Raw genomic sequence first — 57671 nt, forward strand, 5'->3', positions numbered from 1 at the left:
CCAGACTGGACGGCTACGCGGCCGTGGCGAATCCGCATCAGGACTTTCATCAGCATGGCCGGGAAGCCGTGACGGCATTCCGCTCCGGCGACTTTTTGGGCGGTATCGAGCTGGTTGGAAAATTGGAGGCCGACAGCATGGGGGTACTTTCCGCGCTGGAGAGGATTGCCGTAGCGGGGAAAGGCGACAGCAGCCTGCTATGCCATACACCGGATTAGCGTGGACACAGAGCACCGTGTTTATACAGAATAATCAGAGCCGATAAATCATGACAAACTTTTCTCGCCTAGCCTTAATCGGCGCATTGGCCAGCGGCATTTTGCTGGGCGGCCATGCGCTCTACTTTGGCAGCATATTGGCCGATGTGCTGCTGTTCCTGACTGTCGTGGCTGTCTGGAGCTATCTGCTCAAGCGGGCGGCCGGCGGCGAAGAGTCGCCGGGCCGCGCCGAATCGCCGGTACAGGGCGATATGCCTCTCATTCATGAAAGCAATGCTTTCCATGTGCAATTGGGCAACGAACTTTCCAGCCAGCTCGCTTCGGCGCATACCGAGCTTGGCAACACCCAGGCCATCCTCAGCGATGCCATAGCCAAACTGGTCAATACCTTTACTGCGATGGCGGATGAGGTGCGCGCGCAGCAGGCCTTGACGCTGTTTATTACGGACGGCGGAGAGGCCAGTGAGGACCAGAATGCGAAACAAAAATTCGAGCATTTCGTCCAATCCACTTCCGATGCAATGAACGAGTTTGTCGATTCCACTGTCCAGAACAGCAAACGCGCGATGGAGCTGGTGGAGAAGATGGACGCCATCAACGTGCAGGTCTCGGGCATCCTCGGCATCCTGAACGAGGTGGAGAGCATCGCCAAGCAGACCAACCTGCTGGCGCTGAATGCGGCGATCGAGGCGGCGCGCGCGGGTGAGGCCGGACGCGGGTTTGCCGTGGTTGCGGATGAGGTGCGCAATCTCTCGGAAAGCACCAACAAGTTCAGCAGGCAGATACGCGCGCTGGTGGGCAATGTCAACGCATCCCTGATTTCTGCTGAGCAATCCATCAACAGCCTCGCGGCAACCGACATGACCTTCGTGATGGAATCGAAGCAGCGCGTCGAGGTTATGATGGCGGATCTTTCCGAGTTGAATGAGACCATCGCCAGAAATGCCGATGAACTGAATCTGATCAATACCAAGGTCGAGCAGAACGTGGCGGCGGCGGTCTCTACCCTGCAATTTCAGGACATGAGTTCGCAGTTGCTTGCGCATGCCCAGATGCGCCTGGTCGCCCTGCAGGAGGTTGCCAACGAGATGCGCAAGGGCACGGACCAGCCAAACCGCAATGGATACCTCGAGCAGATCGCCACCTACAATCGCTCGCTGCACGAACATGTCGTCTCGCTGGACGAGAAGAAATCCAACCCGGTCGCGCAGGATAATTTCGCGACCGGCGACATCGAGTTGTTTTAGGGCATGTTCGCAGGCACCCCGCTCCTCGCTGTATTTTCAACTGGATGCTATAATCAAAAGAAGTTCTAACAATCTGATTGAGTGCAATTAAATGGCAAAAACCGTATTAACCGTTGACGATTCCGCCTCCATCCGCCAAATGGTGGCGTTTACCCTCAAATCTGCAGGCTACACCGTCATCGAGGCGGCCGACGGCCAGGAGGGGCTGGACAAGGCCAAGGCCAATGCGGTCAATCTGGTGCTGACCGACCAGAACATGCCCAAGATGGATGGCCTGACCCTGATCAAGACCCTGCGCGGCCTGCCGCAATACAGGGCGACGCCGATCCTGATGCTGACCACCGAATCCAGCGATGCCATGAAGGCGCAGGGCAAGGCATCGGGCGCAACCGGCTGGCTGGTCAAGCCGTTCGATCCGCAAAAATTGCTTGAGGTCGTCAAAAAAGTGATCGGTTAGCACCGGTACGCCCAGAATTTTGATGGATAGACGCCCCCGCATTTCATACTTCCCTTCAGGAAAAAGCCAATGTCCATCGACATGAGCCAGTTTTATCAGGTGTTCTTCGAGGAATCCGCCGAACACCTCGCAAGCATGGAAAGCCTGCTGCTTGAGCTCGACCTGGATGCGCCCGATGCGGATCAGTTGAACGCCATCTTTCGTGCGGCCCACTCCATCAAGGGCGGCAGCGGCACCTTCGGTTTCACCGACATGACCGAAGTGACGCATGTACTGGAAACCCTGCTGGATCGCATCCGCAAGAATGAAATTGCGATTACCGCCGACATGGTCGATGCCTTTCTGCAGGCGGGCGACGTGCTGCACGGCTTGCTGGAGGCACACCAGAACGGAACGGTTGCCGACGAAGCTGCATCGCTCGAAATCCGTGCCAGGCTGGAAAAATTGACAGCGGAGGGCGGCCAGAGGGCAGCGGGCAGCGGGCAGAAAACTGAAACTGCAGAGGCGGCGCATTCCCCGGCGCAGCATATTTACCGGATCAAGTTCGACAAATCTCCCGCCATCTTCCCCGGCAAGGCCGAACTCGACAATTTGCTCGAAGAGCTGGGTAATATCGGCAAAATCGAAAACCAGGAAATCGCCGCCGAGTCGGTGACGCTAACGCTGGCCACCTACGCCGCCGAAGCAGATTTGCGCGATACCTTCTCGTTTTTTCTGGAACCGGAGCAACTCACCATTACCCTGTTCGATGGGCAAAAGGCGGAGGACACTGCTTCCGGAGAAGATCAGGGTTACGGCTTCTTCGTCGAGCCGGAAAAAATCCAGGCGGCAAGCGAGGATGCGCAGGGTTATGGTTTCTTCGTGGAGCCGGAGACGGTCAAGTCGGAAGTCGAGAATGCGCAGGGCTACGGCTTCTTCACCGAGGTGGAAAGCCAGCCGCCCGCAACAGAGCAGGTGGCGACATCGGATACTCCGCCGGACAACGCGCCGCAGCGGCGTGCCACCGACCGGGCACCGGCTGCCGCGGCGGAAACCTCGATCCGCGTCAGCGTGGAAAAGGTCGACCAGATGATCAACCTGGTGGGGGAGCTGGTGATTACCCAGGCGATGCTTGCGGAAACCGCCTCTCATCTGGATCCGGTATTAAACGAACGCCTGGTCAACGGGCTGGCGCAACTCGAGCGCAACACCCGCGACCTGCAGGAATCCGTCATGTCGGTGCGCATGATGCCGATCAACTTCGTGTTCAGCCGCTTCCCGCGCGTGGTGCGCGACCTTGCCGGCAAGCTCGGCAAGAGGGTGCAACTCAAAATGATCGGCGAGGGCACGGAGCTGGACAAGGGATTGATCGAAAAAATCAGCGACCCGCTGACCCATTTGGTGCGCAACAGTTTGGATCACGGCATCGAACTGCCGGATGAGCGCGAGGCCAAGGGCAAGGACCCGCAAGGCACCATCACCCTGCGCGCCGCGCATCAGGGCGGCAATATCGTCATCGAGGTAACGGATGACGGCGCCGGGCTGAACCGCGAAAAGATTCTCGCCAAGGCGCGGGAAAAGGGCATTCCGGTTGGCGATAACATGAGCGATGCCGATGTCTGGCAAATGATCTTTGCGCCCGGTTTTTCCACCGCCGCCGTGATTACCGATGTTTCCGGGCGCGGTGTCGGTATGGACGTGGTCAAAAAAAATATCGAGGGCATCGGCGGCCGCGTCGAAATCGCCTCTCAGCAGGGAAATGGCAGTACCATCACCATCAGCCTGCCGCTGACGCTGGCGATACTCGACGGCCTGTCCATCGCAGTAGGCGACCAGGTTTACATCGTGCCGCTCAGCTTCATCAGCGAATCGTTGCAGCCGACTGCCGCCGACATCAAGGATGTCAGCGGCCAGGGGCAGGTGGTGCATGTGCGCGGCGAATATCTGCCGCTGATTGCGCTGCACAAGGTGTTCAATATCCAGCCCAGGGTTGCCAATCCTGCGGAAGGCATCCTGGTGCTGCTCGAAGGCGAAGGCAAAAAGGTCGCACTGTTCGTGGACGAGTTGATCGGCCAGCACCAGGTGGTGATCAAGAGCCTGGAAACGAACTATCGCAGGGTGCCCGGCATTTCGGGTGCGACGATCATGGGCGACGGTCGGGTGGCGATGATCATGGATGTGGCCGCGCTGATCAAGCTGGCGCAGCGCTAGGGGCAGATTTGTGGGCGGGATATTATCCCGCGCAGAGACACCGTTGGAGTAGGCAGTCAATTACCGGAAGGAGAAAACCATGCAGACAAGCGAAGGACAGGCGGCGGGTGGCAATGGCCGCGAACTGCTGACTTTTACGCTGGGCAATGAGGAATACGGCATCGATATCCTCAAGGTTCAGGAGATTCGCGGCTACGACGCGGTCACCACGATCGCCAACACACCCGACTTCATCAAGGGAGTCATCAATCTGCGCGGCATCATCGTGCCGATCGTGGACATGCGCATCAAATTCCGCCTCGGCAAGGTGGAATACGACCAGTTCACCGTGGTCATCATCCTCAACGTCGCCAAGCGCGTGGTCGGCATCGTGGTGGACGGCGTCTCGGACGTGATCGCGCTGACCGCCGAGCAGCTCAAGCCTGCGCCGGAATTCAGCGCCGGGCTGGATACGCAGTACATCATGGGGCTGGGAACGGTCGATGAGCGCATGATCATCGTGATGGACATCGAGAAATTGATGACCAGCCGTGATATGGAGCTGGTTGAGGCGGCGGCAGCCTAGGGCCAGGCGACAGGACGGAAAATTATCAAGTCTACAATCTGGAAAAGTTAGAAATGTTCAATAATATCAGTATCAAATCCCGCCTGACGGCGGTTATTGCAATCCTGTCGGTTTTACTCATCGTGATCGGCGTCATGGGGATGCTTGGCATGAGCAAGTCCAATGAAGGACTGCGCAGTGTTTACGAGGACCGCACGGTGCCCATGGAGCAGATTTCCAGCATCCAGAAATTGCTGCTTACCAACCGGCTACGCATCGCCGTTTCCATGGTGACGCCCACGCCGGAAATCATTCAGAAGAATACTGCGGAAGTAGATCGGAATATCGCGGAGATCGGCAAGATATGGGAAGCATACATGTCTACTACGCTCACTCCGGAGGAGAAAATTCTGGCGGACAAGTTTGCCGAGGATCGCAAGAAGTTTGTGGGGGAGGGTTTGAAGCCGGCAATCGCGGCGCTTCGCGCCAACGACCTGAAACTGGCCGACAGGATCGTGGTAGAAAAAATCCGTGTGCTATATGAACCGGTCGGTGAGGGCATCCAGCAGCTGCTGCAACTGCAGCTTAATGAAGCAAAGCATGAGTATGAAAACGGCCTGGTCCGCTATGAAAACAGCCGCAACCTTTCCATCGGCCTGATTGTCGGCGGTCTGGTGCTGGTGCTTTGGCTGGGCATCGCCCTGATTCGCGCCATCATGCGGCCATTGGGCCAGGCGCAGGAGGTGGCGGCCAGGATTGTTGCGGGCGACCTGAGCAGCACCATCGAGATCAGGAGCAACGACGAAATCGGGCAGTTGCTGACGTCTTTTAATGTTATGCAAGACAGCCTGCGGGCGATCGTCGGCGAGATCAAGAGCATCGTCGAGGCGGCGGCGGTGCGCGGCGACTTCAGCGTCAAGATGGGCATGGACGGCAAGGCGGGGTACACGAAGGAACTGTCGGAACTGCTGAACCAGCTTTCCAACGTGACGGAGACGGGGTTGAACGATGTGCTGCGCGTGGCGAACGCGCTGGCCAAGGGCGACCTGACGCAGACCATCGCCAAGGACTACCCCGGCACCTTCGGCGAAGTGAAGGCTGGTGTGAACGGCACGGTGGAAAACCTCAAGGCGCTGGTCGGCGACATCAAGGATGCGACCGACACCATCAACACGGCTTCCAAGGAAATCGCCGCGGGCAACAGCGACCTGTCGCAGCGCACCGAAGAACAGGCCAGCAGCCTCGAAGAAACCGCGAGCAGCATGGAGGAACTCACCTCCACCGTAAAGCAGAACGCCGAGAACGCCAAACAGGCCAACCAGCTTGCGATCAGTTCTTCGGATATCGCGGTCAAGGGCGGAGCGGTGGTCGGCGAAGTCGTCACGACGATGGACGCGATCAACGAAGCCTCGCGCAAGATCGTCGACATCATCTCGGTGATCGACGGCATCGCGTTCCAGACCAACATCCTCGCCCTCAATGCGGCGGTGGAAGCGGCCAGGGCGGGCGAACAGGGGCGTGGTTTTGCGGTGGTGGCCGGAGAAGTGCGCAACCTGGCGCAAAGAAGTGCGGCCGCCGCCAAGGAGATCAAGACGCTGATTGGTGACTCGGTGGAGAAGGTCGAAGGCGGCAGCAAGCTGGTTGCGCAGGCCGGACAGACCATGGAAGAGATCGTCAACTCGATCAAGCGCGTGACCGACATCATGTCCGAGATCACCGCGGCGTCGGTGGAGCAAAGTCAGGGTATCGAACAGGTGAACCTCGCGATCACGCAGATGGACGAAGTCACGCAGCAGAATGCCGCGCTGGTCGAAGAAGCGGCGGCGGCGGCGGAATCGCTGGAAGAGCAGGCGCAGAACCTGTCGGTGTCGGTGGCGACCTTCAAGGTGGACGAAGGCGCAGGCGGCGCTGCTGCCGCGCGCCGCCTGCCGGCTCCCGCGCAAACACCGGCGCGCAAGGGGACGGCGCTGGCCAAGGCCGCGCCGGCCAAGACGCCGGTGGCGAAGCCCAAAGCCAGGCCGCAGGCGGACGACGACGGCGAGTGGGAAGAGTTTTAATTTGCAGCCCCACTCCATCTGCTGGAGGGAGTGGGGAGTTTGCGGAATCAAATCCGGCATGGGCAGTGCTTTATTGTTTTACCATACCAAACATATTTTGCAGCAATACTACGTCGTAAAAATAACATAGCCCCAGGAGAAGATTTTGCCGTCATTCAGTGCGCTGAAAATGAGAACGAAGTTGATATTGATTGTTGCAGTTCCGTTATTGGGACTTCTGTATTTTTCAATCAGTAGCACCATCGAGAGAGCCGTCATTGCCCGAGAAATGGGCAAACTGGAATCCCTGGTAGGGCTGTCGGTCAAGATTGGCGCGCTTACCCATGAGTTGCAGAAAGAACGGGGCATGACTGCGGGTTTCCTGGGCAGCCAAGGCGTCAAGTTTGCCAGCGAACTGCCGGCGCAACGTACTGCCACGGATAAGAAAGTCGGCGAGCTAAAGCAGGTGTTAGCCAATTTCAATGCAGACCAGTTTGGGCCATTCCTGAGAAACTCACTAAGCGAAGTATTGAAAAATATTGACGAGCTTAATACTAAGCGAGGTGCAGTCTCCGCGCAGACCATTCCTGCGCAAGAGGCGGTCAGCTATTACACCAGAATAATCGATATATTCCTGAATATCCCCAATCAGGCATCGACACTCAGTAGCAATAGCCATATCGCACGGTTGAATTCTGCCTATGCAGCCCTGTTGCTGAGCAAGGAGCGCGCCGGGCAAGAGCGCGCCATTCTCACTGCCGTCTTTGCGGCCGATAAATTTACCCCGGAAATTTTCGCACGATTTTTTTCAAACGCTTCCGCACAAGATGTTTATGTCAAGGTTTTTAATACTTACGCCCTTGATGAGCAAAAAGAATTTTATAAAAACAAGATCAGCGGCCCGGCGGTAGATGAAGTGGCGGCAATCAAAAAGACCACAGTAGAACGGGCGAACGAGAAAAGCCTGGGTGTTGATAGCGCGCACTGGTTCAAGGTGGTAACGGAGAAAATCGATCTGTTAAAGGAGGTTGAGGACAGGCTGTCAGGCGATTTGTCGAAAACGACCGAACAGCTCAAGGGTAATGCCCAAAACTTGATGATTTTCTACATCACGCTTTCCGTGGTGACTTTGCTGGTAACGCTATTTTTTGCTACCTATATGATTCGCGCGTTGCTGCGCCAGATTGGCGGTGAACCGGACTATGCGGCGGAAGCAGTCCACAAGATTTCCGCAGGTGACCTGTCGATGGATTTTGCCGTCAAGCCGGGCGACACCAGCAGCCTGCTGTATTCGATGAAGACCATGCAAGACAGCCTGCGGGCGATCGTCGGCGAGATCAAGAGCATCGTCGAGGCGGCGGCGGTGCGCGGCGACTTCAGCGTCAAGATGGGCATGGACGGCAAGGCGGGCTACACGAAGGAGCTGTCGGAGCTGCTCAACCAACTCTCCAACGTCACCGAAACTGGTATCAGCGACGTGGTGCGCGTGGCGAACGCGCTGGCCAAGGGCGACCTGACGCAGACCATCGCCAAGGACTACCCCGGCTCCTTCGGTGAAATGAAAACCGGCGTGAACGGCACGGTGGAAAACCTCAAGGCGCTGGTCGGCGACATCAAGGATGCGACCGACACCATCAACACGGCTTCCAAGGAAATCGCCGCGGGCAACAGCGACCTGTCGCAGCGCACCGAAGAACAGGCCAGCAGCCTCGAAGAAACCGCGAGCAGCATGGAGGAACTCACCTCCACCGTAAAGCAGAACGCCGAGAACGCCAAACAGGCCAACCAGCTTGCGATCAGTTCTTCGGATATCGCGGTCAAGGGTGGAGCGGTGGTCGGCGAAGTCGTCACGACGATGGACGCGATCAACGAAGCCTCGCGCAAGATCGTCGACATCATCTCGGTGATCGACGGCATCGCGTTCCAGACCAACATCCTCGCCCTCAATGCGGCGGTGGAAGCGGCCAGGGCGGGCGAACAGGGGCGTGGTTTTGCGGTGGTGGCCGGAGAAGTGCGCAACCTGGCGCAAAGAAGTGCGGCCGCCGCCAAGGAGATCAAGACGCTGATTGGTGACTCGGTGGAGAAGGTCGAAGGCGGCAGCAAGCTGGTTGCGCAGGCCGGACAGACCATGGAAGAGATCGTCAACTCGATCAAGCGCGTGACCGACATCATGTCCGAGATCACCGCGGCGTCGGTGGAGCAAAGTCAGGGTATCGAACAGGTGAACCTCGCGATCACGCAGATGGACGAAGTCACGCAGCAGAATGCCGCGCTGGTCGAAGAAGCGGCGGCGGCGGCGGAATCGCTGGAAGAGCAGGCGCAGAACCTGTCGGTGTCGGTGGCGACCTTCAAGGTGGACGAAGGCACAGGCGGCGCTGCTGCCGCGCGCCGCCTGCCGGCTCCCGCGCAAACACCGGCGCGCAAGGGGACGGCGCTGGCCAAGGCTGCGCCGGCCAAGACGCCGGTGGCGAAGCCCAAAGCCAGGCCGCAGGCGGACGACGACGGCGAGTGGGAAGAGTTTTAACGGGAGGTTTTTTGTTCGCCGGATGTAAAGGCGACGGCAACAGACAATCGGTAACCGGTAAAAGATTTGGCTTGTCTTTGGGTTGAATTACTTAAGGAGAAACAACATGGCTGGCATGAAAGTGGGAACCCGTTTGGGGCTGGGCTTCGGTGCGGTGATTGTGTTGTTGATCATCGTCGCCATCGTTGGCATTATCAATATGCGCGGCATCCAGGCTGAACTGGATGACATCATCCACGACGAATTTCCGAAGACGGTGCAGGCGAACAACATGATCGATGGCATCAACTCCATTGGCGTGTTGATGCGCGATTCGTTGCTGGTGGCGGGCCACGACAATATCCTGAAGGAACTGGCCGGCATCGATGAAAAGCGCAAATTCATCAAGGAGAACCTGGAAAAACTGCAGGCCTCGATCGCTTCCGAAAAGGGCAAGGCCGCACTGGCAAAGGTAATAGATGTGCGCAACAAATACGTAGGCTCCCAGGATGCCTTCATCAAATTGCAGAAGGATGGCAAGCAGGCGGAAGCAAAAGCCCTGTTTCTGGCAGAGACGATGGATCTCCAGGATGCTTATATCAAATCCGTGAACGAGCTGATTGGGCTGCAAAGCGACCGGATGATCAGCATTGGCGAAGAAGCCAATCAGCAGGTGAAAAGCGCCCTGATTCTCATTGTGGTTCTCTCGCTGATTGCGGTTCTGGTCGGCGCGATTGTCGCCATCATGATCGTGCGCGGCCTGATGAAACAGCTCGGCGGCGAGCCGGACTATGCGGCCGACGCGGTCGGCAAGATTGCCGCCGGCGACCTGAGCATGACCCTGGCCGTCAAGCCGGGCGACACCAGCAGCCTGCTGTATTCGATGAAGACCATGCAAGACAGCCTGCGGGCGATCGTCGGCGAGATCAAGAGCATCGTCGAGGCGGCGGCGGTGCGCGGCGACTTCAGCGTCAAGATGGGCATGGACGGCAAGGCGGGCTACACGAAGGAGCTGTCGGAGCTGCTCAACCAACTCTCCAACGTCACCGAAACTGGTATCAGCGACGTGGTGCGCGTGGCGAACGCGCTGGCCAAGGGCGACCTGACGCAGACCATCGCCAAGGACTACCCCGGCTCCTTCGGTGAAATGAAAACCGGCGTGAACGGCACGGTGGAAAACCTCAAGGCGCTGGTCGGCGACATCAAGGATGCGACCGACACCATCAACACGGCTTCCAAGGAAATCGCCGCGGGCAACAGCGACCTGTCGCAGCGCACCGAAGAACAGGCCAGCAGCCTCGAAGAAACCGCGAGCAGCATGGAGGAACTCACCTCCACCGTAAAGCAGAACGCCGAGAACGCCAAACAGGCCAACCAGCTTGCGATCAGTTCTTCGGATATCGCGGTCAAGGGTGGAGCGGTGGTCGGCGAAGTCGTCACGACGATGGACGCGATCAACGAAGCCTCGCGCAAGATCGTCGACATCATCTCGGTGATCGACGGCATCGCATTCCAGACCAACATCCTCGCCCTCAATGCGGCGGTGGAAGCGGCCAGGGCGGGCGAACAGGGGCGTGGTTTTGCGGTGGTGGCCGGGGAAGTGCGCAACCTGGCGCAAAGAAGTGCGGCCGCCGCCAAGGAGATCAAGACGCTGATTGGTGACTCGGTGGAGAAGGTCGAAGGCGGCAGCAAGCTGGTTGCGCAGGCCGGACAGACCATGGAAGAGATCGTCAACTCGATCAAGCGCGTGACCGACATCATGTCCGAGATCACCGCGGCGTCGGTGGAACAAAGTCAGGGTATCGAACAGGTGAACCTCGCGATCACGCAGATGGACGAAGTCACGCAGCAGAATGCCGCGCTGGTCGAAGAAGCGGCGGCGGCGGCGGAATCGCTGGAAGAGCAGGCGCAGAACCTGTCGGTGTCGGTGGCGACCTTCAAGGTGGACGAAGGCGCAGGCGGCGCTGCTGCCGCACGCCGCCTGCCGGCTCCCGTGCAAACACCGGCGCGCAAGGGGACGGCGCTGGCCAAGGCCGCGCCGGCCAAGACGCCGGCGGCGAAGCCCAAAGCCAGGCCGCAGGCGGACGACGACGGCGAGTGGGAAGAGTTTTAGATTGGTCTGCACCTTTCCCAAAGCTGGAGAAGGGTGCCGACCCGGTAGGCTGGCTTAATGAAATCATTCGGGATGCGATGAACACCAACTTTCAAGCCGACGCTGTCCGCGACCGCGAATTCGTTTTCACGGCCAAGGACTTCGAGCGGGTGCGGCAGTTGATCTACGACCATGCCGGCATCTCGCTCAACCCATCCAAGCAGGATATGGTGTATAGCCGCCTGGCGCGCCGCCTGCGGGCGACCGGCATGAATAATTTCAGGGACTACCTGGCCTTGCTGGAAAGCAACGATGAGGCCGAGTGGCAGGCCTTCGTCAATGCGCTCACCACCAACCTGACCTCGTTCTTCCGCGAACCGCACCATTTCCCGCTGCTGGCCGAGCATGCGCTCAAGCAGAAAGGGCGGCATCCCATCTCGCTGTGGTGTTCGGCGGCTTCGACCGGAGAGGAGCCCTACTCGATGGCAATGACCATGGTGGATGCCTTTGGCAGCTTTACGCCGCCGGTCAACATTGTCGCCACCGATCTGGACACCAATGTGCTCGCCAAGGCGGAAGCGGGCGTTTATCCGGCCGAGCGCATCGAGAAGCTTTCGGATGATCTGGTGAAGCGTTTTTTCCTCAGGGGAACAGGCGCACAGGCGGGCTTCGTGCGGGTGAGGCCGGAGTTGCGCGCGATGATTACCTTCCGGCAGGTGAACCTGCTCAACAACGACTGGCAGATACGCGGCCCGCTGGATGCGATTTTCTGCCGCAACGTGATGATTTATTTCGACAAGGCGACGCAACTCAAAATACTGGAGAGGTTTGCGCCGTTGCTGCAGCCGGACGGATTGCTGTTCGCCGGGCATTCGGAGAGTTTTCACAATGCCGGGCATGTTTTCAGTCTGCGCGGCAAGACGGTGTACGAATTGGCCAAGTCAAAACCGCATGGGCATCATCATGTGCCCAAGTGACCAGGTGATCCTGAAGAGGGATCGGGAAGGAGTGCGCCGGCATGACTGAGCATGGTTATGAAGAGCTCATGGCGCCGAACCTGTATTTCGACCGGCTGCATAATTCCGAGGCGGCCAAGATATTGCCCGGCGAATACTATGCGACGGCGCGCGACATGCTGCTGGTGACGGTGCTGGGCTCCTGCGTCTGCGCATGCATCCGCGACAGGGTCAGCGGCATCGGCGGCATGAATCATTTCATGCTGCCGGACAGCGGCCAGGACCAGAACAACCCGCTGGGCGAGTCGGCGCGCTACGGCACCTACGCCATGGAAGTGCTGATCAACCAGCTGCTCAAGATGGGCGCGAAGCGCGGCAATTTCGAGGCGAAGGTGTTCGGCGGCGGGGCGGTATTGCGCGGTTTCACGGTCGCCAATATCGGCGAAAAAAATGCCGAATTCGTGCTCAAATTCCTCAAGACCGAGAAGATTCCCCTCGTCGCGCAGGACCTGCTCGATATCTATCCGCGCAAAGTGTATTTTTTCCCCCACACCGGGCTGGTCAGGGTGAAGAAGCTGAAGAAGGTGCATAACGACACGATCATCAGCCGCGAATCCGAGTACGTGACGCGGCTGCATTACGCCAAGATGGAAGGCGACGTGGAGTTGTTCAGCTGAGCGGCTGGCTTGGTTGAGTAAAGGCAGGCATGGAAAACCGGAAAATAAGGGTCCTGGTAATCGACGATTCCGCGCTGATCCGCAGCGTGATGAAGGAGCTTATCGATCGGGAAAAGGACATGGAGTGCGTGGGCGCGGCACCCGATCCGCTGGTCGCGCGCGAGATGATCAAGTCGCTCAACCCGGATGTGCTGACGCTGGATGTGGAAATGCCCAGGATGGACGGGCTGGATTTTCTGGAGCGGCTGATGCGCTTGCGCCCGATGCCGGTGGTGATGGTCTCCACGCTGACGGAACGCGGTTCCAACATCACTTTCCGTGCGCTGGAGCTCGGTGCGGTGGATTTCGTTTCCAAGCCGAAACTGGACATTACGCGCGGCATGGAGGGAGCTGCAGGCGAGATCGCCGACAAGATACGTGCCGCCGCGCAGGCGCGTGTGCGCAAGGCTTCCCCCACGCCGCCGCCGATCCAGGAAAAATTTTCCGCGGATGCGATCCTGCCCAGCGTTGCGGGAAAGTTTTCCTCCACGGAGAAGCTGATCATCATCGGCGCATCGACCGGCGGCACCGAGGCGATCAAGGAGGTGCTGACCCGCCTACCCGCCGACGTTCCCGGCATCCTGGTGGCGCAGCATATGCCGGAAAATTTCACCAAGTCGTTTGCGGAGCGCCTGAACAGCCTGTGCAAGATTTCGGTCAAGGAGGCGGAGCACAACGAGCGTATCCTGCCGGGGCACGCCTACATTGCGCCGGGGCATTCGCACCTGCTGCTCAAGCGCAGCGGGGCGAACTACATGACCGAACTGAACCAGGGGCCTCCGGTGAACCGCCACCGCCCATCGGTGGACGTACTGTTCCGCTCGGCGGCCAATGCAGCCGGTGCGAATGCGATGGGCATCATCCTTACCGGCATGGGCAAGGACGGCGCGCAGGGTCTGCTGGAAATGAAACAGGCCGGTTCGTTCACCATCGCGCAGGACGAGGCGAGCTGTGTGGTTTTCGGCATGCCGAGGGAGGCGATCCTGCTGGGCGGCGCAAGCGAAGTGCTGCCGCTGCAGAATATCGCGCGCCGTACGCTGGAATATCTGGCATCGTATAGCGGCAAGAGCAATCGTGTTTAATCATTCATCACAAGGGAGTAATCATGGCTATCAATGTACAAATTCTGGACCATGCGGCGCGCATCAACATGTACGGCCGTTTCGATTTTCAGGTGCACCGCGAATTCAAGGATGCCTATACACCGCTGCTCGGCAATCCCTCCGTGCGCGAGATCGAGGTCGAGATGAGCAAGGTGGATTACCTGGACAGTTCCGCGCTGGGTATGCTGATGCTGCTGAATGAACGTGCCAAGGGGGTCAACAAGCCGGTCACGCTGCTCAACACTTCCGGTGTGGTATCGCAGGTGCTGGGGGTCGCCAATTTCAGCAAAATTTTCAACATCAGGCAGGCGAGCTAAAGGAAGGCAGCTGTTCGGGCTGCGGCCCGGCGCTGGCGGTAAACGATCATGCGGCTGAATCTACCTGTTTCCAACATCGAGTCCCAGATGCCGGACGGGGTGATCATGGTCACCAAGACCGACCTCAAGGGCGTCATTACCTACTGCAACCAGACGTTCGTCGACATTAACGGGCGCAGCCGCGAGGAAATCATCGGCGCGCCGCACAATGTCGTGCGCCATCCCGACATGCCGCCAGAGGTGTTCGCCGACCTCTGGAAAACCATCAAGGCCAACAAGCCCTGGCAGGGGATAGTCAAGAACCGGCGCAAGGACGGCAGCTTCTACTGGGCGGTGTCCAACGTCACGCCGCTGCTGGAAAAAGGCAAAACCGTCGGCTATGTTTCGTTCCGTTACAAGGCCACGCAGGAGCAGATCGATTCCGCTTCGGAGGCATACCGGGAAATCCGCAAGGGATCGCCCCGGCTGCGCATCGAGGAAGGCAACATCATCCGGATCAAGAGTCCGCTGCTGCACTGGCTGAGCGCCGCCAGCGTCAAGGCACGGCTGTTTGCGCTGATCTTCGTTTTGCTCGGTGCCATGGTCGTGACCGGTATTTACAGCCTGTACCAAGCCGAGAAAGCACATGATCGCACGGTGGAGGGGTTGGCGACCGCCAGCGTGCAGGCCTATGCGCTGGCGACCGCACGCAGTGCGGAAGCGGCTTTCAAGGAGCAGCGGCATGCGTGGAAGAATATATTGATTCGCGGCCACGATGCGGCTTCATTGAAGCGGTACACCGTGGAGTTCGACCGGCGAAGGGAGGAGGTCGAGCAAATACTGGTGGGGCAGCTGATCCCGATCATGCAGCAGATCGGCTTGTCCACCGACGGGGTCGATGCGCTGCTGGGGGAGCATGTCCTGCTGACCAGTAAATACCACTCGGCGCTGAAAACCAGCGACGTCCGCGATTTGAAAAATATCCCGGCGATCGATGCCCTGTCCGCAGGCGTTGATCAGCAAATAACCGAGCAATTCAATGCGATCATTGCAACGATCCGGGAGGCGCAACTCCACGGGTTGGGGGATTTGAATGAAACGCTGGAAAAATCCCATAACGGCCAGCGCAGCCGTTCAGCAGCGATATTGTTGGCATTTGCGCTGGGCGGGCTGGTTTTGTCCGTCTGGTTCATCATCGGCATCCTGAGGCCGATACGCCGCGCCAGCAGCAATTTCGACAGGGTGGTGCAATTGCAGCAACACTTCCTCGAAAAAATCCTGGTACTCGAGGAATACCTCGACCGCCTCGACGAGGAGCAGCGCATCGGCAGCTATATCATGGGGCATATCACCAAGGTTCATGGCGAACTGGATCCGCTGATCCGGCATCTGATCAGGCCGGCGGAACACCTGAGCGGCGATATGTTGCTCGCGGCGCGCACCCCGGACGATGCGCTGCATATCCTGCTCGCCGATGCAGTGGGACATGGGCTGGTTGCGGCCGTCAATGTATTGCCGCTCAGCCAGGCGTTCTACGACATGACCGAAAACGGCTTCCGCATAACCCAGATTGCGGAGGAGCTGAACCTGAAAATCCACCGCTTCATGCCGGTAGATCGTTTTGTTGCGGTCACGCTGGTTTCGATCAACGTGCGCAATCGCGTCATCGAGGTGTGGAACGGCGGCAACCCGGCGCCAGTGCTGGTCGGTAAGAACGGGAAGATTTTGCACGAATGGGAATCCACCAATCTGCCGCTGGGCATCTTGCCGGGCGAGAGTTTTTCCGGCAAACCGGAGATTTTTCAATATGAGGAAAATTGCCAGTTGTGCCTGTTTTCGGACGGCTTGCCGGAGGCCGAATCTCCGCTGGGTGAGCCGTTCGGCAGGGATAGGATCCGGAAATTGTTGCAGGACAGCAACCCCAGGGGGCGCTTTGAAAATCTGGTGGGTCTGCTGGATGCGCACCTGGGCGGAAAGCCGGCGCATGACGATGTTTCGCTGGCCATGATCGAGGTCCCGACCTATCTTCGCGCGGAAGCGGTTCCGGTTGTTCATGTGCCCGTCCAGGCGATAGCGGCAGGCACCAGCAACTGGAAAATCGAGATCAGCCTCGGCGCCGCCGAACTGAAATATCTCAATATCGTCCCGATGCTGACCAATATCATCGAAAAAATTCACGTCGCCAATGAATTTGCCGCGCCGCTGTTCATGATCCTGTCCGAGCTGTTCAACAACGCGCTGGATCACGGCATCCTGCAGCTGGATTCCGGCCTCAAGCACGGGGCAGACGGCTTCGACAAGTTTCTTGAGTTGCGCGATGAACGCCTGCATGCGCTGGAAGGGGGAAAGATCGACCTCGAGATCGAGAAAGTGGTGATCGAGGGGAAATATGGCGTAAAAATCCGGGTTGCCGACAGCGGGGAGGGATTCGATTACGCGGCAGCCCTGGCGGGAGCCGAGGACAAGGTCAAGCATGGCCAGCATGGGCGCGGCATTACGCTGGTGGAAAGCATGTCCTACAAGCTGGAATACGCGGGCAGGGGCAACGATGTCACCGCCTATTACGTTTGTGCCTAGCGCTCGTTTTCAGCCCCCTTGAGCCGGAAAAATATCCTGCCTTGGCCAGCATATTGGCCGAAAGTTGTCAAACAGGTGTAAGAACGATACAAAGGTTCCTGAATAGGTAGGGAATCCCCCCTTTATTTGTGTAATCGAAGTTTGCGCAAGCCGCCGATAATTGCCATGACCCGCGGAATCCATCATGGCAGAAGACAGCGACCTAGAAAAAACCGAACAGCCCTCACAGCGACGGCTTGACCAGGCAAGGGAAAAAGGCCAGGTCGCGCGCTCGCGCGAGCTGTCCACCTTCGCGGTATTGCTGGCGGGTGGCGGCATCCTGTGGTTCATGGGGGCTTCGTTCACCCAGCACATGGTGAAGTCGCTGCGCGACGGCCTGACGCTGAACCGCGAAATGGCCTTCAATCCAGAATTGATGATCCCGCGCCTGTATGACCTCTCGCTGGATGCACTCCTCACCTTCTTTCCTTTTTTGCTCGCGGTCCTGCTTGCCGCGGTATTTTCCCCGTTGCTGCTGAACGGCTGGCTGTTCAGCATCGAGGCGCTGCAGCCGAAATTTTCCAAGATGAACCCGATCTCGGGCATCGCGCGCATGTTTTCCGGGACCGCGCTGGTGGAGCTGGCCAAGGCGATCGGCAAAGCCATCCTGGTGGGCGGGGTGGGGGCATGGGTGATCTGGCACAACAAGGATGCGGTGATGGCGCTCGGCACGCAATCCCTTGCCGCCTCAATCCCGCAGATGGGGCACCTGATCGGCGCGAGTTTTATGATGATCGTCGGCGCGATGCTGCTGATCGTGGCGGTCGACGTGCCGTTCCAGCTATGGGATCACAACAAGAAACTCAAGATGACCAAGGAAGAGGTGCGCCAGGAAGCCAAGGAAACCGAAGGCGACCCGATGGTCAAGGGACGCATCCGCAGCCTGCAGCGTGAGGCGGCGCGCCGGCGCATGATGGCAGCGATTCCGACAGCCGATGTGGTGGTGACCAATCCGACGCACTATGCGGTGGCGCTGAAGTACGGCGAGACGGGCATGCGCGCGCCGATGGTAGTGGCGAAGGGTTCGCATCTGCTGGCGCTGCGCATCCGCGAAATCGCCGAGGAAAATCACGTGCCGATCCTGGAAGCACCGCCGCTGGCGCGCGCACTGCACAAGCACACCGATCTGGGCGAATCCATACCCGAAGCGCTGTACACCGCCGTTGCCGAGGTGCTGGCCTATGTTTACCAGCTGCATCGCTACGAAAAACAAGGTGGTGCGCGTCCGCAGGAGCCGAAGTCTCTGCCGGTGCCGGTCGAGCTGGACCCGGGCGCTGTCGCCGCATGAAGAAATAAACCATGAACCCGCTGCTCACGCAAATACAGAACTTTATCACCCGGGCCGGCCTGGTCGGCATGGCCGGCCCGGTGCTGATCGTGATGATCCTGGCGATGATGGTGCTGCCGTTGCCGCCGCTGCTGCTGGACATCCTGTTCACCTTCAATATCGCGATTTCCATCATGGTGCTGCTGGTCAGCATGAACACCAACAAGGCGCTGGATTTCGCGATCTTCCCGACCGTGCTGCTGATCACCACCCTGCTGCGCCTGTCGCTGAACGTGGCCTCCGCGCGCATCGTGCTGCTGGAAGGCCACACCGGGCCGGATGCGGCGGGCAAGGTGATCGAGTCGTTCGGCCATTTCCTGGTGGGCGGCAACTACGCCGTCGGCATCGTGGTGTTCGCGATCCTGGTGATCATCAACTTCGTGGTGATCACCAAGGGTGCCGGGCGCATCGCCGAGGTGGGCGCACGCTTCACCCTGGATGCGATGCCCGGCAAGCAGATGGCGATCGATGCCGACCTGAACGCGGGGCTGATCGGCGAGGACGTGGCGCGGCAGCGCCGTGCCGAGATCGCGCAGGAAGCCGATTTCTACGGCGCGATGGACGGTGCGAGCAAATTTGTGCGCGGCGATGCGGTTGCGGGCATCATCATCCTGCTGATCAACATCATCGGCGGCCTGATCGTCGGCGTGCTGCAGCACGACCTCGATATCGGCACCGCCGCCAAATACTACACCCTGCTGACCATCGGCGACGGGCTGGTAGCGCAGATTCCGGCGCTGGTGATTTCCACTGCCGCAGGCCTGGTGGTGAGCCGCGTCGCAAGCGACCAGAACATCGGCCAGCAACTGATCGGCCAGTTGTTCAAGCAACCGCAGGTCATCATGCTGACCGCCACGATTATCGGCGCGATGGGCCTGATCCCCGGTATGCCGCACTTCGCCTTTCTGCTGCTGGCCGGCCTGATGGGCTGGCTGGCCTGGTACCTGTCGAAGAGGAGCGAGCAGGCGGTCGAAGTGGAACAGGCCGCCGCAGCGGTGACGCCGGTCATCCCGGAATCCGCCGAGGCGAGATGGGAGGATGTCGAGCAGGTCGATGTGCTGGGGCTGGAGGTGGGCTACCGGTTGATCGCGCTGGTGGACAAGGCGCAGGACGGCGACTTGCTGCGCCGCATCAAGGGCATCCGCAAAAAGTTCACCCAGGACATCGGCTTCCTGCCGCCGCCGGTGCATATCCGCGACAATCTTGACCTGCGTCCGAACGGTTACCGCATCACTCTCAAGGGCGTGGAAATCGGCAGCGGCGAGGCCTATCCGAACATGCTGCTGGCGATCAACCCGGGCAGCGTGACGGGCGAACTGCCCGGCATGCAGACCCGCGATCCGGCCTTCGGCCTGCCCGCGGTGTGGATCGACACGGCGCTGCGCGACCAGGCGCAGGTCATGGGCTACACCGTGGTCGATCCGGGCACGGTCGTGGCGACCCATATCAGCCACCTGCTCGGCACGCGTTCCGCGGAGCTGCTCGGGCGCCAGGAGGTGCAGCAGTTGCTCGATCACATCGGCAAGATTTCGCCCAAGCTGGTCGAGGATCTGGTGCCCAAGACGCTGCCGCTGGGCGTGGTACAGAAGGTGTTGCAGAACCTGCTGGAAGAAGGCATGCATATCCGCGATATGCGCACCATCCTGGAAACGCTGGCGGAAAACGCATCGCGCACCCAGGATCCCTACCATCTCACCTCGCTGGTGCGCGTCGCGCTCGGCCCGGCCATCGTGCAGCAGTTCTACCCGTCCGCACAGGAGCTGCAGGTGATCGGCATGGACAAGGAGCTGGAATATCTCCTGATCCAGGCGATGCAATCCAGCCAGAACGGCATCGGCATCGAACCTGGGCTGGCCGATACCGTGCTGCGCGAGACCCGCGCCGCAGCCGAGACGCAGGAGCAGATGGGGCTGCCGGCAGTGATGCTGGTGCCGGCGCAGTTGCGCGACTTGCTGGCGCGCTTCCTGAAGCGCGCAGTGCCGAATATCAGGGTGATTTCGCATGATGAAGTACCGGACTTCAAAACGATCCGGGTGACCGCTATGGTGGGAGGTAGAGCATGAGTATCAGAAAATACATCGCCCCGACGACACGTCAGGCTATGAAGGAAATTCGCGACGAGCTGGGTCCCGATGCGATGATCCTGTCGAATCGTCAGACCGAGCGCGGTGTGGAGATCGTCGCCATCGCGCATGGCGACATCGCCCAGTTGACCGGCGGGCACGCCGTGCAGAAACCCGAGTGGCCGGAGATAACGGCGGATGAATGGACGAGGTCGGTTGCGGAAGAGCATCCGGTGCAAGCGGCCAGGACCTTGCCCCAGGCTGTGCCGGCAACCCCGGCCAAGTCGCCGCTTCAGCCCAAGCCGCTGCAGTTTCAGCACAAGGCTGCCGAGCAGGGCAGGTCGCTGCAGCATTCCGGCAAGTTGCCGCAGCCCGAATCCGTGCAGCAGATCAGGACTGCGCCGCAGGCTCAATCTGCCCGCCCCACCGAGGCGCAACCTGCGACAGCCATGCCGGCGCAAGAAAGCATCCTCAGCGAGATCAAGTCGATGAGCGCCATGCTGCAGCAGCAGTTTGCGTCCATGTACTGGAACGATGTGCAGCTGCGCGACCCGCAGCGCGCCGGCCTGTTGCGCAAGATGCTCAATGCCGGGTTCAGCACGTTGCTGGCGCGCCAGATGCTGGACAAGATGCCCGCCGGAAAGATGCAGGGCGAGTCGTGGATCAAGGAGGTGTTCAAGCGCAACCTGCAGGTGGCGGACAAGTCGGACGATATCATCGCCAAGGGCGGGGTATACGCGCTGATCGGGCCGACCGGGGTAGGCAAGACCACCACCACGGCCAAGCTGGCGGCGCGCGCAGTGGTGCGCTACGGTGCGGACAAGGTGGCGCTGCTCACGACCGACAGCTACCGGATCGCCGCCTACGAGCAGCTCAAAATCTACGGCAAGATACTCGGCGTGGCGGTGCATGCGGTGAAGGACACCGACGACTTGCGCCTCACCCTTTCCGCATTGCGCCACAAACACCTGGTGCTGATCGACACGGTTGGCATGGGGCAGCGCGATGAGCGCGTCGGCGACCAGAACGAGATGTTCGATGCGACCGGCGTGCAGTGCCTTCTGCTGCTGAACGCCACCAGCGGCGGCGACACGCTGGAGGACGTGGTGCGCATGTACCGCAGCAACAAGGTGGTGGGCTGCATTCCCACCAAGCTGGACGAGGCGGTCAATCTCGGTACGGTGCTGGATGTGGCGGTGCGCCACCGCCTGACGATGCACTATATGGCCAACGGCCAGCGCGTGCCGGAAGACCTGCATCCGGTTAACGTGGATTACCTGCTGCACCGCGCGCTCAAACCGGTGGAAGAAAAGACGCCATTCACCCTGCGCGATCTGGATTTTCCGGTGATGATGGCTGCGGAAGGGGCGCCGCAACACGGTGGAGCCCCCGCCGGCGTACTCCTTGCGGGCGCGGGCACGGCGTGCAAGGAGACTTCCTGTGCGCTCTGACGGAGTGGATCAGGCGGAAGGCCTGCGGCGCCTGTTGGTCCTCAATCAGACGCAGGTGATCACCGTGGTGGCCGGCAAGGCCGGGGTGGGGCGCACCAGCGCGACCATCAACTTGGCGGTGGCGCTGGCGCGTTCCGGCAAGGACGTGCTGGTGCTGGACGAGAATCATGGGCCGAATAATTTACTGGACCGTATGGGCTTGTCTGCCAAGCATGATCTGCTGGATGTCGCCCAGGGGAAATGCGGGCTTTGCGATGCAGTGCTGGCCGCCAAAGGGTTTGGCGTCTTGCCTACCGCGCGCGCCATGCATGCCTTGGCGAAACTGGATCAGCCCGTCCAGCAACGGCTGGAAAACGCACTGACCGAGGCCAGTGACGGTGCGGATATCATACTGGTGGATGCCGCGATGTCCGTGCCCGGACAGCCCGAGGAGTTGGCCGGAAAACCCGTTGCGGTATCGCCTAGCCTGGCAAGCGGGGGCGCCTTGCTGGTCGTGGTGGAGGCGACCCCCAGCGGCATTACCGAGAGCTATGCCCTGATCAAGCGGCTGGCGCTGAAGGATGCGCGCCAGCAGTTCGGGATTGCGGTAAACAAGGCGGGCAATGTGCAGGCGGCGCTGACGGTGTTTGAAAATATGGCCAAGGTGGCCCGGCGCAACCTTTCGGTGCGACTGGAGTATCTGGGCCATATTCCCTCCGATGAAAGGCTCAGGTGCGCGATGCAACTGGGGAAGTCGGTGGTCGAGGCCTTTCCGTCCGCTGCTTCGGCGAAGTCCTATCTGGAGTTGTCACAAAAATTGCTGTGCCTGCCGATGCAGCGGGACGAAGCGGAGGGTGGGGTTTCCGCCATCATCCAGAGCCTGATAAGGCAGGTATCCCGGCCGGCCGTCGCGACTTCGTAATCACACTGTGGCCTTTGCTCAACACTGCAAGGAAATGGCGCACGTTGTAAACTAGCGGGCATGTACAAGGTCACCGGATTAAACGACAAGGAGCAATGCCTGCGGGAATATTCTCATCTGGTGAAACGGCTTGCGCACCAGATGATGGTCAAGCTGCCGGCCAGTGTGCAGATCGACGACATTATCCAGGCCGGTATGATGGGTTTGCTGGATGCGGCAAGCCGTTACGACGAATTTCACGGGGCACAGTTCGAGACTTACGCGACACAACGCATCCGTGGCGCAATGCTGGACGAGTTGCGCGAGGCGGATTGGCTGCCGCGCAGCCTGCGCCGCGATATGCGGCGCATCGAGGCGTCCGTCACCCGCTTGCAGCAGAAGCTGGGCAGACCGCCAAGCGAAGCCGAAATCGCTGCAGACATGGGAGTGCCCCTCGCCGAGTACCAGCAGATGCTGCAGGAATCACGCGGCGCGCAACTGGTGTATTACGAGGATTTGCACAGCGAGGGCCAGGAGGATTTTTTCGAGCGCTTCGAGCTCAGCGACGATGCCAGTCCGCTGGACATGCTGGAAGATGAACGCTTCAGGGCCGAGCTGGTGCGCGCGATCGAAAACCTGCCGGAGCGTGAGCGCATGGTGATGGGCATGATCTACGAACAGGAAATGAACCTGCGCGAAATCGGCGAAGTGTTGGGCGTGGGTGAGTCGCGCGTCTCGCAGCTGCATAGCCAGGCCGTGGCGCGACTGCGCAGCTGGATGAAAGGCTACTGATGGACAAGCTTACGCTGCTCGGGCTGGTGGTTGGCGTGACCGGTATCATGACCGGGCAGATATTGGAGGGCGGCAGCCTTTCCATCATGTTCCAGGGCGCGGCTTTCCTGATCGTATTCGGTGGCACGCTCGGTGCGGTGCTGGTGCAATGCCCGGCCAGGATATTTGTCATGGCGGTCAGGATGGGGCGCTGGGCGTTCGTGCCGCCGGTACTGCATGGCCGGGAGCTGGTCAGACAATTGACGGAATGGAGCGCACTGGCGCGCAAGGAAGGCATCCTGGCCCTGGAGTCGCAGGCTTCCGCCGTCGAGGACCCTTTCCTGAAAAGAGGGGCGCAGCTTCTGGTGGACGGAAACAGTGCCGAAAAAATCCGCGAGGTGCTGGATGTGGACATCCATACCTGGGAGCAGTCGCGCTGGCAGGCTGCGCGCGTATGGGAGTCGGCTGCCGGATATTCCCCCACCATCGGCATCATCGGGGCGATACTGGGTCTGATGCATGTCATGCAGAACCTCAGCGAACCGAGCAAGCTGGGCAGCGGCATTGCCGTGGCGTTCGTCGCGACGATTTACGGCGTGGCCTTCGCGAACCTGCTGTTCCTCCCGGTTGCCAATAAACTGAAGTCCATCATCATGCATCAGGCGGAGATGCGCGAGATGATCGTAGACGGGCTGACGGGGATCGCCAACGGCGATAGCCCGCGGCTGATCGAAACCAGGCTGCAAGGCTACCTCGAGTAGGGCGGGCATGGCGCGCCGCCGCAAACGCATCGAGCATGACAACCATGACCGCTGGATGATTTCCTATGCGGATTTCGTTACCCTGTTGTTTGCTTTTTTCGTGGTGATGTACGCCATTTCCTCGGTGAACGAGGAAAAGTACAAGACCTTCAGCAATTCACTCAGCATTGCCTTTACCAGGCATCCGGTCACCACTCCTGCCGGTATAGCATCCAGCCAGCAGGATCAGCTTGGCGCCCTGGTGGACAGGCGCACCGCGCGTTTGGGCGAGCAGCAGCGCAAAATACAGGATCGCATGAAAAACCTGGCCACCGGTTTGGGCCAGGTGATGGCCTCCTTGATCGATCAGCGCACGGTCAGCATCAATCAGACCCGACGCGGGGTGGTCATCGATATCAGTGCGAGCATGCTGTTCAGGACGGGTGAGGCAACCTTGCAGCCAGGGATGCTGGATGTGTTGCGCCAGGTGGCGGCGGTGCTGGGCAAGGAAGAACTGCCCATCGAGGTGGAAGGACATTCCGACGATGTTCCCATTGCAACCGCGCAGTTTCCCTCCAATTGGGAGTTGTCTTCCGCGCGCGCCAGCAGCGTAGTCAGGATGCTGATCGATAATGGTGTGCCGGCAAAACGCCTGGCCGTGGTGGGTTTGGCCTCGAATCAGCCGCTGGTGCCGAACGACAGCCCGGAAAATCGCGCCAGGAACCGGCGTGTAATCATTACGATCATGTCGCCCAACGTGGAGAGGGGGGGAGGCGTCGAGGAGTAAGCGGTGAAGGAGGAATGCAGGGGTTTTGTGCGGGGATATCCGTGCGTCGCTTCGGCTTCAGCCGCTTCCCAGTGATCTGCCGCTTCCCGGCGAAAAACTGGTCTGCCCATCGGGGCCATACAGATTCGCCTTGTTTACTGCACTGCTCAATACGGCAAGCGACTGCTGGTTACGGCGCAGCTTCGTCTGGATCAGTTCGCCATTGGTTTGATTGAGACTCTGGGCGCGTTCTGCCAAAACGAGGATTTCCTCCCAGACGGCCAAGCCTTGCGGGCTGTGTGTTCCGAGCCATGTGCGGATCGCTTTGGCGTCGAGTTGCGGGATATTTTTTCGCATCAAGGCACGGCGCGTTTCGGCGAGTTCGTTAAGATTGATTGCGCTAGCCGATTTCTTTTCGGACAGTTCGAGCAACTGGTCGGTGAGATTTTCCACCAGCATCCCCTGCTCCCGTTCCAGCAGGGCCACGAAGCTTAGCAGTGCCGCACGTTCGGCGGTCAGGGCGGAAAGCAATTGCGGGTCGGAAGATGGCTTCAAGTATTAAGCCTTGCTGCCGATCAGGTCGCGCACTGTTTCGAGCAGGCGGCCGGCGACGGCTTCCGAATTGACCTTGAAGCGACCTTCGGCGATGGCTTGTTTGATTTCAGCAACTTTGGCCGCATTGACGACCGGGGTGTTCGCCATGCTGCTTTCCATGCTGTGCAACTGCGCCGCCGTGGAGCCGAGCGAAACGCTGGTGTCGCCAGACGGCTGTGATGCGGGCCGCAGTGAAGGTTTTCCCTTCGCGGCATGCGCCCCTTCCCCGGTCAAGCTGGCGGGCAATGGCTTGCTGGGTTTGTCGATTTTCACGGTCATCCTCTCAGTCTGGCTACGCTTAGCTAGCAGCCGTGACTATTATATCGGCAAAATTCCCCAAAACTTTAGGGGCAGACGCTTTTTTGGCTATGGCGCGATTTCCACCACACCGCCGGCACGCGCAACTCCGCTGATTACGCGACCCGGTCCGACGCGAACTTGTACGGCCTGCCCTTCGCTCGCATTGTTCAGGGCGACTCCTTCACTGCGTATGCTGAAACCGTTGCCCTGCACGGCAAGCGTCACGACTTGGCCTTGCGTCACGCTATACGGCTGGCGCAGCATGTCCTCGCGCAACACCTGTCCGGCGGCGATGCCGTAGCGCAGCACTTTTCCGATGACTTGTTTGGGGTCGGTGAATCCTCCTGCCAGGGAAGAGTCTGTCGACTGGGTGGCAATATCCTGTTCCTGCAGCGTGTGGCCCAGCGGCAGTTGACGCGCACTGGTCAGCAAATTGAGGCTGAGCCTGATTTGCACGGGAACAAAAATGTTCCAGCCGCCCGTGGGGGGGGCATTGGCTTCCTCATTGCGTGAAGGAGGGTGGCAGCGAACTCCAACCGAGGTCTTTCCGGTCAGCTGGCTGCCGGCTGGCAGGAAGGCTTCCAGCTTGGCGCATTGAGGCAGGACGATGCGCCGGTCTATCTCATCTACCTGATAGGCGACCTTGCCGGGCAGTGCGGCAGTTTGCTGCCGCACGAAGTCGGCAACGAGATTTCTTATCTGGGCATGATCCTGCGATGCGGCGGAGTTGCGTGCCGGTGTGTCGCCTGCGGGCGCCGCTACGGCGGCAGCGGATTGCAACAGTAGAAAGGTAATCAATAAAAGCTTGTTCATGGACGGTATTGTGCGTGTTGCACGCGGTTAAGGGAAGGGTCGGAACGCCGGAATTGGAGGGGGAATCCATCGCTTATCGGCGGATGGGGGGGGGGGGGGGCGCAGGTTTAGCATGCTCTTCATGTAAATAGGTAACTTGGTACAAGTGTCGGGTTTAAACGGAGGGAGGCGGTATGGTGGATAGATTGGATGACATGCTGAGGTTTCAGCAAACCGCGCTGAGCCTGCGCGCGGCGCGTCAGGAATTGCTGGCTTCCAACATCGCGAATGCGGATACGCCGAACTATAAGGCGAGGGATATCGATTTTGCCAGTGCGTTGCGGAATGCCCTGGCGGGCACTTCCACCGAGTTGCCGGTCGTGCAGACTTCGCCCATGCACCTGGAGGGAAGAGCGGGCGGGGCGATCATGGGGGCGCCGGTGATGTACCGCAAACCGGTTCAGCCGAGCGCCGACGGTAATACGGTGGATATGGATGTGGAGCGCGCGCAATTCACCGATAACGCCTTGCGTTACGAGGCCGGCGTCAGGTTTGTCAGCGAGCAGCTGAAGGCCACGTTGGCCGCGATACAGGGGTAGTCGGAGGGTGCTTGGGTGTGCGAGCTTTTTGGCCGAATGGTTCGGGAAACTAATGGAGGCGTGTAATGTCTTTATTCAATATATTTAACGTGGCGGGCTCCGGGATGGCGGCGCAATCGCAGCGCCTCAACGTGGTTGCCAGCAATCTGGCGAACGCCGACAGCACCACCAGCGCCAATGGCCAGCCGTACCGCGCCAAACAGGTGGTGTTCAGCGCGGTGCCGGTGGATGGCGGCAACACACCGGGCGTGAAAGTCACTGGAGTGGTCGAGGATAATTCGCCGATGAAAATGGTCTATGACCCCAAGCATCCGATGGCCGATGAGCAGGGCTATGTTGCGATGCCCAACGTGGATGTGGTCGGCGAGATGGTGAATATGATCTCCGCCTCGCGCGCCTACCAGAATAACGTAGACGTGATGAATACATCGAAGACGCTGTTGCTCAAGACGCTGACCATCGGCCAGTAATGTGAAAAAGTAGAGGTAACGAAAGGAATATCATGATTAACAATACACAGGATGCCGGATCGGCTGCGGCATTGTTTGCTTCATTGAATGCAACTTCCGGTTCGGCAGCGAACGCATCGGCTGCGGCCAGCACCCAGGACCGCTTCCTGAAGCTGCTGGTTACACAGATGAAAAACCAGAATCCGCTCAATCCCATGGACAACGCGCAAGTGACCTCGCAGATGGCGCAGCTCAGCACGGTGACCGGCATCGACAAGCTGAATGTCACCTTGCAGGCACTGAGTGACAGCATGGTGTCCAATCAGTCGCTGCAGGCGGCAACCATGATCGGGCATGGCGTGCTGGTGCCGGGCAAGGGGGTGGATTTAAGCAATGGCAGCGGGTATGGGGGGATTGAGATGACGGAATCCGCCGATAAGGTCGGCATCGCCATCTACGACAAAGGCGGTGCACTGGTGCGCAACATCAATTTGGGCGCGCAGTCGGTTGGCCTGGTCAATTGGCAGTGGGATGGCAGGGATAATTCCGGCATCGGTGTGGCGGATGGTAGTTATACCTTTGCTGTCGAGGCCATTCAGGCGGGCAATAAAGTGGATGCGACGGCGCTGCAATTCGGCATGGTGCATAGCGTCACACAAGGCAAGCAGGGAGTCGCGCTGGGCGTCGGGCAACTGGATGGCGTTGCACTGTCGCAAGTCAGGCAGATTCTTTGAGTTACAGCAATACACTGCAGGGTGTGCGCAGCACATCCTGATGTGTTAATCACGAGGAGAGTATCATGAGTTTTCAGCAAGGTTTGAGCGGCCTGAATTTATCGTCCAAACAACTGGACGTGATCGGCAATAACGTAGCGAATGCGAGCACGGTCGGCTTCAAGCAATCGCAGGCGCAGTTTGCCGATATGTATGCGGCATCCCTTGCGGGTAGCGGTGCGGCGCAGATAGGTACGGGCGGCAAGTTGGCGGGCGTGATGCAACAATTCACTCAGGGGAATATCACCAACACCAACAATCCGCTGGATACTGCGATCAGTGGGCAGGGATTCTTCCGCGTGGTCGATCAGAGCGGCAATATCTCTTTTACCCGCAATGGCCAATTCCAGGTGGACAAGAGCGGCTTCATCGTCAACAACCAGGGACACCAGGTGTCTGGCTATATGCCGGACGCAAACGGATTGATCATTGCCGGTCAACCTCTGCCGATACAGATCAGTGCGGCTGATTTGGCGCCCCGGCAGACGGCTAACGTGGTGGTTGGGGTGAATCTCGATTCGCGCGAGGCGACGCCGGTAACCCTGACCTTCAATCCGCTCGATCCGACATCCTACAACAGATCAACCCCGACGACGGTCTACGACAGCCTTGGCACGAGCCATGTCGGATTGCTGTACTTTCAAAGGCAACCGATTACCGGGGCCGCGCTGGCTGCATTGGGGAATTTCTCCATTACAGCCCCAGCCTTGTCCACCATGACGACGACCGGTTCAACGGCCGGGCTGTCGGCTGGCAATACTGTCACGCTGGGAGCCGTAACTTACACGATCGTTTCTGTCGATAGCGCCACCCAGCTCACTGTTTCGCCTGCTGCTGCCGGCAGCGTGGCGGCGGCTCCGCTTGCTGCCACCAATGCGCCATCAGCCAACTGGAATACCTATCTGACAATGGACGGGGCGCTGGTGCCGCCTGCCGGTACCGCGCTGACACAGCTTACTTTTGATACGCTGGGCCGGCTGGCGTCCACCACCCCGGCTTCCACTCCGGTTGGAACCGTGGCTTCGGCGTTATTTACGCCGACGGGAGCCGCAGCCCAGACCCTTACCTTCAATTTTGCCCAGACCTCCCAATATGGCGGAGCCTTCGGGGTGAACACCCTTACTCAGGATGGTTTTTCCTCGGGACAGCTGAGCGGATTTAGTACCGGAGCCGACGGGGTAATACTGGGACGTTATACCAATGGACAGTCGCGCGCCCTGGGGCAGATGTTGTTGGCGAACTTCACCAATCCCCAGGGTTTGCAGCCGGTGGGCAACAACGAATGGGTGGAAACCTCCGCATCCGGCGGCCCGTTGCTTGGCACGCCGGGGTCGAGTTCGCTGGGAGTTTTGCAATCCTCGGCGGTGGAGGATTCCAATGTGGACCTGACGGCCGAACTGGTAAAAATGATTACGGCGCAGCGCGTCTATGAGGCCAATGCGCAGACCATCAAGGCGCAGGATGCGGTGTTGCAGACCTTGGTGAACTTGAGGTAGTGATGCACAGGGACTTCGGCAAATTGTCGCTATCTGAATAGCGGAGAGGGAATATGGACAGGCTGATCTATACCGCGATGACCGGCGCTTCGCATGTGCTGCAGCAACAGGGGGCGGTGTCGGAGAATCTGGCCAATGCCAGCACGCCCGGGTTTCGCGCCACGCTGAACACCTTCCGTGCCGTGCCGCTGGTAGGTGATGGCTTGCCGACCCGCACGTTCGTTGTGGATTCCACTGCGGGTTCGGATTTTACGCCGGCGGCTTTCCAGCCGACCGGACGCGACCTGGACGTGGCGGTTAATGGGCCGGGCTGGATCGCAGTGCAGGGTCCGGATGGCAAGGAGGCCTACACGCGCAATGGCAGTTTTCAGCTTACGCCAAATGGCGTGCTGCAGACACGCACCGGCCTGAATGTGCTGGGCGATGGTGGTCCGATCACCATTCCGCCGGATACCGAGGTGACCTTCGCCAAGGACGGCACGATTTCGACCGTGCCGAGCTATGGGCAGATCACGTCGGTGGTCGTCGTTGGCAGGCTGAAACTGGTCAATCCGCCGCCGGAACAACTGGAGCGCGGCGGCGACGGGTTGTTCCGCCTGAAAGACGGTACGGTGGCCGCTGCGGATGCGAATGTGGGGGTTGTACCGGGTAATCTGGAAGGCAGCAATGTGAATACCGTGGAAGCGATAGTGAGCATGATTTCGCTGGCGCGCAAATTCGACATGCAGATGAAGATGCTGCAGAGCGCGGATAACAATGCGCAACGGGCCAGCCAGATAATGAGTATTACCGGCTAGGAATCGGGGAAGATAATCCCCTGATGTCGGCCATCGACCGATTGTTTTAAAAGGACAAAATCATGATACGCTCTTTGTGGATTTCCAAGACCGGCCTGGATGCGCAGCAGACCCAGATGGACGTCATTTCCAACAACTTGGCCAACGTCAGCACTACCGGGTTCAAGCGCTCGCGAGCAGTATTCGAGGATTTGCTGTATCAGACCATCCGCCAGCCGGGTGCGCAATCTTCGCAGCAAACCCAGATCCCATCAGGCTTGCAGATCGGTACCGGGGTACGTCCGGTAGCTTCCGAGCGGATCCATACCCAGGGCAATCTGCAGCTGACCGGAAATCAGTTGGATGTGGCGATCCAGGGCGCCGGTTTCTTCCAGGTGCTGATGCCGGATGGCACGACATCCTACACTCGCGATGGTTCGTTTCAGACCGACAGCCAGGGGCAACTGGTGACTGCCAGTGGTTTCCCCATCCAACCTGCGATCACCATTCCGGCGGGTACCATCAATGTCACGATAGGACGCGATGGAGTGGTCAGCGTCACCCAGCCCGGTGTGACTGCACCGGTACAGGTAGGGAGCCTGCAACTGGCAACCTTCGTCAACCCGTCCGGCCTGATGAGCGAAGGCGAAAACCTCTACAAGGAAACGGTTTCTTCGGGTACGCCGGCCACCAATGTGCCGGGCACCAATGGAGCCGGGCTGTTAAATCAGAGTTATGTGGAAACTTCCAACGTGAACGTGGTCGAAGAGTTGGTAAACATGATTCAGACTCAGCGTGCTTATGAGATCAACTCCAAGGCTATTACCACTTCGGATCAGATGCTGCAGCGTTTATCGCAGATTTAGGGGCATTCCGTGCGTAAATTGCTGATCGTCATCCCCGTGCTGCTGGGATTGGTCGCGTGCGCGACCCCTTCCACCGATATACACCAACCGATGACTGCCAGGCCGGTTGACAGGAAAGTGGCTGCTCCTGTGGATGGGGCGATTTTCCATGCCGGAGCCGGTGAGCGTCCCCTGTTCGAAGACAGGCGCGCGCGCAATATCGGTGACATTCTCACCATCAATATCGTGGAGAAAACCGCGGCCAACGACAAGGCGAGCGGCAGCGCCAGCCATAGCGGCACGCTGGCGACGACCACACCGTCGATCACGCGCAATTCTGTGACGCCCAAGCTGCTGTTTACGGGATTTGGGCTTTCCGGCAGTTCGAGCGGCAAGTTTGCCAATAGTAGCGCCAGCACCGGAGCGGTGGACTTCACGGGAACCATCGCGGTGACGGTGATCGAGGTGCTGTCCAACGGCAATCTTCTGGTGAGCGGCGAGAAGCAGGTGGCGATCGACCGCAGCAGCGAATATATCCGTTTCTCGGGCGTGGTGAATCCGGCCACCATTGCAGCGGGGAATACCGTACAATCGACGCAGGTGGCGGATGCGCACCTCGAATACAAGGGCAGGAGTGGCGTTCTGGACAGCGCGTCGGTGATGGATGTGTTGGGGCGTTTGTTCCTGTCGGTGCTGCCGTTCTAGGAGCTAGAGCCGAAAATTGGAAAACCGGATAATGAGAAAGCTCATATTGCTGGCGTTGCTGGTGTTGCCGCTCACGGCAGCGGCGGATCGCATCAAGGATCTGGCCACCATCCAGGGCGTGCGCGATAACCAGTTGATCGGCTATGGGCTGGTGGTCGGCCTGGACGGCAGCGGTGACCAGACTACGCAAACGCCGTTCACGGTGCAGAGCGTTATCAATATGCTGTCGCAGATGGGAGTGAACCTGCCTACGGCGACCAGCCTGCAACTCAAGAATGTTGCCGCAGTGATGGTGACTGCTACCTTGCCGCCATTTTCCAAGCCCGGGCAAACCATCGATGTGACGGCTTCCTCAATCGGCAATGCCAAGAGCCTGCGCGGCGGAACCCTGCTGATGACACCCCTGAAGGGCGCCGATGGCCAGGTGTATGCGATGGCGCAAGGCAACGTGCTGGTGGGTGGTGTGGGGGCTGCAGCGGGTGGCTCGTCGGTGCAGGTGAATCATTTGAGTGTGGGCCGGCTGCCGGCCGGTGCGACGGTAGAGCGCGCCGTTCCGACGCTTTTGGGGCAGGGCGGGTTCATCCACCTGGAATTGAGGAGCACGGACTTTACCACCGCCGCGCGGATCGTCGAGGCGATCAACGCGCAGATCGCCCCGGAGATGGCGTCGGCGCTGGATGGTCGGGTCATTCAGGTGCGCGCGCCGGCGGGCAATGAGCGCGTCGCTTTCATATCCAGGATCGAGAATCTGGAAGTCATTCCGGCACAGGGGATTGCCAAGGTCATCATCAATGCGCGGACCGGATCGGTGGTGATGAATCAGGCCGTGACGCTGGATACTTGCGCCGTGGCGCATGGCAACCTGACCGTGGTGATCAGCGCCGAGAGCGCGGTGAGCCAACCGAATGCGCTTTCGCGGGGTCAGACCGTGCAGACCGAGAAGGCCACCATCGATGTTAAAGCCGATCAGGGCGGCCTGGTGCAACTCTCCAAAGGGGCATCACTGAGCGAAGTGGTCAAGGCGCTTAATTCGATAGGTGCGACCCCGCAGGATTTGCTGGCGATTCTTCAGGCGATGAAATCATCCGGCGCTTTGCGCGCCGAGTTGGAGATCATCTGATGGTCAACCGGACGGATGCTTCCGCAAAGCTGGCGCTCGACATGCAGAGCCTGGAGCAGTTGCGGGCGCAGGCCAAGCATTCGCCGGATCAGGCACTCAAGGCGGCGGCGCAGCAGTTCGAGTCGGTGTTTCTCAATATGATGCTGAAGAGCATGCGCGAAGCCACGCCGCAGGATGGCATGTTCGATAGCGAGCAGACCCGGATGTTCACCGGCATGCTGGATCAGCAGCTGGCGCAAAACATGGCCAGCCGCGGCGTGGGCTTGGCCGACATCATGGTCAAGCAACTCAGCAGGCAGATGGCTGTAGATCAAGGTCAAAAAATCGGCGCACAATCTTCAATTAACGCCCTGCCGTCCGCATATAGCGAAAATGCCCAACAGGATTTCGTGAATCGTATGCGGCCGCTTGCCGTACAGGCCAGTCAGGCAAGTGGCGTGCCGCCGCAACTGATGCTGGGGCAGGCCGCGCTGGAAAGCGGTTGGGGGATGCGCGAAATCCGCATGGCGGATGGCAGCAACAGTTTCAACCTGTTTGGCATCAAGGCGAACAGCAGCTGGAACGGCAAGGTGGCGGAGGTGATGACCACCGAGTACCGAAACGGCGTGGCATACAAGCAGATTGAAAAATTCCGTGCCTATGCTTCCTATGCCGAGGCATTTCAGGACTATGCCAGTATGATCAGCAACAATCCGCGCTACGCAGGCGTGCTGCAGCAGGGCGATGCGGTTGGAATGGCGCAGGCCATGCAAAAGGCGGGGTATGCGACCGATCCAAAATACGCCGACAAGCTGGCGAGCATCATGGGCAAGATCGATTTGGCAGGTTGATTGCCTCGATGTAACGCCGGTTTATTGGGTTCATTCTGGCCGAGCTTGCCAATATACTGCAATTTATTGATTTTAAATTGATATGTTTTCCTGCTTAATATTAGCGGGCTAACTCTGCACCCCTAAAGAATTGTCCGGCGATGCCGATAATATAACTGAGCCCGTGTGGGCGATTTAAGGAAATATCGTGGCTGATCTGTTTACCTCGTCATTAAGCGGTATGAATGCTGCCCAAGTAGGGGTGGCGACTACTCAGCACAACATTGCCAATGCGAACACTCCCGGCTATACGCGGCAGCAGGTTCAACTCAGTTCGCGTGCCGGGCAGCAGACTGGTTTCGGATTTGTCGGGCAGGGGGTCGATGTCACCAGTGTCATACGCATCTATGATCAATTCCTGAATACCCAGCTTTTGCAGGAGCAGAATCAGGCCGGTTATTTGACTACTTACCACACCGCCATAAAGCAGATCGACAATCTGATTTCTGATCCTACTGCCGGGGCTTCGCCGGCAATCCAGAGCTTCTTCGATGCGCTGAATGGGGTCGCCAGCGCCCCGGAATCAGTCCCTGCGCGCCAAACCATGCTCAGTGATGCGCAGTTTGCCGTAAACAGATTCCAGGCCATAGACCAGCGCCTCACGGATATCGCCAACGCGCTTACCGGCCAAGTCTCCGATAGCGTCAATCTTATCAACAGCTATGCCCAGCAGATCGCTGTCCTGAACGGCAACATCAAGCGGGTCGGTTCCCTGGGGCAAGGGCAGCAGCCCAATGACCTGATTGACCAACGTAACCAGTTGATCAGCCAATTGAACCAGGAAATCAAAACAACCGTACTGCAGCAGCCGGATGGAACGGCAAACGTGTTTGTTGGCAGCGGTCAGGCTTTGGTGATAGATGAGCAATCGATGCGATTGCAGGTTGTCCAGTCGGCAAACGATCCGAGCAAGGTGGATATCGCCTATCTGAGCAACAATAAAGCCTTCACCTTGCAGCAAAGCAGTGTGCAAGGCGGCAAGATAGGCGCCTATCTTGCTTTTCGCGACCAGACCCTGGAGCCGGCGCGTAATGCCCTTGGCCGGGTAGCTGTGGGAATGGCAATCAGCATCAATCAGCAAAACCAACTGGGACAGGATTTGAACGGCGCACTGGGCAGCAGGCTTTTCAATGTGGCCGTTCCACGCGTCGACAAGAATGCGAACAATAATGCTGCATCGGGAGTGCCGTCTGTCACGATCACGGATGTGGCAGGATTGACGACCAGCGATTATCAGTTAAGGTTTAATGGTGGCACGGGCTATAGCTTGGTGCGCCTGTCGGATAACGTGACGATGAGCTATGCAACCTTGCCGCAGACGGTAGATGGCATGACCATCACCGCGCCGACGCCGGTTGCGATAGGCGACAGTTTTTTGATACGCCCTACCGCAAACGGCGCACGCGACATTGCGCTGGCTACCAATGATCCTGCCAAGATTGCAGCTGCGGCCCCAATACGAGGGGCAGCCGCTTTGGCCAATACCGGCACCGCAACAATCAGCAGCGGAACAGTCAATCCGCCCCCGCCGCCAAATGCTAATCTTAGAAACAGTGTAACGGTAACATTCATTGATGCGACTCATTACACTGTTACCGACACTACTGCGGCGACAACGCTGGTAGGGGCTCCGGGTGCATTGTATGACCCGAATGTGGGTGCAACCCTTTCCTTTAATGGGTGGACAACACAAATTACTGGAACGCCCATTGCGGGGGATGTTTTCAACATCACATCCAATACCTCCGCCACCGGCGACAACCGTAATGCCTTATTGATGGCGGGTTTGCAGACGCAGAACCTGATGGCGAACGGAACCGTGAGTCTGCAGGGGGCGTATGGGCAGCTGGTTGGCAGCGTCGGTGCCAAGACCAGTGAAATGGCGGTGACGAGTCTGGCTCAAACCAACATGGTGGCCCAGACGGTGGCCGCACAGCAGGCGGTTTCAGGGGTGAATCTGGATGAGGAAGCGGCGAACCTGATACGCTATCAAAATGCGTATCAGGCGGCAGCCAAGGCGATGCAGATTGCCTCTACTATGTTCGATGCGATATTGGCTTTAGGAAGGTAGGTGTGTGATGCGAGTCAGTTCTAATACACTTTACGATAGCAATGTGTCATTGCTGGGGCAGCAGCAGACGCGGCTTATGCAAACCCAACAGCAAATCACAAGCGGGCGCCGTATCCTGACTGCAGCGGACGATCCGGTAGCAGCGGCTCGTGCATTGCAGGTTACCCAGTCCGATGCGACGAACACACAATATGCCGCCAACCGGACTGCCGTACGCCACAAGCTTTCCCTGGCCGAGAGCAACCTGCAGGGGGTGACCTCTTTGTTGCAGGATGTGCGGACCGCGGTAGTGAGCGCCGGTGGCGGAGGATTCAACAGCAATGACCGGAAATCTGTTGCAACCGAACTGAGCGGCAGGTTGCAGGAGTTGATCGGTTTTGCGAACAGCACGGATGGAGTCGGGAATTATCTGTTTGCCGGATTTCAGTCCAAGACACAACCTTTCGTTGCCACCCCCACGGGAATGGGTTACTCCGGGGATGATGGGCAGCAAAATATACAGGTCAGCGCAACGCGCCAGATTGCAGCAGGCGATTCCGGGTCGGATGTGTTCATGCGTGTGAAGAATGGTAATGGGACGTTTGTCACCCGGCCTGCGGCAACCAATACCGGCTCGGGTGTGATCAGTACCGGTTCAGTGACCGGCAGCGCGTTGCTGAAGGCGGGGCATACCTACAATCTGACCTTCAGCGTGGGGCCGGATTTTCCGGGCGGGCCGGATTTGACGAAGTATGTCGTACGGGATACGACTCCACCGGCCGTTCCACCGGGGCCACAGGTATTGCCAGATCCTCTCTTGCCGCCGCCGCCAGCGCCAGCCGTTTTGGGAGTACCCTATGTCAGCGGTCAGGCCATCAGCTTCGATGGAATGCAGTTCGACATCCAGGGGGCACCAGCCAATGGCGATGCCTTCACGGTAGTGCCCAGCACCAACGAAAGCATATTCAAGACTCTTTCCGATTTGATCAGTGCACTGAACGCACCGGTGGTCGGGGCCAATATGGCGAACAGCCTGAATCACGGACTCAAAAGCCTGGATAATGCGCTGAACAATGTTCTGAATGTCCGGTCATCGCTCGGTCTGCGCCTTAATGAAATCGATGCGTTGCAGACGGCAGGTGACGATCTGGGCCTGCAATACAGGCAAATCCTGTCGGAATTGCAGGATGTCGACTACAACAAGGCAATCAGCGATCTGAGCCAGCAACAGTTCACTTTGCAGGCCGCACAAAAATCTTTCGTTAAAATCGCAGAGCTTTCGTTGTTCAACTATATCTGATTCTCAGGGACAAACCCCAGAATCATGCCTGCGGCGGCGGCTGACCTTGTCAGTGCGGCTGCTTTACCAGGTTAAGCATCGTGCCCAATCCTTCCTGGGTAAATCTGTCCAGCAACTGGGTGAAGTGAGGCATGGATAGTGCCAGCACGAGGAAACCAATCGCCAGCGTGATGGGGAAGCCGATGGCGAACAGGTTGAGTTGCGGCGCGGCGCGGGTCAGTATCCCCAAAGCGATATTGGCGGTCAGTAGTGCGGCCAGCAGTGGCAGGGAAATCTGCAAGCCGTAAGCAAAGATGCTTCCTCCCCAGCTAGCTACCTCATAAAATCCCCTGGCTGACATCATGCTGCCGATGGGTAATGTATGAAAACTTTCGGCCAACGCGGACAGCATGTATAAATGGCCATTCAAGGCCAAAAAAGCCAGTGCCGCGATCATTCCCAGCCATTGGGCAATGATTGGAGAGTGACCGGCATTTACCGGGTCATAAAAACTGGCAAACCCCAATCCCATCTGCAGTCCGGCCAGTTCGCCAGCCATTTCCACAGCAGTGAAAATCAGGCGCATGGTAAATCCCATCGCCACCCCGATGATGACCTGCTGAATGATGATTAACAGCCCTTGCGGAGAGCCGATAGCGACTGGCGGCATCTCGCCGAGGGTGGGTGCGATGATGATGGCAAGCATGACGGACAGGCCGATTTTTACGCGTGCCGGTACCTGCTTGTTGCCGAGTACGGGAGAGCTGGCAATCATGGCCAGAATGCGCGTCAACGGGAAAATCAGTGTGGCAAGCCAGACATCGAGTTGTGCACTGGTGAAGCTGATCATGTCAACACGCCCTGCCTAACCGATCATCCAGGGGATATTGCCGAACAGTCTTTGGATGTAATCGACCATCGTATTTATCATCCACGGTCCGGCAAAAATCAGCACCAGGAAAATTCCCAGCAGTTTTGGAATGAAAGACAGGGTCATTTCATTGATCTGGGTGGCGGCCTGAAAGATGCTTACCAGCAGGCCAATGACCAGCGCGCTGAGCAGCAACGGAGCAGAGAGCATCAGCGTCATTTCGACGGCTTGCTGTCCGATGGTGACGACGGTCTCGGGGGTCATGGGCTATCAGGTATAAAAACTCTGCGCCAGGGAGCCGATTATCAGGTTCCAGCCATCGGCCAGCACGAACAGCATGATCTTGAAGGGTAGGGAAATAATGGCCGGCGACACCATCATCATACCCATGGACATCAGCACACTGGCTACCACCATGTCGATAATGAGGAACGGAATGAAGATCACGAAGCCGATCTGGAAGGCGGTTTTCAGTTCGCTGGTGACATAGGCTGGCACCAGGATGCGCAACGGTACCTGATCCGCACTTTGCAGCGGTTCGCTGTTGGATATCCTGACGAACAGCGCGAGATCCGCCTCACGGGTCTGGCGCAGCATGAAGGTCTTCAGCGGTACGCTGGCTTTCTCCAGGGCATGCTGGAAATCAAGCTTGTTTTCGCTGTAGGGCAGATAGGCGTCGGTATACATCTTGTCGAACACCGGCGACATCACGAAGAACGTGAGAAACAATGCCAGGCCGACCAGCACCTGGTTGGGCGGCGAAGCCTGGGTGCCGAGCGCGGAGCGTAGCAGGCTTAGCACAATGATGATGCGCGTGAAGCCGGTCATCATCAGCAGGATCGCCGGCAGGAAACTCAGCGAGGTGAGCAGCAGCAGTGTTTGCAGGCTCAGGCTGTAGGTTTGGCCGCCACCCGGTGCAGGTGTGCTGGTGAATGCCGGCAAGCCGGCTTCCGCATATGCGGCCGGGCTGGCCAGAAGGCAGAAGACAGAAAGGATAATCGGCCACATGGCTGCCAGTTTTAGCGGAAGGTCGGTGGTCGCCGCCGCTCCATTTTTGCGCATAGTCTTTTGCTTCCGGTATCCCATCTGTCGAAACACCGTCATTTGTTCCCCGTACCATGCTTTCGATGACTGATGATCGAAGACAGAAGGCTGGCAAATTTGTTTTCAGGGAGGTGGTTTTCTGTGGCTTGAAGATCGGCAGCAGGGATTTCTGCCTTTTGGAGCGTGTGCAAGGTGCGAATTTGCCCCGGCCCCACTCCGACTACCAGCCAGGTATCATTTACTTCAACCAGCACGATGCGTTCGCGCTGCCCTATTGATACGCCACCCAATACCTTGAGCGGATACCCCGATCCTTGCTGCACAATATTCATGCGCTTGAGCAGCCATGCCACAAGCACTATGGCGGCCAACACCAGAAGCAGGCTGAAAATGATTTGCATGATGTTGCCGGAGCTGACTGCGGGCGGCGGCGGGGTGTAGGCGGGGCGCGTTCCCTCCACGGCAGCCGCAAGTGTAGGAATCGCCAGCATGAGGGCCGCGATGGAAGTTTGGAGCTTGGTGCGCATTATCGGTTGAGGCGCCGCAACCGCTCGGATGGCGTGATAATGTCCGTCAGGCGTATGCCGAGTTTGTCATTTACCACCACGACTTCGCCCTGTGCAATCAGGAATCCGTTGATCATCACGTCCAATGGCTCACCGGCCATGCCGGACAGTTCGACGACCGAGCCCTGTGCCAGTTGAAGCAAGTTCTTGATCGGCATCTTGGTGCGCCCCAGTTCAACGGTCAGTTGCACCGGGATGTCCAGGATCATATCGAGGTCGTTTGTGGCAGAGGCAGTACCGCCTGCCCCGAATTGCTCCAGTACATGCGGTTTGGTGGGAGTCGCTGGCTGGCTGGCGGGTGCAGTCTGCTCAGCCATGGCCGCACCCCAGTCATCGGTTGCAGTTTGTTCGGCCATGGCTGCGCCCCAATCGTCGGCAGTGATGGCTTCTTCGTTGATTGTGGTTTCGTCAGGCATGACCTTCTCCTTCGTTAGTCGAGAGCATTCTTTCGACCTTCAATGCATATTGATTGTTAAAAGCGCCATATTTGCATTCCATCACCGGCACGCCGTCTACCGAGGCGGTGATGCTGTCGCTGACCTCCAGCGGGATGATATCGCCGATTTGCATTTTCAACACTTGCTCAAAAGTCATATCGGCTTGACCAAGCGTGGCGACCAATTCGATGTTGGCGGACTGCACCTGCTTGGAGAGCAGTTGCAGCCAACGCTTGTCGATAGCCAAGTGCTCGCCTTGCATGGTGCTATAGAGCAAATCCTTGACCGGTTCGAGCATGGAATAGGGCATGCAAATGTGGAATGAGCCACCATTGCCGCTTAGCTCGATGTCGAAAGTGGTGACGATCACTACTTCGTTGGGGGTGGCAATGTTGGCGAACTGCGGGTTCATTTCCGAGCGCACGAACTCGAATTCCAGCGGGTGGACTGCTTCCCAGGATTTACCATAGGTTTCAAATACCACTTCGAGCAGTTTCAGGATGATGCGATGCTCGGTTTGGGTAAATTCACGTCCCTCCACGCGGGTGTGGAAACGTCCGTCGCCGCCGAACATGTTATCCACTACCAGGAAGGCCAGATTGGGATCAAAGACGAACAAGCCGTTGCCGCGCAATGGTTTTGCCTGAATCAGGTTCAGGTTGGTCGGCACATGCAGGTTGCGGATAAATTCGCCGAATTTCAATACCCGCACCGGTCCGACCGAAATTTCCGGGGTGCGGCGAATGAAGTTGAACAGCCCGATGCGAAACAGGCGTGCGAAACGTTCGTTGATGATTTCCATGGTGGGCATGCGCCCACGCACGATACGTTCCTGTGAAGCCAGGTTGTATGAGCGAACTTCTCCAGGAGCGACTTCCTGATGATCGAGATCATCGTCTGTTTCGCCGGTCACTCCCTTGAGCAGGGAATCGACTTCGTCCTGTGAAAGAAATTCGCTCATTTCCCGTTACTGGATAATGAATGAAGTAAACAACACGTCGGCAATGCCGTTTCGACCGACATTGGGTTCAACTGGTGACGCTTCTTGCTCGGTGCTGATGGCAGGAGCGGTCTTGCGCAGGCCCACCACATATTCCACTTGCGCCCTGATTTGCTGGGCAAGCCTCTCCTTGCCATCAAAAGTGGCGAGTTCGGAAGGGCGTTTGCTTTGTAGCAGCATGTTCACACGGTGCAGGATTTCCGGTTTACTTTCCTTAATTTTCTCTTCGAGTTCCGGTTTGGTTATCTTGAGTGAAATCGCAATTTGCAGGTAGCGATCATCCTCCTCGCGCATCAGGTTGGCCGTAAATTGGCCTAAATCAACGAATTTCGGCGGTATCTCCGCGCGTGCTGATTCTGCGGATGCGGCGCCACCACGCTTTGGCGCTGGTTCCGGGTTCAGCAACAGGAACGCCGCTGCTCCACCGCCTGCCAGCAGCACAACCGCTACGATGAACAGGATGAGCTTTTTTTTGCTCTTTTTAGGCGATGCTTCGATCTCTTCCTCTTCGGCGGCCTGTGCTGTGGGTTTTGCGGCTCTCGCCATATTCGATTCCTTATCAGTGGTCGGAAAATCCAGCGCTAATGATAACCCGATTGGTGCTGAAATTTTCCATTAACTTAAGCCGTCGCCAGTGTTCAGGCAAAAGTATCCACCATTCCGTTATGGCGGCGCGCCGACACAGTTTGTGCGGCTTCCGGTAACGAGCCGGCCGGTTCGGGCGCTGCGGAAATTCTGTGCTGTGCTGCCGTGCCGGAGTCCTGGTTCATGAACCCATCCATACTGCGGTCGCGCGGGGGCTGGTCGCTGACCGTAGTATTCCCCAACATGATGCCGTTATCGGCCAATATCTCACGAAGTTTAGGCAGGGCGTTTTCCACCGCCTCGCGCACTGCGCCATGCGGAGATGTGAACAGGGCGGTGGCTTGGTTGTCCGAAATTTTCAGCACCACATCCAATGGGCCTAAATTTGGGGGGTTCAGGTGCAGCTCGGCAACTTGGTTCTGTTGCGTGGCTATCCAGCTGATCTTTTGCGAAAACTCCTGTGCCCACCCATTGCTGCCCAAGGGAGTGGCAATGGCCGGCGTGTTGTTGGTTGACGTTGCCGACATTGCAGCAGGCGCCATCGATGGAACGACGGCTTGGGTGGTATCGGGCGCCGACTGAGCCGCGCCGGATAACCCTGCGCGGCTGACAGCCTCAGATGGGGGCGCGATGGACAGGAGTTTGGTTATCTGACCATCTTCCGAGCCTGCCATGGGTGTTTTGTGCCCGGCTTCCAGGGAGGAAGCGAGGGCAGGGGACTGCTGGCCATCTGTTTTCCGGGAAAGGCCGATGAGTGACTGAGTTGCCTGCATCCCTTCCGTTTTCTGCCCCTTGCTTTCCTGAGGGGGGAGTTGCAGCAATATTGCCGCAAGCGTGTTTGCCGGATCGCCAGGGGCGATGGCCGCCGCTGGGTCTTGCGCATCCTTCTGGGACGGGTCTGCGCCACCGTTCGTTGCATTGCCATCAATAGCGATGGCGGTCTGCGCGGCATCCGGGACAGACAGGCCAGCCCCGTCGATTTGCCGTGCCAGCAAAAGCGCGAAAGGTTCGACAGGCTGTGCGCCCATCGCCAGCATATCCGCCGCAGAGGTGATCGCGGTGCCGGCCGCGGCATTGCCGGGCGGTTGGGGGGTGCTGCTGATCGGCAGGTTGCTCATGGTAGTTCTCCTTGTGTCTGGTTGGCGGCAGCGGAAAATTGGTCCGCCATCCTCGATTCATTTCTGGTCTTCGTTGTTGTTCATCCTGTAGGCAGCCATTCTGCCGGTATGTTCATCCAGTGTTTTTTGTTCGGATTTTGCGACAACCTTCTTTTGTTCCTCGATGTGGCGTTGTTGCAGCGTGTCGAACGATTTCAATTTGCGCTGCGTTATGTCGAATTCGTCGCGCCCGGCCTGGGTCGATGCCTTGCTTTGTTCGACCAGCTTGAGTTGCTGGCTGATTGCATCATCGAGTTTATCGATGAATTGCTGAAAATTGCGCAAGTCGGCTGGGCTCATCCCATTCCGCGTTGCTTCCTGCAAGCGGGTTTGATAGTCCTTGCGGTATTCCAGCAGGGTGTCGAGATTCTGCTCCGCGCTCCTCTGCTGTTTGTTCAATTGTCCGAGCCTGTTCGTTGCCGAGTCGCGCTGGTGTTGCGCCAGCTTCATCAGGGGTTGCAGGGAGAATGGTTTGATCATGATAAGGCCGTTAATGTCCCGGTTCGAATAACGCCGTCAATTGGGCGATGCTCGACGCATAGGGCTCGCGCTGGAACATATCCTGTTTCAGGAACTGCTCCATCCTCGGGTAGAGCGCAATGGCCTCGTCCAGCAATGGGTCGCTGCCCCTGATATAGGCGCCGACGCTGATCAAATCGCGGTTGCGCTGGTAATGGGCGTACATATGCTTGAAGCGCTGCACGATGGAAAGGTGTTCCGGAGATGCCAGGCGCGACATCACGCGGCTGATCGAAGCCTCGATATCGATCGCCGGATAATGTCCCTGTTCCACCAGCCGCCGCGACAGGACGATGTGTCCGTCGAGGATGGCGCGTGCGCTGTCGGCAATCGGGTCCTGCTGGTCGTCGCCTTCGGTCAGGACCGTGTAGAAGGCGGTTATCGAGCCGCTGCCTTCCATGCCATTACCGGCGCGCTCCACCAGTTGCGGCAGTTTGGCGAAGACGGAAGGCGGATAACCCCGGGTAGCAGGCGGTTCGCCGACTGCCAGTGCGATTTCGCGCTGTGCCATGGCGAAACGGGTCAGCGAGTCCATGATCAGCAGCACGTTCTTGCCCTGGTCGCGGAAGTGTTCGGCGATGGTGGTGGCGTAGGCTGCACCCTGCAGACGCATCAGCGGGGAGGTGTCTGCAGGCGTGGCGACGACTACCGAGCGTGCCATGCCCTGCTTGCCGAGGATGTCGTTGATGAATTCCTTGACTTCGCGGCCGCGCTCGCCGATCAATCCGACTACCGTGATGTCCGCACTGGTATAGCGCGCCATCATGCCAAGCAGCACGCTCTTGCCGACGCCGCTACCGGCAAACAATCCCATGCGCTGCCCGCGCCCTACGGTCAGCATGCTGTTGATGGCGCGCACCCCGACATCCAGCGGGGTATCGATCGAGGCACGCTCCAGTGGGTTGAAGGGGCGGCTCTGCAGCGGTGCGGATTCCGTGTCCAGCAGCGGCCCCAGTTGATCTAGTGGTTTGCCGGCGCCATCCACTACGCGGCCCAGCAGCATGCTGCCGACCGGCAGATGCTTGGCACGGTCGGCAATGCGGCGCGTCGGTTTGCGTTTGCCACCCAGCATCAGTATATGCGCAGGTTCGATGGGCATCACGCGCGCACCCGGCACCAAGCCATGCACATCGTGTTCCGGCATCAGGAATAATTTTTCACCGGCGAAACCGACCACTTCGGCCTCGACGGTGTGATTCTGCAGGTGGATCGCGCAGGTGCTGCCGACCGGCATTTTCAAGCCGACGGCTTCCATGACAAGGCCGGTCACCTTGGTCAGCCGGCCGCTCGATGGTGCAGGATCGCAATTTGCCACATATTCGCGGCCTTCGTTGAGAAGGTTTCGCCATCTGGACAAATGTGTGGAGGGGGCTATGCCAGCCATGATTTATCCTGCCCTATCGATTCGACAACGCGCTTCCAGCGTGCTTCCGTGGTGGCATCCACCTGGCTGTGTGTGGTTTCCACACGACATCCGCCGCGCCCGATTTGTGCATCGGTAAATATCTTCCATCCGGCGTGCGATAACTGTTCGCCCATATGCCTGCGCACCAGTTCAGCGTCGTCCGGGTGCAGAATCAGGTGGGCATTCTGGTTGAAATGCGGCAGGCTGCCAATGGCATCGCCGACGATTTTCAGGATGATTTCCGGTTTCGCCTGCAGGGTTTCACCGGTCATTTTGCGGGCGATTTCCAGCGATAAATCGAGCAATGATTGCGCCAGCTGCCCGTCCACTTGATTGAGTGCATCTTGCAGGTTTTGCAGCAGCGTGTGAATTAGCGCCGTTTCGGTGCGCGCTTGCTGGATGCCGGCGGCATAACCCGCGTCACGGCCTTGTGCGTAACCTTCATCATGTGCCTGCTGACGGATGCTCTCCAGTTCCGCTACGGTGGCAAGTGCATTGTCTTGGTGCCTGTCGCCGGGGTGAGGGTCGAACGAGGCCAATTCCCATCGTTCGAAGGCGGTCAACTGCTCCTTGGGGATGATGACGCTAGACATAAGTGTCCTCTTCACCCTTGGCGCCTAATATAACCTGGCCCTCATCGGCCAGGCGCCGCACGATCTTGAGGATTTCCTTCTGATTGGCTTCGACCTCGCTGAGTCTTACCGGCCCTTTGGCCTCCAGGTCTTCGCGCATCATTTCGGAAGCGCGTTTCGACATATTCTTGAAAATCTTTTCGCGCAACTCTTCGCTGGCCCCCTTGAGCGCGATAATCAGCGACTCGGACTGGACCTCGCGGAGTACGAGCTGGATGCCGCGATCGTCGATTTCCAGCAGGTTTTCGAAGACGAACATCTTGTCTTCGATTTTCTGCGCCAGCTCGGGGTCGTAGCTGCGCACATTTTCCATCATTTCCGTTTCCAGCGTGCCACCCATGAAATTGAGGATTTCTGCCGCAGTCTCTACTCCGCCGTGCAGACTCTTTTTTCCGGTGCCGCCGCCAGCCATGAGCTTGCCCAGCACATCGTTGAGTTCGCGTAACGCCACAGGCTGCACCCCATCCAGCGTGGAAATGCGCAACAGCACATCGTTGCGGGTGCGCTCGGTAAGCATTTTCAGTATGTCGGCGGCCTGATCGGGTTCCAGATGAACCAGGATGGTTGCGATGATCTGCGGATGCTCGTTGCCGATCATTTCGGCCACCGCACCCGGATCCATCCATTTCAAGCTCTCGATACCGCTGGTATCGCTGTTGTGCATGATGCGATCCAGCAGGTTTTTGGCCTTGTCGTCCCCCAATGCCTTGACGAGCATGCTGCGGATGTAATCGTTGGAATCCATCCCGATGGTGGTCTTGCCCGATGCGGAGATGATGAAGTCGCGGAATACCTGCGAAATCTCCTCGCGGCTGAGATTTTTCAGTTTCATCATGGCCGCGCTGATTTTTTGCACCTCCTTGGGTTCAAGGTATTTCAGCACTGAGGCCGCATCATTTTCGCCAAGCGTCATCAGGAAGATCGCGCTTTTTTCGACGCCATTACTCATGGCTTACCCATTCCTTGATTACGCTGGCGACGATCATCGGCTCCTGCTGGGCGATTTGCCGGGCGGTTTGCAGGCTTTGCTCATAGGACGGCGTGGAGGGCGCATAGGTTGCTTCGGGGGTAGATTCGGGTTTCTCAGCGGCGGTAAAACCGCCTGTTTTGCTTTGTGCCGTGAGCAAGGTATCCAATGCAGGTTTGATGACGCGGAACACCACAAATAGCATGATCGCGGCAATCAGCGCATATTTAAGCAACTCTTTCGCCAGTTCGATGGTGTCGAGTTGTTTCCAGAATGGCGGTTCCTCGACAAGCTCCTTGCTTTCGGTAAAGGCGGCAACCTGTACATTCAGGCTGTCGCCGCGAGTCTGGTCGAAGCCCACCGCATCACGGATCAGGTTGTTGATCTGCTCCTTCTCCACATCGGTCAAGGGTTTGGCGCTGGGCTTGCCCTTCGCATCGGTCACCTTGCGGTTGCCGTTCACCACCACCGCAACCGACAGGCGTTTGATGGAGCCAACCGGCAGGATGGTGTGGCGTATGGTGCGATCCACTTCGTAATTCACGGTAGATTCCTTTTGCAGGTTGGAGATATTGCCGCTGCTCGCGACGGCACTTTCTCCCTGTATCCCTGTGTTGGCAACGATAGGCGCTGTAGCCGGAACCGGAGGTTGATTGGTCAGCGCACCCGGGACGCCGCCCGCATTGAGTCCCGCGCCGTTCAACGCTTCGGAGCTTTGTTTGCTGCGTACCGTACTCTCGGCCGGATCCTGGTTCGGTTTGTAGCTTTCGGATGTCTGCTCGGTACGCGAAAAATCGATATCGGCAGATACCTGGGCACGCATATTGTTCGCGCCGAGCAGGGGAGTCAGCAGATCCTCAATGCGTTTGACATAGTTCTGCTCGATTTGTTGCACATATTTGAGCTGATTTGCATCCAGCCCCTCGCTGATGTTGCCTTCGTGGTTTGCACTCAGCAGCGTGCCGTTCTGGTCAACTACGGTCACGTTCTTGGCGGACATTTCCGGCACGCTGCTCGAAATCAGGTGAATGATCGCGCTGACCTGCGCGGAGTCGAGCAACCTGCCGCCCTGCAGGGAGAGCACCACGGAGGCGCTGGGTTTTTGCTGTTCTTTGACGAAAACACTGGGTTTGGGGATCGCCAGGTGGACGCGTGCGGCGGCCACCGCGCCGATGCTTTCCACCGAGCGGGCCAGTTCGCCCTCCAGCGCGCGCTGGTAATTGACCTGCTCGGCGAATTGGGTGATGCCAAATTTCTGGTTTTCCATCAATTCGAAGCCGACATTTCCCCCCTTGGGTAGCCCCTGTGAGGCCAGCTTCAGGCGGGCTTCGTGCACCTGGTTTGAGGCCACCAGCAGTGCGCCGCCGCCCTCGGCAAACTTGTAGGGGATGTTCATCTGCTGCAGCGACTGAATGATGGCCCCGCCATCGCGGTCTGACAGATTGCTGTACAGCACGCGGTAGTCGGGCGTCTGGCCCCATATCCATGCTCCCGCGATGAGCGCGAACAATGCCGCAATACCCGCCGCCACCCCCATTTTTTGCTGGAAGGTGAGCTGGTTCAACAGGTTTGCTGTCCTATTTTCTTCTTCGGCCATAATGATTTGGAGTCATGCCTTAAAGCCACTTGTACATCTGGCATATTACCAGTGGCAAACATGCCCTTGAAAACCTGAATAAACGGGGAAACCTGTGCCTGTTTTCACTATAAAGATGGCGGCCTGTCGGATATTGTGCATCTACCTAAAAAAGGAGGCGGGAAATGGATACCTCGGCAGTGGACGGCTTGTTGGCGCAAATGCGCACCATGAAGGCAGCGGCGGGGCTACGCGAGCCGAACCAGGTGGCGCAGACCGGAAAAGTGGATTTCGCTGCGGTGCTGAAGTCGTCGCTGGACGGGGTGGCGCAGTCGCAGGCCAATTCTGAGGCCATGCAGAAGGCATTTGTGCTGGGCGACAACAGCGTCAGCCTGAGCGACACCATGATTGCGATGCAGAAGGCCAGCGTCAATTTCCAGGCCGCCGTCCAGGTGCGCAACAAGGTCGTGCAGGCTTACAATGACATCATGAACATGCAGGTCTGATTCGGGATTTACGTAACTCGCGGGCGCGCATTGTTGCGCGCTTTTTGTTTGTCCGAAATTTGAGTGTTGCCTGTAATAGCGCGAAAAAAAACGGGCATCCGAAGATGCCCGTTAGTTTTTCTGCTACAAACTGTGTTTCTTAGAACTTGAATTCGCCCCACAGCCAAGTCTTTTGTGTATTCACATTGTTTATGCCGGTAGTGGTACCAGCTGTGTTATCGAAGGTGGTAGCGCGCGTCCCCTTGGCTTTATAGTCTGCGTACTTCAAGCCGACTGTGGTGTTCTTGTTGAACCCATATGTTGCTACAAGGTTCCATTCATCACCTAGCTTTTTGGAGGACAGGGCGGCAGTGGTCTTGTCTGCTTCATAGCTGTGGTAGACCGCTCCGAGGTTGATGCCTGCCAGTTTGGTGCTTGCCGAAATATAGGCATCCTTCAGTCCTTGACTGGGTGTAGCTGCTGCGAACATGTCAGCCCAGCCGTTGAAGGCGTGCAGGGTAGCCAATGGCGTGGCAAAGGAGCGGCGGGTTGCACCACCGCCAACTTTGGTCGTAGCGCCCAAGTCGGTACCCAGCACTTCATAGCCCACCTTGAATACCGCCATATTGGTTACGTCTACGCCAGCTTCCAGGAAGGTGTAAGTATCCTTGAAGTTGGTCGGGTTGTTGCTACCGTCCTGTTGCTCAGCGAATTCCACCGTGTACAGCAGCTTGTTTCCGCCCATTGGAGTGTTTCCGTTCAGCCGGATACCGAAGGTGTTAGCCGAGCTAGCATTGGTAGTTACGCCAGCACCAACTGGCTTGTAGTCCAGTTGATAGTAGTAGGCGGCGATTTCAGCGAAGCTGAAGCCCTTGTAGTTGATGTTGAAGATGGGCGATCTCATGTGGGCATTGCCTGCATCCAAGTTTCCATCGCCATCGCCGATGATACGGTTTGCGTTGGTGATATAACCTGCGGTAATCGTGGTGCTCGGCAGCGACTTGTTGACCAGCGTGAAGGCATCAAAGGTTTGTTCATTCTGGCGCCAGCCCACGTTGCCGATGAAACGGTCATTGTCCAGCTTGATGCGCTGGCGACCCCACTTCACATTCGTGTTGGCGATGCCGCTATAGCTCAGATAGGCCTGATTAATCTCGGTGACTTCCGGGTCTTGTATCGTTGCATACTGAGGGGCGGCATTAAAGGGGTTCTGGCTGTAATATTTTTTATTACCCAGATCTGTCGTGTGTTCGGCTTCTACCATTGCGCCGAAACCGTTGAAGGTGGCCGTTTCATAGCCGAGGCGCAGACGCACCGTATTCGCTGTCGCCACATTCGTATTTTTCCCGGCGGCAGGAACGGAAGCGTTGCGCACATCTTCGTAACGGTATTGCACATTGCCCGAAACCTTGCCGCCGGTCAGCGCGTCGGTCAGCGTGTCCGCTGCCAAGGCGCTTTGCGCGAACAGAAGGGCCGACAGGGCGGCGATGCTCGATACGGGGTGTTTCTTGAGTAACATGGGTTTTCTCCAATTTAGTTATAAAAATATTTGCTGCTAACCGGAATCCAAAAACTCTCAATATTCAGGAGTTCTGAGGCGGATTGTCGCTATTAGAAAAAGGGAATGCAAACTAAGCTGTAAATTATGTTGTTTTTTTGCAACATGATTTCTGGCCTTTGGGAGATATAGGCCTTGCCTTTGGTTATGAAGCCGGATGCCCCTTTTGTGTTTGGCATGCCTGGATGCGAGGTAGAATTCATGGCATCTATAATGTCGCAGGGCATCTCCTCATCGAGGTGCCCAAAAAGTTGAAAATTTACCATCCGGAAATGACTCTCGCCGAACGCTTCTCGCTCTATATCCAGCTCACCCGCCTGCACCGTCCCATCGGCATCCTGCTGCTGCTGTGGCCGACGCTGTGGGGCGTGTGGATCGCGGGCAAGGGGACACCAGCCTGGCATATTGCCGTTATTTTTGTGCTCGGCACGACGCTGATGCGCTCCGCCGGATGCGCCATCAACGACTATGCCGACCGCCACATCGACAGGCATGTGAAGCGCACCAGCGAGCGCCCGCTCACCAGCGGCAAGGTCAGCGAACGTGAGGCGGTGTGGCTGGCCGCCGGGCTGGCTTTTGTTTCTTTCCTGCTGATCCTGCCGCTCAACCCGTTGACCTGGCTGCTGTCCTTTCCTGCGGTATTCCTTGCCGCGAGCTACCCCTTTACCAAACGCTTTTTCGCCATCCCGCAGGCCTATCTCGGCATCGCCTTCGGTTTCGGCATTCCGATGGCGTTTGCCGCACAGCTCGGCGATGTACCGCCGGTGGCTTGGCTGCTGCTCGCCGCCAACGTGTTCTGGGCGATCGCCTACGACACCGAATATGCGATGGTGGACCGCGACGACGACATCCATCTCGGCATTCACTCCTCGGCACTGTTTTTCGGCAAATACGACGTGGCGGCGGTGATGGGCTGCTATGCCGTCACGCTGGGGTTGCTGGCGGCGGCAGGGCGGATGGTCGGGCTGGGCTGGATATTTCATCTGGGGCTGCTTGTTGCGGCAGGCATCGCGTTGTATCACTACACCCTCATCAGGGGCAGGAGCCGCGAGAAATGTTTCAAGGCCTTCCTGCACAACAACTGGTTCGGCGCGGCGGTGTTCGCGGGCATTGCGCTGGATTACCTTATGATGGGGTAAGGCATGAACCCGGATAATCCATTGGCGGAACTTGTGATCTCATGCGCCGTAGGAGCCCGATTTATCGGGCGATCGCACCCCTCGCGCAGCAAGCTGCGCTCCTGCAGGCGCGCATTCCATCATCAAGGGAAGCTGCTCGTACCGGATTCCGGCTTTCGCCGAATGACGGCCTGATGGACAATTCGAGATGAAAAAGGACGGCCAGCCCTATCTTGCCAACTCCCTGTTGCGATACAGCTACAACCTGATCGCGCCGCTCTATGACCTGGTTATCGAGCGCCCGCTGCTGAAGGCGCGCACCGAATCGTTGCGCAGCCTGGCGGCGGATACGCCGGGGCGCGTGCTGGTGAGCGGGGCAGGGACGGGGCTGGACTTGCCGCTGCTGCCATCGGCACACCGTTATACCGCCCTCGACTTCAGCGCGGCGATGCTGTCCCGCGCCAGGCCGCGCGGCGCGAATCTGCAGATCGACTGGGTGCTGGGCGACAGCATGGCGCTGCCGTTTGCCGATGCGCAGTTCGATCATGTCGTGCTGCATCTCATCCTTGCCGTCGTGCCGTACCCGGAAAAATGTCTGGGCGAGGCGGCGCGTGTGCTCAAGCCCGGTGGCACGATCCTCGTCTTCGACAAATTCCTCCGCCCGCGACAGCATGCCTGGCTGCGCCGCGCGCTCAACCCGCTGACGCGCCGCCTGGCTACGAGGATAGACGTGGTGTTCGAGGAGGTGCTGCGCGAAGTGCCGCAACTGCAAGTGCTCAGCGACATGCCGCTGCTCGCCGGAGGCTGGTTTCGCGGCATCGTGCTGCGAAGGGTCTGAGAATTACGGTTGTTCCTGCAACCAGTCACGCGGCACAAGAAATTTCTCGTACAACTCCGCTTCCGGCGCGCCCGGCTCGGGATGCCAGTCGTAGCGCCATTTCACCAGCGGCGGCATGGACATCAGGATGGACTCGGTGCGGCCATCCGATTGCAGGCCGAAGATGGTACCGCGGTCGATCACCAGGTTGAATTCGACATAGCGGCCGCGCCGGTAGAGCTGGAAATTGCGCTCGCGTTCGCCGTAGGGCGTGTCCTTGCGGCGCTCCAGGATTGGCACATAGGCGGACAGAAAGTGGTCGCCGACACTTTGCTGGATCGCGAAGGCGGTGGCGAAATCCGGTTCGCTCAGGTCGTCGAAGAAGATGCCGCCGACGCCGCGCGGTTCGTTGCGGTGCTTGAGGAAAAAGTATTCGTCGCACCATTTCTTGAAGCGCGGATAGAGATCGTCGCCGAACGGCGCGAGCGAGTTCCGGCAGGCCCGGTGGAAATGCACCGCGTCTTCCTCGAAGCCGTAATGCGGCGTCAGGTCCATGCTGCCGCCGAACCAGAACACCGGCGCTTCGCCGTCCTTCATCGCGACGAACATGCGCACGTTGGCATGGGCGGTGGGCGCATAGGGATTGCGCGGATGCAGCACCAGCGACACGCCCAGCGCTTCCCAGCGGCGGCCCGCCAGTTCCGGGCGGTGCGCGGTCGCGGCAGGTGGCATCCTGTCGCCCGTCACATGCGAGAACGCCACGCCGCCGCGCTCCAGCACATTGCCTTCCTCGAGGATGCAAGTGATGCCGCCGCCACCTTCCGGCCTGCTCCAGCTATCGCGGCGGAATGGTTTGCCGTCCACCTGCTCGAGGCGCGCGACGATCAGGTCTTGCAGCTCGAGCAGGTACTCCTTGACGGCTGCGGAATCGAAATCGCCCATGATTGTCTCCGTTCAGTTGCGAATGGTTTGGCCGCCCGCCCAGGCGCGGATCGTGGAAGGTTTCTTGCGCTTGCCCACGCGCCCCGGCAACACCCACACCTTGCTCCCGAACAGGCACTGGCATTGTGCGTAAGTCCTGGCAGGGCGCTGCCCGCTGCGGTTGGCGCTGGTGGAGACCAGTGCGCTGTCCGCGCCCAAGCAGAGTTGCATGGCGAAAGGATGCGCGGTGAGGCGCACCGCCAGGGTCTCGTGATTGCCGCGCAGCCAGCGCGGGCAGGAGGGCTTTGCCGGCATCAGGTAAGTGATCGCCTGTGCGCCATTGTTCTTCAGTCTCGCCTGTTCGTCGGGTGTGAGTGGTTGCAGGTAGCGCGCCACTTGCCGGTAGTGTGCCGCGATCAGGATCAACCCCTTGCGCTGCGGGCGCTGCTTGAGGCTGAGCAGGCGCAGCACGGCGGCACGGTTGTCCGGGTCGCAGCCCAGCCCGTAGCAGGATTCGGTGGGGTAGGCGATCAGGCCGCCGCGCCTGAGGTGTGCGGCGAGGCTGCGAGGCGAGGCGCTGTGGCGGAGCAATTACTTCCTGCTGGCAATCGCGCGCCAGCCGATGTCGCGGCGCATCTGGCAGCCGTTAAAATGGATGCCGTCGGCGATCTCGTAGGCGCGTTGCTGAGCGTGCTTCACCATGTCGCCCAGTGCGACGACGCACAGCACGCGCCCGCCGCTGGTGACCACCTTGCCGTCCTGCATCGTGGTGCCGGCGTGGAATACATGCGCGTCCTCGAGTTTTTTGGGCAGGCGCTCGATGACGTCGCCCTTGCGCGGCGTGTCGGGATAGTTCGCCGCGGCCATGACCACGCCCAGCGCGGTGCGCTTGTCCCATTCGGCTTCGACCTTGTCCAGCGTGCCGTTGGTCGCATGTTCGACGATTGCCGCGAAATCGCTCTTCAGGCGCAGCATGATGGGCTGGGTCTCGGGGTCGCCCATGCGGCAGTTAAATTCCAGCACCTTGATGCCGCCATCCGGTGCGATCATCAACCCGGCATACAGGAAGCCGGTGTAGGTGATGCCTTCCTTTTCCATGCCGTGCACCACGGGCATGATGACTTCGCGCAGCACTTTCGCGTGGATGGTCGGTGTGACGACCGGTGCGGGCGAATAGGCGCCCATGCCGCCGGTGTTGGGGCCTTGGTCTCCGCCCAGCAGGCGCTTGTGGTCTTGGCTGGTCGCCATCGGCAGCACATGTTTGCCGTCCACCATGACGATGAAACTGGCTTCCTCGCCTTCGAGGAATTCCTCGATCACCACGCGCGCGCCGGCGTCGCCGAGCCTGTTATCGGACAGCATCATGTCGATGGCATCGAACGCCTCGTCCTTGCTCATCGCGACCACCACGCCCTTGCCCGCCGCGAGGCCGTCGGCCTTGATGACGATGGGAGCGCCGTGTCTCTCGACGTAGGCCTTCGCCTGAGCGATGTTGCTGAAGGTCTCGAAGAACGCGGTGGAGATGTTGTGGCGCGTCATGAAGCGCTTGGCGAAATCCTTGGAGGATTCGAGCTGCGCGGCGGCTTTGGTGGGGCCGAAAATCTTGAGGCCTTCGGCGCGGAACGCATCGACCACGCCCGCCGCCAGCGGCGCTTCCGGGCCGACCACGGTGAGCTCGATGTTCTCGCGCTTCACGAATTCGATCAGGTCGGGGATGGAAGTGATCGCGACGTTCTCCACGCCGTCCTCGAGTGCGGTGCCGGCATTGCCCGGCGCGACATACACCTTCTGCACCTTGGCGCCCTGCGCCAGACGCCAGGCCAGTGCGTGCTCGCGTCCGCCGGAACCGATGACCAGAATTTTCATAACTACCTCAAATGTAGGGTGGATAAGGCCGAAGGCTGCATCCACCGTCATGCTGGTGGATGCGCGCTATGCGCTTATCCACTACCGTTTGCTTAATGTCTGAAGTGACGGTAGCCGGTGAACACCATCGCCAGCCCATGCTCGTCCGCCGCAGCGATCACTTCCTCGTCGCGCATCGAGCCGCCCGGCTGGATCACGGCCTTCGCACCGGCCTGCGCCAGCACGTCGATGCCGTCGCGGAACGGGAAGAAGGCGTCGGACGAGACTACGGAATCCTTCAGGTTCAGGCCCGCGTTCTGCGCCTTGATCGAGGCGATGCGCGTGGAGTCCACGCGGCTCATCTGGCCCGCGCCGACGCCCAGCGTCTGGCCGCCCTTGCAGAACACGATCGCGTTGGACTTTACGTATTTGGCGACGCGCCACGCAAACAGCAGGTCTTGCAGTTGCTCGGCGGTCGGCTGCGCCTTGGACACCACCTTGAGTTGCGAGGCCTGCACGTTGAGCGCGTCCGGCGACTGTACCAGCAGGCCGCCGCCGACGCGCTTTACATCCCACTGGTTGTGCGCGTTGGACAGCGGCGCGGTGAGCACGCGCACGTTCTGCTTTGCGGCAGTCACCTTGAGTGCGGCCTCGGAAGCGGAGGGCGCGATAATGAGTTCGACGAACTGGTTGGCGGTGATCTGCGCGGCGCTCGCCTCATCCAGCTCGCGGTTGAAGGCGATAATGCCGCCGAACGCGGAGGTGGTGTCGGTGGCGTAGGCCAGCTTGTAGGCATTCAGCGGGGTGTCGGCAATTGCCACGCCGCAGGGGTTGGCGTGCTTGACGATCACGCAGGCGGGCTGGTCGAAGGTCTTGACCAGTTCCCACGCCGCGTCGGCGTCACCGATGTTGTTGTAGGACAGTTCCTTGCCCTGCAGCTGGGTGTAGCCCGCGATGCCGCCCGCCACCGGAATCAGGTCGCGGTAAAACGCCGCGCTCTGGTGCGGGTTCTCGCCGTAGCGCATGTCCTGCACCTTGGCGAAGTTGAAGTTGATCTGCGCGGGGAACTCGCTCCTCGCGCCGTCGCTGTCGATCGCGGTGAGGTAGTTGCTGATCATGCTGTCGTAGGCGGCGGTGTGCGAGAACGCTTTCTTCATCAGGTCGAAGCGCGTCGCATCGGAAACCGCGCCGCTGTTGGTGCGCATCTCTTCCAGTACATCGGCGTAGTCAGCGGGGTCGGTGACAATCGCGACATGCGCATGGTTCTTCGCCGCCGCGCGCACCATGGTCGGGCCGCCGATGTCGATGTTCTCGATCGCGTCTTCCAGCGTACAACCGGGCTTGGCGACGGTTGCCGCGAACGGGTAGAGGTTCACCACGACCAGATCGATGGTCGGGATGCCGTGCTTTGCGAGCGTGGCGACATGTTCCGGCAGGTCGCGGCGCGCGAGGATGCCTGCATGGACTTTCGGCTGCAGCGTCTTCACGCGCCCGTCCAGCATCTCGGGGAAGCCGGTGTAGTCCGCGACTTCGGTGCAGGGCACGCCGTTGTCGGCGAGCAGCCTGGCCGTGCCGCCGGTCGAGAGGATGGTTACGCCGAGCTGGTTCAAGCCTTGCGCGAATTCGAGGATGCCGGATTTGTCCGACACGCTGATGAGTGCCTGTTTGATTGCTGCCATGATGGTTCCAGTTTAAAAAAGAATTCGGGGTGGGGCGCCGCTACGCGATGCCGTGCTGCAGCATCTTCTTGCGCAAGGTGTTGCGGTTGATGCCCAGCATCTCCGCCGCGCGCGACTGGTTGCCGCCGACATGTTCCAGCACCATTTCCAGCAGCGGCCTCTCGACACAGTCCATCACCATGCCGTATATGCCGCAGCACGGGTCTTCGCCGTCGAGGTCCTTGAAGTATTCCTTGAGCGTCTTGCGCACGTGGCGCGCCATGTCATTTTCGTTTATTACACAATCGTTCATGCCGCTAACTCCTCAACGTAATGCAGCTGCGTTCCGCGCTGCGCCTGTTGTGCAAAAAATTCGTCCACTGCCGCCAGCTGTTCGGCAGGGCTTTCCAGTTGATTCATCCGGTGACGGAACTGCGCCGAACCGGCCAGTCCCTTCGTGTACCAGGAGATATGCTTGCGTGCCACGCGCAGTCCGGTGTGTTCGCCGTAAAGGCCGTACAGGTCCTGCATGTGTTCATGCAGCACGCGGTGGATTTCGCTGATCTGCGGCGCGGGCAGATGGGTGCCGGTTTTCAGGAAATAGTCGATCTCGCGGAACAGCCAGGGGCGGCCTTGCGCTGCGCGGCCGATCATCACGGCATCCGCGCCGGTGTATTTCAGCACATGCCTGGCCTTTTCCGGGGTGGTGATGTCGCCGTTGGCGATGATGGGGATGTTCACGCCGGCCTTCACCGCCGCGATGGTGTCGTACTCGGCCTCGCCGGTATAGGCGCAGGCGCGGGTGCGGCCATGGATGGCCAGCGCCTGGATGCCGCTGTTTTCGGCAAGCCTGGCGATGTTCACCGCGTTGCGGTTTTGCCTGTCCCAGCC

The 57671-nt window shown here is 58.9% G+C and carries 57 protein-coding genes and 1 pseudogene (2 of these 58 only partly in view); 35 read left to right on the plus strand and 23 right to left on the minus strand.

Going from position 1 to position 57671, the window contains the following annotated elements; genetic code table 11:
- The 21 genes and pseudogenes from ACRRNM_RS11575 to motD form a co-directional block, all read left to right on the plus strand.
- Positions 1-218, plus strand: partial view of a CZB domain-containing protein gene (locus ACRRNM_RS11575; protein WP_435628685.1) — the end only. The gene continues 223 nt to the left of window position 1, outside the view; only the last 218 of its 441 coding nucleotides appear in the window; its start codon lies off the left edge, out of view; its stop codon occupies positions 216-218.
- A 566-nt stretch (positions 219-784) separates the two neighbouring features.
- The gene (locus ACRRNM_RS11580; protein ID WP_435628686.1) at positions 785-1465 is read left to right on the plus strand and encodes a methyl-accepting chemotaxis protein; all 681 of its coding nucleotides are present in this window, start codon (positions 785-787) and stop codon (positions 1463-1465) included.
- A gap of 91 nt (positions 1466-1556) precedes the next feature.
- Positions 1557-1922 (plus strand): response regulator, encoded by a 366-nt coding sequence (locus ACRRNM_RS11585; protein WP_435628359.1) that lies wholly within the window; start codon positions 1557-1559, stop codon positions 1920-1922.
- A 69-nt stretch (positions 1923-1991) separates the two neighbouring features.
- A complete protein-coding gene (cheA, locus tag ACRRNM_RS11590; protein WP_435628360.1) occupies positions 1992-4112 on the plus strand; it encodes a chemotaxis protein CheA in 2121 nt (706 codons plus the stop codon).
- 79 nt (positions 4113-4191) lie between these two features.
- Positions 4192-4677 carry a chemotaxis protein CheW gene (locus tag ACRRNM_RS11595; protein WP_435628361.1) on the plus strand — a complete coding sequence of 162 codons (486 nt, stop codon included), beginning with the start codon at positions 4192-4194 and terminating at the stop codon, positions 4675-4677.
- Positions 4678-4730: 53 nt separating this feature from the next.
- Positions 4731-5261: pseudogene (locus ACRRNM_RS11600) on the plus strand (Tar ligand binding domain-containing protein); the annotation flags it as partial.
- 75 nt (positions 5262-5336) lie between these two features.
- A complete protein-coding gene (locus tag ACRRNM_RS11605) occupies positions 5337-6713 on the plus strand; it encodes a methyl-accepting chemotaxis protein (RefSeq protein WP_435628687.1) in 1377 nt (458 codons plus the stop codon).
- Between the two features lie 268 nt (positions 6714-6981).
- The gene (locus ACRRNM_RS11610) at positions 6982-9216 is read left to right on the plus strand and encodes a nitrate- and nitrite sensing domain-containing protein (RefSeq protein WP_435628362.1); all 2235 of its coding nucleotides are present in this window, start codon (positions 6982-6984) and stop codon (positions 9214-9216) included.
- A 115-nt stretch (positions 9217-9331) separates the two neighbouring features.
- Positions 9332-11308, plus strand: coding sequence for a methyl-accepting chemotaxis protein (locus ACRRNM_RS11615; RefSeq protein ID WP_435628688.1), 1977 nt, complete (start codon positions 9332-9334; stop codon positions 11306-11308).
- A gap of 77 nt (positions 11309-11385) precedes the next feature.
- On the plus strand, positions 11386-12264 hold the full coding sequence (locus ACRRNM_RS11620; RefSeq protein WP_435628363.1) for a CheR family methyltransferase: 879 nt from the start codon (positions 11386-11388) through the stop codon (positions 12262-12264).
- A 41-nt stretch (positions 12265-12305) separates the two neighbouring features.
- Complete coding sequence (gene cheD / locus ACRRNM_RS11625) at positions 12306-12920, plus strand: chemoreceptor glutamine deamidase CheD (protein WP_435628364.1); 615 nt, start codon at positions 12306-12308, stop codon at positions 12918-12920.
- Between the two features lie 29 nt (positions 12921-12949).
- Positions 12950-14041: a protein-glutamate methylesterase/protein-glutamine glutaminase gene (locus ACRRNM_RS11630; protein ID WP_435628365.1), complete on the plus strand. Its 1092-nt coding sequence runs from the start codon at positions 12950-12952 to the stop codon at positions 14039-14041.
- A gap of 23 nt (positions 14042-14064) precedes the next feature.
- Entirely contained in the window at positions 14065-14379 is a 315-nt protein-coding gene (locus ACRRNM_RS11635; protein ID WP_435628366.1) for an STAS domain-containing protein, read from the plus strand.
- Positions 14380-14427: 48 nt separating this feature from the next.
- Positions 14428-16935, plus strand: a complete 2508-nt coding sequence (locus ACRRNM_RS11640) for a SpoIIE family protein phosphatase (RefSeq protein WP_435628367.1) — start codon at positions 14428-14430, stop codon at positions 16933-16935.
- A 184-nt stretch (positions 16936-17119) separates the two neighbouring features.
- Positions 17120-18262 carry a flagellar biosynthesis protein FlhB gene (gene flhB, locus ACRRNM_RS11645; RefSeq protein WP_435628368.1) on the plus strand — a complete coding sequence of 381 codons (1143 nt, stop codon included), beginning with the start codon at positions 17120-17122 and terminating at the stop codon, positions 18260-18262.
- Between the two features lie 11 nt (positions 18263-18273).
- On the plus strand, positions 18274-20364 hold the full coding sequence (flhA, locus tag ACRRNM_RS11650) for a flagellar biosynthesis protein FlhA (protein WP_435628369.1): 2091 nt from the start codon (positions 18274-18276) through the stop codon (positions 20362-20364).
- Positions 20361-21815 carry a flagellar biosynthesis protein FlhF gene (flhF, locus tag ACRRNM_RS11655; RefSeq protein WP_435628370.1) on the plus strand — a complete coding sequence of 485 codons (1455 nt, stop codon included), beginning with the start codon at positions 20361-20363 and terminating at the stop codon, positions 21813-21815. The genes flhA and flhF overlap by 4 nt, the downstream gene beginning before the upstream one ends.
- Positions 21805-22716, plus strand: a complete 912-nt coding sequence (locus ACRRNM_RS11660) for a MinD/ParA family ATP-binding protein (protein WP_435628371.1) — start codon at positions 21805-21807, stop codon at positions 22714-22716. The genes flhF and ACRRNM_RS11660 overlap by 11 nt, the downstream gene beginning before the upstream one ends.
- Positions 22717-22776: 60 nt before the next feature.
- Positions 22777-23487, plus strand: coding sequence for an RNA polymerase sigma factor FliA (locus ACRRNM_RS11665; RefSeq protein WP_435628372.1), 711 nt, complete (start codon positions 22777-22779; stop codon positions 23485-23487).
- Complete coding sequence (locus tag ACRRNM_RS11670; protein ID WP_435628373.1) at positions 23487-24227, plus strand: flagellar motor protein; 741 nt, start codon at positions 23487-23489, stop codon at positions 24225-24227. Before ACRRNM_RS11665 ends, ACRRNM_RS11670 begins: the two co-directional genes overlap by 1 nt.
- A gap of 7 nt (positions 24228-24234) precedes the next feature.
- Positions 24235-24993 carry a flagellar motor protein MotD gene (gene motD / locus ACRRNM_RS11675; protein ID WP_435628374.1) on the plus strand — a complete coding sequence of 253 codons (759 nt, stop codon included), beginning with the start codon at positions 24235-24237 and terminating at the stop codon, positions 24991-24993.
- 57 nt (positions 24994-25050) lie between these two features.
- Here motD and ACRRNM_RS11680 read toward each other — a convergent pair whose 3' ends face one another.
- The 3 genes from ACRRNM_RS11680 to flgA all read right to left on the minus strand — a co-directional run bounded on the left by ACRRNM_RS11680 (position 25051) and on the right by flgA (position 26679).
- Entirely contained in the window at positions 25051-25503 is a 453-nt protein-coding gene (locus ACRRNM_RS11680) for a flagella synthesis protein FlgN (RefSeq protein ID WP_435628375.1), read from the minus strand.
- Between the two features lie 27 nt (positions 25504-25530).
- Complete coding sequence (gene flgM, locus ACRRNM_RS11685; RefSeq protein WP_435628376.1) at positions 25531-25839, minus strand: flagellar biosynthesis anti-sigma factor FlgM; 309 nt, start codon at positions 25837-25839, stop codon at positions 25531-25533.
- A 93-nt stretch (positions 25840-25932) separates the two neighbouring features.
- Positions 25933-26679 carry a flagellar basal body P-ring formation chaperone FlgA gene (gene flgA, locus ACRRNM_RS11690; protein WP_435628377.1) on the minus strand — a complete coding sequence of 249 codons (747 nt, stop codon included), beginning with the start codon at positions 26677-26679 and terminating at the stop codon, positions 25933-25935.
- A 173-nt stretch (positions 26680-26852) separates the two neighbouring features.
- On the opposite strand from flgA, the gene flgB reads away from it, so the two are divergent.
- The 11 genes from flgB to flgL all read left to right on the plus strand — a co-directional run bounded on the left by flgB (position 26853) and on the right by flgL (position 37640).
- On the plus strand, positions 26853-27257 hold the full coding sequence (gene flgB / locus ACRRNM_RS11695) for a flagellar basal body rod protein FlgB (protein ID WP_435628378.1): 405 nt from the start codon (positions 26853-26855) through the stop codon (positions 27255-27257).
- Between the two features lie 65 nt (positions 27258-27322).
- Entirely contained in the window at positions 27323-27727 is a 405-nt protein-coding gene (flgC, locus tag ACRRNM_RS11700) for a flagellar basal body rod protein FlgC (RefSeq protein WP_435628379.1), read from the plus strand.
- Between the two features lie 32 nt (positions 27728-27759).
- Positions 27760-28440 carry a flagellar hook assembly protein FlgD gene (locus tag ACRRNM_RS11705; protein WP_435628380.1) on the plus strand — a complete coding sequence of 227 codons (681 nt, stop codon included), beginning with the start codon at positions 27760-27762 and terminating at the stop codon, positions 28438-28440.
- Between the two features lie 65 nt (positions 28441-28505).
- Complete coding sequence (locus ACRRNM_RS11710; RefSeq protein ID WP_435628381.1) at positions 28506-29975, plus strand: flagellar hook protein FlgE; 1470 nt, start codon at positions 28506-28508, stop codon at positions 29973-29975.
- A 53-nt stretch (positions 29976-30028) separates the two neighbouring features.
- The gene (gene flgF / locus ACRRNM_RS11715; protein ID WP_435628382.1) at positions 30029-30772 is read left to right on the plus strand and encodes a flagellar basal-body rod protein FlgF; all 744 of its coding nucleotides are present in this window, start codon (positions 30029-30031) and stop codon (positions 30770-30772) included.
- A gap of 62 nt (positions 30773-30834) precedes the next feature.
- A complete protein-coding gene (gene flgG / locus ACRRNM_RS11720) occupies positions 30835-31617 on the plus strand; it encodes a flagellar basal-body rod protein FlgG (protein WP_435628383.1) in 783 nt (260 codons plus the stop codon).
- A gap of 9 nt (positions 31618-31626) precedes the next feature.
- Positions 31627-32301, plus strand: a complete 675-nt coding sequence (locus ACRRNM_RS11725) for a flagellar basal body L-ring protein FlgH (RefSeq protein ID WP_435628384.1) — start codon at positions 31627-31629, stop codon at positions 32299-32301.
- A gap of 31 nt (positions 32302-32332) precedes the next feature.
- On the plus strand, positions 32333-33421 hold the full coding sequence (locus ACRRNM_RS11730) for a flagellar basal body P-ring protein FlgI (protein ID WP_435628385.1): 1089 nt from the start codon (positions 32333-32335) through the stop codon (positions 33419-33421).
- Positions 33421-34251, plus strand: coding sequence for a flagellar assembly peptidoglycan hydrolase FlgJ (flgJ, locus tag ACRRNM_RS11735; RefSeq protein ID WP_435628386.1), 831 nt, complete (start codon positions 33421-33423; stop codon positions 34249-34251). Before ACRRNM_RS11730 ends, flgJ begins: the two co-directional genes overlap by 1 nt.
- A gap of 187 nt (positions 34252-34438) precedes the next feature.
- A complete protein-coding gene (gene flgK / locus ACRRNM_RS11740; RefSeq protein WP_435628387.1) occupies positions 34439-36361 on the plus strand; it encodes a flagellar hook-associated protein FlgK in 1923 nt (640 codons plus the stop codon).
- A gap of 7 nt (positions 36362-36368) precedes the next feature.
- Entirely contained in the window at positions 36369-37640 is a 1272-nt protein-coding gene (gene flgL / locus ACRRNM_RS11745; RefSeq protein WP_435628388.1) for a flagellar hook-associated protein FlgL, read from the plus strand.
- Positions 37641-37689: 49 nt separating this feature from the next.
- Here the strand turns inward: flgL and fliR are convergent, their stop codons facing one another.
- The 13 genes from fliR to fliF all read right to left on the minus strand — a co-directional run bounded on the left by fliR (position 37690) and on the right by fliF (position 48366).
- Positions 37690-38469, minus strand: a complete 780-nt coding sequence (fliR, locus tag ACRRNM_RS11750; protein ID WP_435628389.1) for a flagellar biosynthetic protein FliR — start codon at positions 38467-38469, stop codon at positions 37690-37692.
- Positions 38470-38484: 15 nt separating this feature from the next.
- The gene (gene fliQ, locus ACRRNM_RS11755) at positions 38485-38754 is read right to left on the minus strand and encodes a flagellar biosynthesis protein FliQ (RefSeq protein WP_435628390.1); all 270 of its coding nucleotides are present in this window, start codon (positions 38752-38754) and stop codon (positions 38485-38487) included.
- A 6-nt stretch (positions 38755-38760) separates the two neighbouring features.
- Positions 38761-39498 (minus strand): flagellar type III secretion system pore protein FliP, encoded by a 738-nt coding sequence (fliP, locus tag ACRRNM_RS11760; protein WP_435628689.1) that lies wholly within the window; start codon positions 39496-39498, stop codon positions 38761-38763.
- A gap of 92 nt (positions 39499-39590) precedes the next feature.
- On the minus strand, positions 39591-40061 hold the full coding sequence (fliO, locus tag ACRRNM_RS11765) for a flagellar biosynthetic protein FliO (RefSeq protein WP_435628391.1): 471 nt from the start codon (positions 40059-40061) through the stop codon (positions 39591-39593).
- A complete protein-coding gene (gene fliN / locus ACRRNM_RS11770) occupies positions 40061-40516 on the minus strand; it encodes a flagellar motor switch protein FliN (protein WP_435628392.1) in 456 nt (151 codons plus the stop codon). The genes fliO and fliN overlap by 1 nt, the downstream gene beginning before the upstream one ends.
- Positions 40509-41498: a flagellar motor switch protein FliM gene (gene fliM / locus ACRRNM_RS11775; protein ID WP_435628393.1), complete on the minus strand. Its 990-nt coding sequence runs from the start codon at positions 41496-41498 to the stop codon at positions 40509-40511. The genes fliN and fliM overlap by 8 nt, the downstream gene beginning before the upstream one ends.
- A gap of 6 nt (positions 41499-41504) precedes the next feature.
- Positions 41505-42083 (minus strand): flagellar basal body-associated FliL family protein, encoded by a 579-nt coding sequence (locus ACRRNM_RS11780; RefSeq protein ID WP_435628394.1) that lies wholly within the window; start codon positions 42081-42083, stop codon positions 41505-41507.
- 92 nt (positions 42084-42175) lie between these two features.
- On the minus strand, positions 42176-43240 hold the full coding sequence (locus ACRRNM_RS11785) for a flagellar hook-length control protein FliK (protein ID WP_435628395.1): 1065 nt from the start codon (positions 43238-43240) through the stop codon (positions 42176-42178).
- Positions 43241-43297: 57 nt separating this feature from the next.
- Positions 43298-43759, minus strand: coding sequence for a flagellar export protein FliJ (gene fliJ / locus ACRRNM_RS11790; RefSeq protein ID WP_435628396.1), 462 nt, complete (start codon positions 43757-43759; stop codon positions 43298-43300).
- 10 nt (positions 43760-43769) lie between these two features.
- Positions 43770-45182, minus strand: coding sequence for a flagellar protein export ATPase FliI (fliI, locus tag ACRRNM_RS11795; RefSeq protein ID WP_435628397.1), 1413 nt, complete (start codon positions 45180-45182; stop codon positions 43770-43772).
- The gene (locus tag ACRRNM_RS11800) at positions 45170-45796 is read right to left on the minus strand and encodes a flagellar assembly protein FliH (RefSeq protein WP_435628398.1); all 627 of its coding nucleotides are present in this window, start codon (positions 45794-45796) and stop codon (positions 45170-45172) included. Before ACRRNM_RS11800 ends, fliI begins: the two co-directional genes overlap by 13 nt.
- Entirely contained in the window at positions 45789-46784 is a 996-nt protein-coding gene (gene fliG / locus ACRRNM_RS11805; RefSeq protein ID WP_435628399.1) for a flagellar motor switch protein FliG, read from the minus strand. The genes ACRRNM_RS11800 and fliG overlap by 8 nt, the downstream gene beginning before the upstream one ends.
- On the minus strand, positions 46777-48366 hold the full coding sequence (fliF, locus tag ACRRNM_RS11810; protein ID WP_435628400.1) for a flagellar basal-body MS-ring/collar protein FliF: 1590 nt from the start codon (positions 48364-48366) through the stop codon (positions 46777-46779). Before fliF ends, fliG begins: the two co-directional genes overlap by 8 nt.
- Before the next feature lie 197 nt (positions 48367-48563).
- Here fliF and fliE point away from each other — a divergent pair, with 197 nt between their 5' ends.
- Complete coding sequence (gene fliE / locus ACRRNM_RS11815; protein WP_435628401.1) at positions 48564-48884, plus strand: flagellar hook-basal body complex protein FliE; 321 nt, start codon at positions 48564-48566, stop codon at positions 48882-48884.
- A gap of 139 nt (positions 48885-49023) precedes the next feature.
- On the opposite strand, the gene ACRRNM_RS11820 is transcribed toward fliE, so the two are convergent.
- Positions 49024-50382 (minus strand): alginate export family protein, encoded by a 1359-nt coding sequence (locus ACRRNM_RS11820; protein WP_435628402.1) that lies wholly within the window; start codon positions 50380-50382, stop codon positions 49024-49026.
- Between the two features lie 311 nt (positions 50383-50693).
- On the opposite strand from ACRRNM_RS11820, the gene ubiA reads away from it, so the two are divergent.
- Both ubiA and ACRRNM_RS11830 read left to right on the plus strand, forming a co-directional pair.
- Positions 50694-51560 carry a 4-hydroxybenzoate octaprenyltransferase gene (gene ubiA / locus ACRRNM_RS11825; protein ID WP_435628403.1) on the plus strand — a complete coding sequence of 289 codons (867 nt, stop codon included), beginning with the start codon at positions 50694-50696 and terminating at the stop codon, positions 51558-51560.
- A gap of 187 nt (positions 51561-51747) precedes the next feature.
- Complete coding sequence (locus ACRRNM_RS11830) at positions 51748-52377, plus strand: class I SAM-dependent methyltransferase (protein WP_435628404.1); 630 nt, start codon at positions 51748-51750, stop codon at positions 52375-52377.
- Between the two features lie 3 nt (positions 52378-52380).
- Here ACRRNM_RS11830 and hemF read toward each other — a convergent pair whose 3' ends face one another.
- The 6 genes from hemF to dusB all read right to left on the minus strand — a co-directional run.
- Positions 52381-53298, minus strand: a complete 918-nt coding sequence (gene hemF, locus ACRRNM_RS11835) for an oxygen-dependent coproporphyrinogen oxidase (protein ID WP_435628405.1) — start codon at positions 53296-53298, stop codon at positions 52381-52383.
- Between the two features lie 12 nt (positions 53299-53310).
- Positions 53311-53868, minus strand: a complete 558-nt coding sequence (locus ACRRNM_RS11840; RefSeq protein WP_435628406.1) for an L-threonylcarbamoyladenylate synthase — start codon at positions 53866-53868, stop codon at positions 53311-53313.
- Positions 53869-55143, minus strand: coding sequence for a phosphoribosylamine--glycine ligase (purD, locus tag ACRRNM_RS11845; RefSeq protein WP_435628407.1), 1275 nt, complete (start codon positions 55141-55143; stop codon positions 53869-53871).
- Positions 55144-55235: 92 nt separating this feature from the next.
- On the minus strand, positions 55236-56801 hold the full coding sequence (gene purH, locus ACRRNM_RS11850) for a bifunctional phosphoribosylaminoimidazolecarboxamide formyltransferase/IMP cyclohydrolase (RefSeq protein WP_435628408.1): 1566 nt from the start codon (positions 56799-56801) through the stop codon (positions 55236-55238).
- A gap of 40 nt (positions 56802-56841) precedes the next feature.
- Positions 56842-57093, minus strand: coding sequence for a helix-turn-helix domain-containing protein (locus tag ACRRNM_RS11855; protein WP_435628409.1), 252 nt, complete (start codon positions 57091-57093; stop codon positions 56842-56844).
- Positions 57090-57671: the 3' portion of a tRNA dihydrouridine synthase DusB gene (gene dusB, locus ACRRNM_RS11860; protein WP_435628410.1), read on the minus strand. 426 nt of this gene lie beyond the right edge of the window; the window shows 582 of its 1008 coding nt (coding positions 427-1008); its start codon lies beyond the right edge, outside the window; the stop codon is at positions 57090-57092. The genes ACRRNM_RS11855 and dusB overlap by 4 nt, the downstream gene beginning before the upstream one ends.

Origin of the sequence: Ferrigenium straubiae, assembly GCF_051257895.1 — a bacterium.
Lineage (GTDB): Bacteria > Pseudomonadota > Gammaproteobacteria > Burkholderiales > Gallionellaceae > Gallionella > Gallionella straubiae.

Coding starts and splice junctions, on each gene's coding strand:
- fliP (WP_435628689.1), bottom strand. CDS start 39,498: ATGTGGCCGATTATCCTTTCTGTCTTCTGCCTTCTGGCCAGCCCGGCC.
- fliO (WP_435628391.1), bottom strand. CDS start 40,061: ATGCGCACCAAGCTCCAAACTTCCATCGCGGCCCTCATGCTGGCGATT.
- flgG (WP_435628383.1), top strand. CDS start 30,835: ATGATACGCTCTTTGTGGATTTCCAAGACCGGCCTGGATGCGCAGCAG.
- fliG (WP_435628399.1), bottom strand. CDS start 46,784: ATGAGTAATGGCGTCGAAAAAAGCGCGATCTTCCTGATGACGCTTGGC.
- fliE (WP_435628401.1), top strand. CDS start 48,564: ATGGATACCTCGGCAGTGGACGGCTTGTTGGCGCAAATGCGCACCATG.
- fliM (WP_435628393.1), bottom strand. CDS start 41,498: ATGAGCGAATTTCTTTCACAGGACGAAGTCGATTCCCTGCTCAAGGGA.
- flgJ (WP_435628386.1), top strand. CDS start 33,421: ATGGTCAACCGGACGGATGCTTCCGCAAAGCTGGCGCTCGACATGCAG.
- flhF (WP_435628370.1), top strand. CDS start 20,361: ATGAGTATCAGAAAATACATCGCCCCGACGACACGTCAGGCTATGAAG.
- ACRRNM_RS11630 (WP_435628365.1), top strand. CDS start 12,950: ATGGAAAACCGGAAAATAAGGGTCCTGGTAATCGACGATTCCGCGCTG.
- motD (WP_435628374.1), top strand. CDS start 24,235: ATGGCGCGCCGCCGCAAACGCATCGAGCATGACAACCATGACCGCTGG.
- ACRRNM_RS11710 (WP_435628381.1), top strand. CDS start 28,506: ATGAGTTTTCAGCAAGGTTTGAGCGGCCTGAATTTATCGTCCAAACAA.
- ACRRNM_RS11830 (WP_435628404.1), top strand. CDS start 51,748: ATGAAAAAGGACGGCCAGCCCTATCTTGCCAACTCCCTGTTGCGATAC.
- cheD (WP_435628364.1), top strand. CDS start 12,306: ATGACTGAGCATGGTTATGAAGAGCTCATGGCGCCGAACCTGTATTTC.
- ACRRNM_RS11730 (WP_435628385.1), top strand. CDS start 32,333: ATGAGAAAGCTCATATTGCTGGCGTTGCTGGTGTTGCCGCTCACGGCA.
- purH (WP_435628408.1), bottom strand. CDS start 56,801: ATGGCAGCAATCAAACAGGCACTCATCAGCGTGTCGGACAAATCCGGC.
- fliJ (WP_435628396.1), bottom strand. CDS start 43,759: ATGATCAAACCATTCTCCCTGCAACCCCTGATGAAGCTGGCGCAACAC.
- flgL (WP_435628388.1), top strand. CDS start 36,369: ATGCGAGTCAGTTCTAATACACTTTACGATAGCAATGTGTCATTGCTG.
- flgB (WP_435628378.1), top strand. CDS start 26,853: ATGGTGGATAGATTGGATGACATGCTGAGGTTTCAGCAAACCGCGCTG.
- ACRRNM_RS11635 (WP_435628366.1), top strand. CDS start 14,065: ATGGCTATCAATGTACAAATTCTGGACCATGCGGCGCGCATCAACATG.
- flhB (WP_435628368.1), top strand. CDS start 17,120: ATGGCAGAAGACAGCGACCTAGAAAAAACCGAACAGCCCTCACAGCGA.
- ACRRNM_RS11855 (WP_435628409.1), bottom strand. CDS start 57,093: ATGAACGATTGTGTAATAAACGAAAATGACATGGCGCGCCACGTGCGC.
- ACRRNM_RS11610 (WP_435628362.1), top strand. CDS start 6,982: ATGGGCAAACTGGAATCCCTGGTAGGGCTGTCGGTCAAGATTGGCGCG.
- fliR (WP_435628389.1), bottom strand. CDS start 38,469: ATGATCAGCTTCACCAGTGCACAACTCGATGTCTGGCTTGCCACACTG.
- fliN (WP_435628392.1), bottom strand. CDS start 40,516: ATGCCTGACGAAACCACAATCAACGAAGAAGCCATCACTGCCGACGAT.
- ACRRNM_RS11580 (WP_435628686.1), top strand. CDS start 785: ATGGAGCTGGTGGAGAAGATGGACGCCATCAACGTGCAGGTCTCGGGC.
- ACRRNM_RS11595 (WP_435628361.1), top strand. CDS start 4,192: ATGCAGACAAGCGAAGGACAGGCGGCGGGTGGCAATGGCCGCGAACTG.
- flhA (WP_435628369.1), top strand. CDS start 18,274: ATGAACCCGCTGCTCACGCAAATACAGAACTTTATCACCCGGGCCGGC.
- ACRRNM_RS11640 (WP_435628367.1), top strand. CDS start 14,428: ATGCGGCTGAATCTACCTGTTTCCAACATCGAGTCCCAGATGCCGGAC.
- flgC (WP_435628379.1), top strand. CDS start 27,323: ATGTCTTTATTCAATATATTTAACGTGGCGGGCTCCGGGATGGCGGCG.
- ACRRNM_RS11620 (WP_435628363.1), top strand. CDS start 11,386: ATGAACACCAACTTTCAAGCCGACGCTGTCCGCGACCGCGAATTCGTT.
- ACRRNM_RS11780 (WP_435628394.1), bottom strand. CDS start 42,083: ATGGCGAGAGCCGCAAAACCCACAGCACAGGCCGCCGAAGAGGAAGAG.
- ACRRNM_RS11670 (WP_435628373.1), top strand. CDS start 23,487: ATGGACAAGCTTACGCTGCTCGGGCTGGTGGTTGGCGTGACCGGTATC.
- ACRRNM_RS11705 (WP_435628380.1), top strand. CDS start 27,760: ATGATTAACAATACACAGGATGCCGGATCGGCTGCGGCATTGTTTGCT.
- fliI (WP_435628397.1), bottom strand. CDS start 45,182: ATGGCTGGCATAGCCCCCTCCACACATTTGTCCAGATGGCGAAACCTT.
- hemF (WP_435628405.1), bottom strand. CDS start 53,298: ATGGGCGATTTCGATTCCGCAGCCGTCAAGGAGTACCTGCTCGAGCTG.
- fliQ (WP_435628390.1), bottom strand. CDS start 38,754: ATGACCCCCGAGACCGTCGTCACCATCGGACAGCAAGCCGTCGAAATG.
- purD (WP_435628407.1), bottom strand. CDS start 55,143: ATGAAAATTCTGGTCATCGGTTCCGGCGGACGCGAGCACGCACTGGCC.
- ACRRNM_RS11665 (WP_435628372.1), top strand. CDS start 22,777: ATGTACAAGGTCACCGGATTAAACGACAAGGAGCAATGCCTGCGGGAA.
- ACRRNM_RS11820 (WP_435628402.1), bottom strand. CDS start 50,382: ATGTTACTCAAGAAACACCCCGTATCGAGCATCGCCGCCCTGTCGGCC.
- flgA (WP_435628377.1), bottom strand. CDS start 26,679: ATGAACAAGCTTTTATTGATTACCTTTCTACTGTTGCAATCCGCTGCC.
- ubiA (WP_435628403.1), top strand. CDS start 50,694: ATGACTCTCGCCGAACGCTTCTCGCTCTATATCCAGCTCACCCGCCTG.
- ACRRNM_RS11615 (WP_435628688.1), top strand. CDS start 9,332: ATGAAAGTGGGAACCCGTTTGGGGCTGGGCTTCGGTGCGGTGATTGTG.
- ACRRNM_RS11785 (WP_435628395.1), bottom strand. CDS start 43,240: ATGAGCAACCTGCCGATCAGCAGCACCCCCCAACCGCCCGGCAATGCC.
- cheA (WP_435628360.1), top strand. CDS start 1,992: ATGTCCATCGACATGAGCCAGTTTTATCAGGTGTTCTTCGAGGAATCC.
- ACRRNM_RS11800 (WP_435628398.1), bottom strand. CDS start 45,796: ATGTCTAGCGTCATCATCCCCAAGGAGCAGTTGACCGCCTTCGAACGA.
- ACRRNM_RS11585 (WP_435628359.1), top strand. CDS start 1,557: ATGGCAAAAACCGTATTAACCGTTGACGATTCCGCCTCCATCCGCCAA.
- flgF (WP_435628382.1), top strand. CDS start 30,029: ATGGACAGGCTGATCTATACCGCGATGACCGGCGCTTCGCATGTGCTG.